This is a genomic window from Xanthomonas sp. LMG 8993, from assembly GCF_009835065.2.
GTDB lineage: Bacteria > Pseudomonadota > Gammaproteobacteria > Xanthomonadales > Xanthomonadaceae > Xanthomonas > Xanthomonas arboricola.
In genome coordinates, this window is record NZ_QVIF02000014.1 from 1 (window position 1) to 57,671 (window position 57,671).

At 66.8% G+C, this 57,671-nt stretch carries 42 protein-coding genes and 1 tRNA gene; 32 read left to right on the forward strand and 11 right to left on the reverse strand.

Translation table 11 applies throughout. The annotated features are described in order from the left end of the window. Positions 1-194: 194 nt before the first annotated feature. From DYQ94_RS19845 to DYQ94_RS19855, 3 genes are all read right to left on the reverse strand, one after another. Positions 195-1,988 carry an acyl-CoA dehydrogenase C-terminal domain-containing protein gene (locus DYQ94_RS19845; protein ID WP_054592573.1) on the reverse strand — a complete coding sequence of 598 codons (1,794 nt, stop codon included), beginning with the start codon at positions 1,986-1,988 and terminating at the stop codon, positions 195-197. Positions 1,989-2,025: 37 nt separating this feature from the next. Continuing rightward, positions 2,026-2,502, reverse strand: a complete 477-nt coding sequence (locus tag DYQ94_RS19850; protein WP_039522095.1) for an LEA/WHy family protein — start codon at positions 2,500-2,502, stop codon at positions 2,026-2,028. Positions 2,503-2,640: 138 nt separating this feature from the next. Next, positions 2,641-3,177 carry a lipocalin family protein gene (locus tag DYQ94_RS19855; protein WP_126966007.1) on the reverse strand — a complete coding sequence of 179 codons (537 nt, stop codon included), beginning with the start codon at positions 3,175-3,177 and terminating at the stop codon, positions 2,641-2,643. A gap of 179 nt (positions 3,178-3,356) precedes the next feature. Here DYQ94_RS19855 and DYQ94_RS19860 point away from each other — a divergent pair. Both DYQ94_RS19860 and DYQ94_RS19865 read left to right on the forward strand, forming a co-directional pair. Continuing rightward, positions 3,357-3,432, forward strand: a tRNA-Phe gene (locus DYQ94_RS19860). Positions 3,433-3,683: 251 nt separating this feature from the next. Then, a complete protein-coding gene (locus tag DYQ94_RS19865) occupies positions 3,684-3,875 on the forward strand; it encodes a hypothetical protein (protein WP_080931335.1) in 192 nt (63 codons plus the stop codon). A 134-nt stretch (positions 3,876-4,009) separates the two neighbouring features. Here the strand turns inward: DYQ94_RS19865 and DYQ94_RS19870 are convergent, their stop codons facing one another. After that, the gene (locus tag DYQ94_RS19870) at positions 4,010-4,684 is read right to left on the reverse strand and encodes a class I SAM-dependent methyltransferase (RefSeq protein ID WP_047128899.1); all 675 of its coding nucleotides are present in this window, start codon (positions 4,682-4,684) and stop codon (positions 4,010-4,012) included. A 270-nt stretch (positions 4,685-4,954) separates the two neighbouring features. Here DYQ94_RS19870 and DYQ94_RS19875 point away from each other — a divergent pair, with 270 nt between their 5' ends. Together DYQ94_RS19875 and DYQ94_RS19880 are read left to right on the forward strand one after the other, a co-directional pair. Further along, a complete protein-coding gene (locus tag DYQ94_RS19875) occupies positions 4,955-5,287 on the forward strand; it encodes an SMR family transporter (protein WP_039523025.1) in 333 nt (110 codons plus the stop codon). A gap of 134 nt (positions 5,288-5,421) precedes the next feature. After that, complete coding sequence (locus DYQ94_RS19880; protein ID WP_126966008.1) at positions 5,422-7,047, forward strand: hybrid sensor histidine kinase/response regulator; 1,626 nt, start codon at positions 5,422-5,424, stop codon at positions 7,045-7,047. A gap of 277 nt (positions 7,048-7,324) precedes the next feature. On the opposite strand, the gene DYQ94_RS19885 is transcribed toward DYQ94_RS19880, so the two are convergent. The 4 genes from DYQ94_RS19885 to DYQ94_RS19900 all read right to left on the reverse strand — a co-directional run bounded on the left by DYQ94_RS19885 (position 7,325) and on the right by DYQ94_RS19900 (position 11,611). After that, the gene (locus DYQ94_RS19885; protein ID WP_016902008.1) at positions 7,325-7,603 is read right to left on the reverse strand and encodes an oxidative damage protection protein; all 279 of its coding nucleotides are present in this window, start codon (positions 7,601-7,603) and stop codon (positions 7,325-7,327) included. 22 nt (positions 7,604-7,625) lie between these two features. Then, positions 7,626-8,699 carry an A/G-specific adenine glycosylase gene (gene mutY, locus DYQ94_RS19890; RefSeq protein ID WP_126966009.1) on the reverse strand — a complete coding sequence of 358 codons (1,074 nt, stop codon included), beginning with the start codon at positions 8,697-8,699 and terminating at the stop codon, positions 7,626-7,628. A gap of 338 nt (positions 8,700-9,037) precedes the next feature. Beyond that, complete coding sequence (gene ftsY, locus DYQ94_RS19895; RefSeq protein WP_160954477.1) at positions 9,038-10,690, reverse strand: signal recognition particle-docking protein FtsY; 1,653 nt, start codon at positions 10,688-10,690, stop codon at positions 9,038-9,040. A 204-nt stretch (positions 10,691-10,894) separates the two neighbouring features. Further along, complete coding sequence (locus tag DYQ94_RS19900; protein ID WP_024937898.1) at positions 10,895-11,611, reverse strand: AraC family transcriptional regulator; 717 nt, start codon at positions 11,609-11,611, stop codon at positions 10,895-10,897. Between the two features lie 160 nt (positions 11,612-11,771). On the opposite strand from DYQ94_RS19900, the gene DYQ94_RS19905 reads away from it, so the two are divergent. The 13 genes from DYQ94_RS19905 to DYQ94_RS19965 all read left to right on the forward strand — a co-directional run bounded on the left by DYQ94_RS19905 (position 11,772) and on the right by DYQ94_RS19965 (position 29,307). After that, positions 11,772-12,710, forward strand: a complete 939-nt coding sequence (locus tag DYQ94_RS19905) for a proline racemase family protein (protein WP_126966012.1) — start codon at positions 11,772-11,774, stop codon at positions 12,708-12,710. Then, positions 12,710-13,900 (forward strand): NAD(P)/FAD-dependent oxidoreductase, encoded by a 1,191-nt coding sequence (locus DYQ94_RS19910; protein ID WP_126966013.1) that lies wholly within the window; start codon positions 12,710-12,712, stop codon positions 13,898-13,900. The genes DYQ94_RS19905 and DYQ94_RS19910 overlap by 1 nt, the downstream gene beginning before the upstream one ends. Beyond that, positions 13,897-14,142 (forward strand): 2Fe-2S iron-sulfur cluster-binding protein, encoded by a 246-nt coding sequence (locus DYQ94_RS19915; protein WP_024937895.1) that lies wholly within the window; start codon positions 13,897-13,899, stop codon positions 14,140-14,142. The genes DYQ94_RS19910 and DYQ94_RS19915 overlap by 4 nt, the downstream gene beginning before the upstream one ends. Then, complete coding sequence (locus tag DYQ94_RS19920; RefSeq protein WP_126966014.1) at positions 14,135-15,448, forward strand: NAD(P)/FAD-dependent oxidoreductase; 1,314 nt, start codon at positions 14,135-14,137, stop codon at positions 15,446-15,448. Before DYQ94_RS19915 ends, DYQ94_RS19920 begins: the two co-directional genes overlap by 8 nt. After that, complete coding sequence (locus tag DYQ94_RS19925) at positions 15,445-16,353, forward strand: dihydrodipicolinate synthase family protein (protein WP_054592585.1); 909 nt, start codon at positions 15,445-15,447, stop codon at positions 16,351-16,353. Before DYQ94_RS19920 ends, DYQ94_RS19925 begins: the two co-directional genes overlap by 4 nt. Positions 16,354-16,539: 186 nt before the next feature. Continuing rightward, positions 16,540-18,156: an aldehyde dehydrogenase family protein gene (locus DYQ94_RS19930; protein WP_126966015.1), complete on the forward strand. Its 1,617-nt coding sequence runs from the start codon at positions 16,540-16,542 to the stop codon at positions 18,154-18,156. Beyond that, positions 18,153-19,352, forward strand: coding sequence for a M24 family metallopeptidase (locus DYQ94_RS19935; RefSeq protein ID WP_126966016.1), 1,200 nt, complete (start codon positions 18,153-18,155; stop codon positions 19,350-19,352). The genes DYQ94_RS19930 and DYQ94_RS19935 overlap by 4 nt, the downstream gene beginning before the upstream one ends. Positions 19,353-19,467: 115 nt before the next feature. Continuing rightward, a complete protein-coding gene (locus tag DYQ94_RS19940; protein ID WP_160954479.1) occupies positions 19,468-21,285 on the forward strand; it encodes a DUF885 domain-containing protein in 1,818 nt (605 codons plus the stop codon). Then, positions 21,282-23,153 carry a DUF885 domain-containing protein gene (locus tag DYQ94_RS19945; RefSeq protein WP_160954480.1) on the forward strand — a complete coding sequence of 624 codons (1,872 nt, stop codon included), beginning with the start codon at positions 21,282-21,284 and terminating at the stop codon, positions 23,151-23,153. The genes DYQ94_RS19940 and DYQ94_RS19945 overlap by 4 nt, the downstream gene beginning before the upstream one ends. A 66-nt stretch (positions 23,154-23,219) precedes the next feature. Next, positions 23,220-24,806, forward strand: coding sequence for an APC family permease (locus DYQ94_RS19950; protein ID WP_126966018.1), 1,587 nt, complete (start codon positions 23,220-23,222; stop codon positions 24,804-24,806). After that, positions 24,796-27,144: a S9 family peptidase gene (locus DYQ94_RS19955; RefSeq protein WP_126966019.1), complete on the forward strand. Its 2,349-nt coding sequence runs from the start codon at positions 24,796-24,798 to the stop codon at positions 27,142-27,144. The genes DYQ94_RS19950 and DYQ94_RS19955 overlap by 11 nt, the downstream gene beginning before the upstream one ends. Next, positions 27,141-28,781, forward strand: a complete 1,641-nt coding sequence (locus tag DYQ94_RS19960) for a DUF5597 domain-containing protein (RefSeq protein ID WP_164738896.1) — start codon at positions 27,141-27,143, stop codon at positions 28,779-28,781. Before DYQ94_RS19955 ends, DYQ94_RS19960 begins: the two co-directional genes overlap by 4 nt. A 229-nt stretch (positions 28,782-29,010) precedes the next feature. Next, positions 29,011-29,307 carry a flagellar basal body rod protein FlgC gene (locus DYQ94_RS19965; protein ID WP_126966020.1) on the forward strand — a complete coding sequence of 99 codons (297 nt, stop codon included), beginning with the start codon at positions 29,011-29,013 and terminating at the stop codon, positions 29,305-29,307. 621 nt (positions 29,308-29,928) lie between these two features. On the opposite strand, the gene DYQ94_RS19970 is transcribed toward DYQ94_RS19965, so the two are convergent. Then, the gene (locus tag DYQ94_RS19970) at positions 29,929-31,095 is read right to left on the reverse strand and encodes a DUF5694 domain-containing protein (RefSeq protein WP_237474867.1); all 1,167 of its coding nucleotides are present in this window, start codon (positions 31,093-31,095) and stop codon (positions 29,929-29,931) included. A 280-nt stretch (positions 31,096-31,375) separates the two neighbouring features. Between DYQ94_RS19970 and DYQ94_RS19975 the strand changes: the two genes are divergently transcribed. From DYQ94_RS19975 to DYQ94_RS19990, 4 genes are all read left to right on the forward strand, one after another. Continuing rightward, a complete protein-coding gene (locus DYQ94_RS19975) occupies positions 31,376-33,733 on the forward strand; it encodes a glucosidase family protein (RefSeq protein ID WP_126966021.1) in 2,358 nt (785 codons plus the stop codon). A gap of 57 nt (positions 33,734-33,790) precedes the next feature. After that, a complete protein-coding gene (locus DYQ94_RS19980; RefSeq protein WP_126966022.1) occupies positions 33,791-36,160 on the forward strand; it encodes a S9 family peptidase in 2,370 nt (789 codons plus the stop codon). A 585-nt stretch (positions 36,161-36,745) separates the two neighbouring features. Continuing rightward, positions 36,746-39,643 carry a TonB-dependent receptor gene (locus DYQ94_RS19985; RefSeq protein ID WP_126966023.1) on the forward strand — a complete coding sequence of 966 codons (2,898 nt, stop codon included), beginning with the start codon at positions 36,746-36,748 and terminating at the stop codon, positions 39,641-39,643. A 148-nt stretch (positions 39,644-39,791) separates the two neighbouring features. Continuing rightward, positions 39,792-42,167, forward strand: a complete 2,376-nt coding sequence (locus DYQ94_RS19990) for a glycoside hydrolase family 127 protein (RefSeq protein ID WP_126966024.1) — start codon at positions 39,792-39,794, stop codon at positions 42,165-42,167. 154 nt (positions 42,168-42,321) lie between these two features. On the opposite strand, the gene htpG is transcribed toward DYQ94_RS19990, so the two are convergent. After that, complete coding sequence (htpG, locus tag DYQ94_RS19995) at positions 42,322-44,226, reverse strand: molecular chaperone HtpG (RefSeq protein ID WP_160954482.1); 1,905 nt, start codon at positions 44,224-44,226, stop codon at positions 42,322-42,324. 171 nt (positions 44,227-44,397) lie between these two features. Here htpG and rsmD point away from each other — a divergent pair, with 171 nt between their 5' ends. The 7 genes from rsmD to DYQ94_RS20030 all read left to right on the forward strand — a co-directional run bounded on the left by rsmD (position 44,398) and on the right by DYQ94_RS20030 (position 50,425). Beyond that, positions 44,398-45,087, forward strand: a complete 690-nt coding sequence (gene rsmD / locus DYQ94_RS20000) for a 16S rRNA (guanine(966)-N(2))-methyltransferase RsmD (protein ID WP_184429052.1) — start codon at positions 44,398-44,400, stop codon at positions 45,085-45,087. Then, on the forward strand, positions 45,084-45,590 hold the full coding sequence (gene coaD / locus DYQ94_RS20005) for a pantetheine-phosphate adenylyltransferase (protein ID WP_016903280.1): 507 nt from the start codon (positions 45,084-45,086) through the stop codon (positions 45,588-45,590). Before rsmD ends, coaD begins: the two co-directional genes overlap by 4 nt. Positions 45,591-45,637: 47 nt before the next feature. Continuing rightward, positions 45,638-46,135 (forward strand): hypothetical protein, encoded by a 498-nt coding sequence (locus DYQ94_RS20010; RefSeq protein WP_039516474.1) that lies wholly within the window; start codon positions 45,638-45,640, stop codon positions 46,133-46,135. Positions 46,136-46,193: 58 nt separating this feature from the next. Continuing rightward, positions 46,194-46,376: a hypothetical protein gene (locus tag DYQ94_RS20015; protein ID WP_126966026.1), complete on the forward strand. Its 183-nt coding sequence runs from the start codon at positions 46,194-46,196 to the stop codon at positions 46,374-46,376. Then, entirely contained in the window at positions 46,367-46,651 is a 285-nt protein-coding gene (locus DYQ94_RS20020; protein WP_003489796.1) for a YfhL family 4Fe-4S dicluster ferredoxin, read from the forward strand. The genes DYQ94_RS20015 and DYQ94_RS20020 overlap by 10 nt, the downstream gene beginning before the upstream one ends. Beyond that, positions 46,648-48,426, forward strand: coding sequence for a gamma-glutamyltransferase (ggt, locus tag DYQ94_RS20025; RefSeq protein WP_126966027.1), 1,779 nt, complete (start codon positions 46,648-46,650; stop codon positions 48,424-48,426). The genes DYQ94_RS20020 and ggt overlap by 4 nt, the downstream gene beginning before the upstream one ends. A 241-nt stretch (positions 48,427-48,667) precedes the next feature. After that, positions 48,668-50,425 carry a glycoside hydrolase family 9 protein gene (locus DYQ94_RS20030; RefSeq protein WP_126966028.1) on the forward strand — a complete coding sequence of 586 codons (1,758 nt, stop codon included), beginning with the start codon at positions 48,668-48,670 and terminating at the stop codon, positions 50,423-50,425. A gap of 305 nt (positions 50,426-50,730) precedes the next feature. On the opposite strand, the gene upp is transcribed toward DYQ94_RS20030, so the two are convergent. Beyond that, complete coding sequence (gene upp / locus DYQ94_RS20035) at positions 50,731-51,363, reverse strand: uracil phosphoribosyltransferase (protein WP_024940024.1); 633 nt, start codon at positions 51,361-51,363, stop codon at positions 50,731-50,733. A 151-nt stretch (positions 51,364-51,514) separates the two neighbouring features. Between upp and DYQ94_RS20040 the strand changes: the two genes are divergently transcribed. From DYQ94_RS20040 to DYQ94_RS20055, 4 genes are all read left to right on the forward strand, one after another. Continuing rightward, a complete protein-coding gene (locus DYQ94_RS20040; RefSeq protein ID WP_160954484.1) occupies positions 51,515-54,076 on the forward strand; it encodes a TonB-dependent receptor in 2,562 nt (853 codons plus the stop codon). Next, entirely contained in the window at positions 54,073-55,209 is a 1,137-nt protein-coding gene (locus DYQ94_RS20045; RefSeq protein WP_160954485.1) for a phytase, read from the forward strand. Before DYQ94_RS20040 ends, DYQ94_RS20045 begins: the two co-directional genes overlap by 4 nt. Further along, positions 55,206-56,585, forward strand: coding sequence for a purple acid phosphatase family protein (locus DYQ94_RS20050; RefSeq protein WP_154832199.1), 1,380 nt, complete (start codon positions 55,206-55,208; stop codon positions 56,583-56,585). The genes DYQ94_RS20045 and DYQ94_RS20050 overlap by 4 nt, the downstream gene beginning before the upstream one ends. A gap of 233 nt (positions 56,586-56,818) precedes the next feature. Then, positions 56,819-57,526, forward strand: a complete 708-nt coding sequence (locus DYQ94_RS20055) for a glycosyltransferase family 32 protein (RefSeq protein ID WP_054593023.1) — start codon at positions 56,819-56,821, stop codon at positions 57,524-57,526. The last annotated feature ends 145 nt before the right edge of the window (positions 57,527-57,671 follow it).

The following is a 57,671-nucleotide window of genomic DNA, read 5'->3' on the forward strand; positions in this document are numbered from 1 at the left end:
GCGCACCCGGGCGCGAGGTCTTGCCGATCGGTACTGCCTCGTCGCGGCCAGGTCCGCTCCTACGACGGCGGCGGAATTCTGCGGTGTTGCCGTAGGCGCGCACCCGGGCGCGACGTCTTGCCGAGCGGCACCACCTCGTCGCGGCCAGGTCCGCTGCTACGACCGCGGCAGCCCACCGCGACGATGACGCTTGCTCAGGCTTCGCCGAACAATTCCGCTTCCAGCGTCATCAACGGCGCTGCGCCGCTGCGGATGGTGGCGGCATGGGTGAGCGTGCGCGGCAACACGCGTGCGAAGTAGAAGCGGGCGGTTTCGCGCTTGGCGCGCTTGAACTCCTCGCTGTGCGCGGACGCATCGGCAGCGGCCACGCTGCGCGCCCACCAGTACGCCAGCACCACGTAGCCGGAATAGAACAGGTAGTCGTAGCTGGCGGCGCCGAGTTCGTCCGGGTTGCGGGCGGCGCGATCGAGCACGTCGCGGGTCAGCATCGCCCACTCGCTGCACTTGTCGCGCAGCGGCTTGATGAACTCGGCCAGCGCGGCATTGCCTTCCTGCGCATTGGCGAAGGTTTCCACATCGGCCAGGAACAGCTTGAGTCCCGCCGCCTGGCTGGCAGCGGTCTTGCGGCCGATCAGATCCAGCGCCTGGATGCCGGTGGTGCCTTCGTAGATGGTGGTGATGCGCGCGTCGCGGGCCAGCTGCTCCATACCGTATTCGCGGATATAGCCGTGGCCGCCGAAGCACTGCAGCGCGTGGTAGGTGTTCTCGATCGACCACTCGGTCTGGCAGGCCTTGGAGATTGGGGTGAGGAAGCTCACCAGGGTCTCGGCATCGGCGCGTTCCTGCTCGGAGGTGCCGCGGTGGGCCACATCGACCAGGCTGGCCGCGTGCAGCGCCAGCAGGCGGCTGCCTTCGGTCAGCGACTTGATGGTCAGCAGCATGCGGCGCACGTCCGGGTGCACGATGATCGGGTCGGCCGGCTTGTCGGGGAATTTGGCACCGCTGAGCGCGCGCGACTGCAGGCGCTCGCGGGTGTAGCGCAGCGCGTTCTGATACGCACGCTCGGACAGGCCGATGCCCTGCAGACCCACACTCAGGCGCGCGGTATTCATCATCGTAAACATGGCCTGCAGGCCCTTGTGCGGCTGGCCGACCAGATAGCCTTGCGCGCCTTCGAAGTTCATCACGCAGGTCACCGAGCCCTTGATGCCCATCTTGTGCTCGATCGAGCCGCAGTGCAGCGCATTACGTTCGCCCACGTTGCCGTCGCGGTCCACCTTGAACTTGGGGGTGACGAACAGCGAGATGCCCTTGGCGCCGGCCGGTGCGTCCGGCAACTTGGCCAGCACCAGATGCACGATGTTGTCGGTGAGGTCGTGCTCGCCGGCGGTGATGAAGATCTTGGTGCCGGTGATGGCATAGCTGCCGTCGGCGTTGGGCTCGGCGCGGGTCTTGAGCAGGCCCAGGTCGGTGCCGCAATGTGGCTCGGTCAGGCACATGGTGCCGGTCCAGCGGCCGTCGATCAGTGGCTTGAGGAAGACATCCTGCTGCCAGGTTTCGCCGTGCTGGCGCAGCGCTTCCATCGCGCCGTGCGACAGCAGCGGGAAGTTGCCCCAGGCCAGGTTGGCGGCGTTGATCATTTCGCTCAACGGTACGCCCAGCGTGTGCGGCATGCCCTGGCCACCGAACTGCGTCTCGGCGGTGAGCCCGTTCCAGCCGCCTTCCACGAACTGGTCGTAGGCCGCACGGAAGCCTGGCGGGGTGGTCACCGCGTGGGTGCTCTTGTCGAAGGCACAGCCGATTTCGTCGCCGATGCTGTTGAGCGGCGCCAGCACCTGCGCGGTGAAGCGGCCGGCTTCCTCGAGCACGGCGTCGATGATGTCGGTGCTGGCGTCGGCATAGCCGAGCCGGGCGAACAGGGCCTGCGCGCCGAGCACGTCGTGCAGGGCGAAGCGGAAATCGGTCAGCGGGGCGGTGTAGCTGCTCATGCGGAATCCTTCAAACGAGTGCGGGAAGGCGTGCGCGTCAGCGCAGCACGCCGTTGAGGCCGGGGGCCGGGCTGAGCGTGTTACGTGATTCGACGCTGAAATCGCGCTGCTTCTTATCCTGCGGCGTCGCCCACACCGTGCCCTTGAGCGAGTAAGGCAGCGAGCGGCCGCCGGCGAGCACATCGGCCACGGTGAGGCGGCCCAGCGAGGTCGGCTGCACGCTGACGGTCACCACGTCGGCAGTTTCCGGGCCGATCGAGATACCGACGCTCTGGTCGAGCTTGCCGGCCAGCTGATCGCCGGCGGAAATCTCCAGCGCCACGCGCTCGAACTGCATCGGGATGCTGCTGTAGTTCTGCAGCCGCAGATCGACCGACCAGGAGCCGTCGGCACGCACGGTCAGTTGCTGGATGCTGGCGGCTGGCTCGGACACGCGGCGGACCGCACCGCCGCAGGCGCTCAGCAGCAGGCCGCAGGCCAGCGACACGATCAGGAGACGGTAGGCACGACGCATGTACTGAGGTCCTTGGCGGGTGTAAGGCGGCGCCAAGAATACTACGCAGTACGGACGCTGCCTTGCTGCCTTGCGGCGTGTCCGTATGCAGGCGTTGCGGCACATCACGCGGCACGGCCTGCGTTCAGGCTGCTGGCGTCAACGCAAGGGCGCAGCCACGATCAGCGGCGACAGGTCGTAGCCCATCTGCGTGGCCTGACGCTTGAGTTGCTCGAACTGCGCGCGCGGCATCTGTGGCGAGCGCGACAGGATCCACAGGTATTTGCGATCCGGCTCGCCGACCACCGCCCATTGGTAGTCCGGGTCGAGCGCGATCACCCAATAGTCGGCCCACACCAGCGGCAACCAGCTCAGCCACTCCGGCGCAAAGCGCACCTGCAGCTGCCCGGGCCGGCCCTCGACCGGCCGTGCCACTCCCTCGGCCTGGGTCAGCTCGCCATCGGCGCTGCGGCAGCCGTTGCGCACGCCGATCAAGCCATCGTCGCGCAAGGTGTAGCTGGCGGTGATGTCGCTGCGGCACTTCTTCTGGAACGACACCGGAAGATGCGCGATCTCGTGCCACTGCCCGGCGTAGCGGGAGATGTCCAGTTGCGGCACTGCGCGTACCGGCTGTTGGGCCGCGGCCATCAACGGCAGCAGCAAGGCGAACGACAACAGCAGGCAGGGCAGGCGCATGACATTCTCCTCGGGACCTGCGCAGGCTAGGCCATGCTGCCTTCCGCGCGGTGTGAACCGATGCAGGAAAGCGCCGTCGCCGCGCCGGCCCGCAACAAAGTTCATCGCAACGCTTGCTCAAACTGCGCCTGCTCGCTATGATGCGCGTCCTCGCAACGCAGGCAGCATGTTGCGATAGTGGCCGAGTAGCTCAGTTGGTAGAGCAGGGGATTGAAAATCCCCGTGTCGGCGGTTCGATTCCGTCCTCGGCCACCATTTCCACGCCTTCGTTCGCAAGGCGTCCCGGCAATCGCCGGATGTGCAAACTCTCTTCCTTGTTTTGTCGATGCCACGTTGCGGCGACTGCTGCGGATGGACTTGTTGCGTTTGCCGGCAGACCTGGCGCCTGCGGCGGTGGTTTTCCACGTGGTCTTCAACTGCGCGTGGCGATACTTCCGGGCATGACGCACAGAACACTTCGACGCACGTTGATTCACGGCTACTGCGGTGAGTTCCGCGTGGAAACGATGGAAAGTCAGGCCCCTGGACAGACGCAGTGGTCGTCGACGGCGTTCGTGTATCACCGCGACCATCCTTCGCCGATCGCCACGATCGAAGGCGCAGGGCAGGGCGAATATCGCGGCGATGCGCGCGAGCAGGCACTGCGCGTGGGTTCCTGTCTTGCCGAGTTTCTGGACCCGAAGGAATACCGGCTCTGACGACTTCGCGCCCGCTCTGCGGCGCCAGGCTCCGCCGATGCGCATGAGCGGGCGCCAGAAGCGCAAGGCCGATCCGTGCAGGCCGATCGCGCTGTCTGCCTATACGCCTGCACCCGAGTGACGCGGCAGGGTGATCAACCGCCTGCCGGCCACCAGTTGTCCATGTTGCGCCGGTAGACGAACAGGCGCGGCGCCTTGGCCACCTGCGCTGCGGCCTGGCGTTCGCCGGCGACCAACGAAAACCCGATGTCCGCCAGCATGCGCGAGAGCGCGTTGGCGTTGCCGCGGCCCGGATCGCTGATGACGATCTCGCACGAAGGCCTGGCCAGCGCGGGAATGAGGCTGGCCAACATGGTGGCGTGGCGGGTTTCGTACAGCACGTCGCTGGCGATGATCATGTCGAACTGGCCCATGTTCAGCGCGCCGGCGTCCCAGTCGAGCCGGCGATACGGCACCGAGTCCAGGGAGTTGAGTGCGGCGTTGTACGCCAGGAACACCTCTGCCAGCGGGTGATGATCGCTGGCGACCACGTCGGCGCCGCGCCGGCGCAACACCAGGCTGGCCAGCCCCAGGCCGCAGCCGAGTTCGAGAATGCGCCGGCCTTCGATCGGGCGCGTGGCCATTGCTTCGGCCAGTAGCTGGCCGGCAGGCCAGACCTGCCCGAACAGGCTCCACTGCGCCGAGGAGATGCCGGCATCGGCCGCACTCTCGTCCGGATCGGCGTATTGCTGTTTGTCGGCAAGTGCGCGGATGACGTAGGTCAGTTGCCCGAAGGTCAACTCGTGAATCTGGGTCTGGTAGCCCGGCATGGTGGCATCGCATGATTGCCAGAGCCTGCGCTGGCTGGAAAGACGCGCGCAACGGCGCCAGAACGGCCGAATGAAGCGCAAGAGCTGCTTGCTGCCTGCGCATGCTACGGCAAAACGACCGATGCACCTGCCTGCCAATGCTCGCCCGCCGTGCCTTCATTAGCCTGCTTTCAGCAAGCGACGGCGCAGGCAATGGCGCACAGCGACGCGCTTGCAAGCAAGCCGGTGCCTGCGGCTATGGTCGCCGCATTCCACGGGCAAGGTGCGGCGATGAAGAACTGGATATTCCTGGCAATCGCGATCTGCGCAGAAGTCACCGCCACGGCGGCGCTCAAATCGAGTGAAGGCTTCACGCGCATGTGGCCATCGCTGCTCACCGTGCTGGGCTACGGCATTTCGTTCTATTTCCTGGCGCTGACGCTGCGCGTGATCCCGGTCGGCATCGCCTACGCCATGTGGTCGGGCGCGGGCATCGTGTTGATTTCGCTGGTGGCCTGGGCCGTGCACGGACAACGGCTGGATGCGCCCGCGCTGCTGGGCATGGGCCTGATCGTGGCCGGTGCGGTGGTCATCAACGTGTTTTCCAAGGTGGCGCCGCATTAGCGCGTGCTGCCTGCCGCACGCCGGGTTGCATCGGCGGGCGCGGCCGTACGGGAAAGGCTCATGGATGTGAGGAATCAACTCACCGGCCCCAACTAGACTATCGCCACGGGAATGGCCCCGCGGAGAACATGCACTTGAACGATCCTGGTAACGGAGAGCTGCGGGCGCCTCATATCAGCGAATCTCGCAGCCTGCCTGTGGAGAAGCATCGCTCGGATATCTTTTTTGCCGCGGTGGAAACCACGCGCATGCCGATGACGGTCACCGACCCGCACCTGCCCGACAATCCGATCGTGTTCGCCAACCGGGCGTTCCTGGAAATGACCGGGTATTCGTCCGAGGAGATCATCGGCAACAACTGCCGTTTCCTGCAGGGCCCGGAAACCGATCCGGCCAGCGTGCAGGACGTGCGCGAGTCCATCGAGCAACGCCGCGAATTCGCCACCGAGGTGCTGAATTACCGCAAGGATGGCTCCTCGTTCTGGAACGCGCTGTTCGTCTCGCCGGTGTTCGACGAGCAAGGCAACCTGGTCTACTTCTTCGGTTCGCAGCTGGACGTGAGTCGTCGCCGCGATGCCGAGGACGCCTTGCGCCAGGCGCAGAAGATGGAAGCGCTGGGGCAGTTGACCGGCGGCATCGCGCACGATTTCAACAATCTGCTGCAGGTGATGTCCGGGCATCTGGAAGTGATCCAGATGATGGTCTCCGGCGATGCCGCCAGGAATGCCGAACGCATCGCCTTCAGCGCCGAACATGCCGCAACCGCCGCGGCCAAGGCGGCCACCCTGACCCAGCAATTGCTGGCGTTTTCGCGCAAGCAGAAATTGCGGGGGCGGGTGGTCAATCTCAATGGCCTGGTGTCGGGCATGAACAACATGGCCGAGCGCACGCTGGGGGGCGGCATCAGCCTGCGGCAGTCGCTGGAAGAGGGGTTGTGGAACTGCCAGATCGACACCACCCAGGCCGAAGTGGCGTTGTTGAACGTGCTGATCAATGCGCGCGATGCGATGACGCAGTCCGAGCGCAAGGAAGTGACCGTGCAGACCCAGAACGTGGAAATCACCAGCCACGATCTGGCCATGCACCACCAGTTGGCGCCGGGTCGCTATGTGAGCATTGCCGTCAGCGACACGGGCTTGGGCATGCCGCCGGAGGTGGCCAGCCGCGTCATGGAGCCGTTCTTTACCACCAAGGACGAGGGGCAGGGCACAGGCCTGGGTCTGTCGATGGTGTACGGCTTCGTCAAGCAGTCCGGCGGCACCGTGCGCATCTACAGCGAAGTGGGCGAAGGCACCACGGTGCGGTTGTATTTCCCCGCATCCAACGAATTCGAGAACGACCTGCAGGCCGTCAAGAGCCGTGCCATCGACAAGGGCGGCAGCGAAACCATCCTGGTGGTGGAAGACAAGCAGGACGTGGCGGTGGTGGCCAGGATGTTCCTGGAAAACGCCGGTTACCGCATTCTCTCTGCAGCCAGCGGGCGCGAGGCGATCGAGTTACTCGAGCAGCATGCGGAAGTGGATGCGCTGTTCACCGATCTGATCATGCCCGGCGGCATGAATGGTGTGGTGCTGGCCCGCGAGGCGCGGCGCATGCTGCCCAGGATCAAAGTCCTGCTGACCACCGGCTATGCCGATGCCAGCATTCAGCGCACCGACGTGGGCGGCGCGGAGTTCGACGTGGTCAACAAACCGTATACGCAGAAGGAGCTGCTCAAGCGGATCCGCATGCTGCTGGACGGGCCGACCGGCGTCGGTTGAGGCGCACGCATCCGGGCGATGCGATGCCCGGATGTCGCCTGCAGATGGTCGCTGCGATCGTGCAGCGGCGGCTGCGCTGCAGGCTTATCCTGCGCTACGCCCGTTTCGTTCTGTTCTGTCTGAGAACGGCTGAAGCCGCGGCCAGCAATGCCCGGCCCGAAGGAAGTGTTGCGCAGGATCTGGAGGGCATGCGTGATGCATGCCGATCCCGGTTACCGGCCGCGCCTGTCCGGCAGTGAGTGCAGTGGTCTGTTGGACGCACTGAATCCTGACGTGCTTACTCTTCGCTCATCGGCGCGACATAGCCATCCGGCTTGTCGGCGTTGCGCTCGAACAGGAACTTCTGCAATTCGGCTTCGAGAAATGCGCGGTGCTTGGGGTCGCGCGGCGACAGCCGGTTTTCGTTGATCAGCATGGTCTGATGCGCCAGCCAGGCCTGCCATGCGCTCTTGCCGATCTGCGCGAACACGCGCTGGCCGAGCTCGCCGGGATACGGCACAAAATCCAGGCCTTCGGTGTCGCATTGCTGGTACTGGCAGAACACGGTGCGGGACATGCGGATTCCTTTGAGTGCGCGCCTAGAGGGCGTCGAGCAGTTTGCGGATCGGCGCCGGCAAGCCCAGCGATGCGAGATCGGCGCGGGCGACCCAGCGCAGGTCGTCATTGTCGCGTACCGCCGGGCGTAGTGCGACCTTGCCGATGCGCAAGGGCTGCAGATGCAGGCGGTAATGACTGAAGGTGTGCACGATCAGCGGCAGTTCGTCGGCGCGGTCGTAGTTGCCATCGATGTGTTTGTCGAACCATGCGCGCATGCCGCTGTCGGTCTCGGCCTGCGGCAGCGTCCATAGCGAGGCCCAGATGCCGGTCGGCGGGCGGCGCTGCAGCAGGATCTGCCTGTCTGCGTTTTCCAGCAGCAAGGCGGTGGCTTCGCGCTCGGGCAACGCCTTGCCGGGCTTGGGCGTGGGCAGTGCGTCCACCAGGCCATCGCGGCGCGCCACGCAATCGTCCTGCAGCGGGCACAGCACGCAGGCCGGTTTGGCGCGTGTGCATAGCGTGGCGCCGAAATCCATCTGCGCCTGGGTGTAGTCGGCCAGGCGGCCGGCCGGCACCTGCGCCACATGCGTCGTCGCCAGTTGCCATAACTGCTTTTCGATCGCCGGCAGGCCGGGATAGCCGGCAATGCCGTGGAAGCGCGTCAGCACGCGTTTGACGTTGCCGTCCATGATCGCGAAGCGGTCGTTCCAGGCCTGGCTGAGGATCGCGCCGGCGGTGCTGCGGCCGATGCCGGGCAACGCCAGCAAGGCATCGAAATCGCGTGGCAGCTCGCCATCGTGCAGGGCGACGCATTGCCGGGCTGCGGCATGCAGGTTGCGTGCGCGTGCGTAGTAGCCCAACCCGGCCCAGTGCGCCATCACGGTGTCGTTGTCGGCTGCGGCCAGGTCGGCCAGGGCCGGAAAGCGGGCGACGAACTTGTGGAAATACGGTATGACCACCGCAACCTGGGTCTGCTGCAGCATGATTTCCGACAACCACACCCGGTAGGGCGCGCGCGGATGTTGCCAGGGCAGGTCGTGGCGGCCGTGGCCGTCGAACCAGTGCAGCAGGCGGTTGACGAAGGCGTCAGCGGTGGCAGTGGCGTGATCGGCTGGCATGGGGTCTGCTGGCGAAGGAGGGCGATGACGGCGGGCGGATGACGCCCGGCTGTGCGCGTATGGCGGTAGGCCGATCAGTGCAGCGGAAACGCAAGTCCAACCCGGCATTGGTCGCAGAAGAAGCCTTCATCGCCAGGCCAGTGCGGTGCGGCCGGTGCATGGTAATGAACCAGCTCTGCATGGCGCCGCGCCTGCTTGCGCAACGCCGCCGGCAACGGCTGGGCGAACTCCAGCACACGTCTGGCGCGCGACCAGTCGCCGGACACTCCCCGTAGCGTGCAGCCTGCCTGCAGCGCCTGCGCGCACAACGCTTGCAGATGCGGGCAGGCCTCTGTCACTCAGCTGCCCAGTGCTTCCGGCAGCAGGGCGTCGACGAAGGCGACCGGGTCGAACACGCGCAGGTCTTCCGGGCGTTCGCCGATGCCGGCGAAGCGGATCGGGATATTGAACTCGCGCGCCAGTGCGAACACCACGCCGCCCTTGGCGGTGCCATCGAGCTTGGTGACGACCAGGCCGGTGACGCCGACCGCGGCATGGAACTGGCGCAGCTGCGAGATGGCGTTCTGGCCGGTAGTGCCGTCGATGACCATCAGCACCTCGTGCGGTGCGGCGGCATCGATCTTGCCGAGCACGCGACGGATCTTGCCCAGCTCGTTCATCAGCCCGGTCTGGGTGTGCAGGCGGCCGGCGGTGTCGGCGATCAACACCTCGGTGCCACGCGCCTTGGCGGCCTGCAGCGCGTCGAACGCCACCGAGGCGGCGTCGGCATTCTGCCCCTGCGCGATCACGGCCACGCCGTTGCGATCGCCCCAGGCCTGCAGCTGCGCCACCGCCGCGGCGCGGAAGGTGTCGCCGGCGGCCAGCATCAGGCTGTTGCCGTCGTCCTTGAAGCGCTTGGCCAGCTTGCCGATGGTGGTGGTCTTGCCGACGCCGTTGACGCCGACGGTGAGCACCACGAAGGGCTTGGCCGAGCGGTCGATGACCAACGGTTTGGAAACCGGCTGCAGCAGCGCGATCAGATCGGCGCGCAATGCCTTGAACATCGCCTGCGCATCGGCGAACTCGCGCGACTTCATGCGCTTGCGCAGCCCTTCGACCAGGGCGGTGGTCGCGCCGATGCCGACGTCGGCGGTGATCAGCGCGGTTTCGATCTCGTCGAGCAGGTCGTCGTCGAGCTTGGGGTTACGCGAGAACAGACCGCCGAAGCTGCGCGCAAAGCTGCTGTTGCGCAGGCGGTCGCGCCAGCCCGGCTTGCCGGCCGGGGCGGCCGGTAGCGCATCGCGCTGGCCGACGATGCTGTCGTTGTCGGAACTGGCCGGCACTGGGGCGCTGATCACGGCCGGGGCGACGCCGCCGGGCGCGGCGGTGGGCAACGGGGCGACGGCCGGTTGCACTGCGGGCGCAGCTGTTGCGGCGGCAGGTGTCACGACAGCGGGTGTAACGACAGCAGGCGTGGCAGCAGGCGTGGCAGTCGACGGTACGACGGCGGGCGCGGCGCCTTGTGCAGGCGTCGGCGCAGGCGTGCCTGCCGGCTGCGCGGGTACGCTGTGCGGCTGCACGACCACCGGCGGCGGCACCACTACCGTGGGAGCGTGCGGCGCGGCAGACGGAAGCGGATCGGGCAGCGCCTGCAAGGCCGCAGGCGCCGGCGTGGCCGGCGGCGTGGGTGCATTGGGGACTGCGGCAACGCTCTGCGCCTGGCCAGTGCGCGTGGCGATGTCCTGGGCAAGTTGGTCGGCCGGTGCCGCGGCAGGCGGCGTTGCGGCGGGCGTCGGCGTTACCGCATCGCTGCGCGCGGGTGCGGCAGGCGCGGGTGATGATGGTGTGGCCGATGTGCCAGGTTCGGCAGTCGGCATTGCCTCGACCGGCGATGCCGGGGTGGCGGCAGACGGCGCGGTGGGGAATGCGGCTGCCAGTTCTTCCAGGCTATAGCGCGAGGTACGCGCGCTGTCGGGCGTGGTGGGCTTGTTACGGCGGAAAAAGCTGGCCATTGGCAACGCGGTAGGGGAAACCCGAAATTCTACCATCCGGGCCCAGGGTCGCCTTGACGCGACCTTCAGCGCGCCCTGCCTGTGCCACCTCCTGCGCGTCGCGACAGCGGTGCAACGACCTGCGCAAACCGCATCGCCGCAGTATCGCCAATGCTGCCGAATTCGGCATTTGTGCCAGCGGTGTGTCAGCGTGTGTTTGCGCGCCTACAACTGCCCCTTGAGCGCACGGTAATCGCGCGGGGTCATGCCGACGGTTGCCTTGAACTGACGCGCGAATGCGCTCTGGTCGGCAAAGCCGCAGCGTTGCCCGATGCTGGCGATGCTGTCGTCGCCGTACAGCAACCGCATCGCCGATTCGATCCGCAGCTTGGTCAGCAGTTGCTGCGGGGTCACCTGGAACACGCGGCGGAAGTGCCGTTCCAGCTGCGCCACCGACAGGCCGGCCAGGTCGGCCAGGCTCTGCACCCGCAGGTTGTCGCCGAAGTTGGCCTGCATGTGATCCATCACCTGGCTCAGGCGCTCGTACGCCGAGTGCCGGCTGTCGGGCTGGCCCAGATCGCGCGAAATGCCGACCACGCCAATCACTTCATTGGCCTCGCACAGCGGGCGCTTGAAGGTCAGGCACCAGCCGGGCAGGCGGTTGGGATACAGATGCACCTCCAGCTGGTTGTCGATGAGCTCGCCACACAGCACGCGGCGGTCCTGCATCATGTAGCTGCCGCCCAGCGGCAGCGGGAACACTTCCAGTGGCGAGCGGCCGATGATTTCGCTGCGCAATTTGCGTCCGAGCCGGCGCACCAGCGTCAGGTTGCAATGGGTGTAGCGGCCCTCGCTGTCCTTGATGAAGAACACCACGTCCGGCAGCGCATCGAATAGCGTCTGCATTTCCAGCGCGGGAAGGTTGAGGTCCATCGGCGTCATGGTGGCGGTCACGATTGACGGCTGCACGAAAGGCGCGGCCCTGTATTGATCCTAGCGCAAACGCGGGGCTGTGAACCGGGTTGTCGATTGTGCGGATTTCCGCATTTGCAACTCGCATTGGACGCTAGTCGTCCGCCAGCCGGCAGTGGGAGCATGAGCCATGCACACCATCGACGTCATCGACTCCCATACGGCCGGCGAACCTACCCGCGTGGTCCTCTCCGGCTTCCCCGATCTGGGCGATGGCGATCTGGCGCAATGCCGCGAACGGTTTGGCCGCGATTTCGACCAGTGGCGCAGCGCGATCGCCTGCGAACCGCGCGGCTCGGACACCATGGTCGGCGCCTTGCTGCTGCCGGCCCGCGACCCCAGCGCCTGCACCGGGGTGATCTTCTTCAACAACGTTGGCTACCTGGGCATGTGCGGGCACGGCACCATCGGCGTGGTGCGTACGCTGGCCGAGCTGGGGCGTATCGCGCCGGGCCAGCACCGCATCGAGACGCCGGTCGGCACGGTCGGCGTGGAACTGGCCGAAGACGGCACGGTGTCGGTCGACAATGTCGACAGCTATCGCGTTGCAACCGACGTCGACGTGGACGTGCCCGGTTACGGGCCGGTGCGTGGCGATGTGGCCTGGGGTGGCAACTGGTTCTTCATCACCGGGCAGGCGCCGTGTGCGCTGGACCTGGCACATCAGCGCGAGCTGACCGCCTATACCGAAGCGATCCGGCTGGCGCTGGAAGCGGCCGGCATCACCGGCGAGGCCGGCGGCGAGATCGACCATATCGAAATCAACGGCAGCGCACCGGACGGCAGCGGCGTGGCGCGCAACTTCGTGCTGTGCCCGGGGCTGGCCTACGACCGTTCGCCGTGCGGCACCGGCACCAGCGCCAAGCTGGCCTGCCTGGCCGCCGACGGCAAGCTGGCCGAAGGCGAGCGCTGGGTACAGCAGGGCATTCTGGGCAGCGCCTTCGAAGGCAGCTATCGCCTGAGCGGGCGCGGCATTGCGCCACGCATCCGCGGGCATGCCTACATCACCGCACGCGCGCAGCTGCTGATCGACCCGGCCGACCCGTTTGCCTGGGGCATCGTGGCCTGATGGACGACGTGCGGCCCGCATCGGAGGGAGTTGGCAGCGCGCCGGCCGCCGATGCGGGGCCGTCGGCAGCGTCCACGCGACGCAGCTACGACCTGATCGTGGTGGGCGCGGGCATCGTCGGCGCGGCCTGCGCCGAGGCGGCCGCGTGCGAAGGGCTGCGGGTGGCGATCGTCGAGCCGGGGCCGATCGGCGGCGGTTCCACCGCGGCGGCGATGGGGCACTTGGTGGCGATGGACGACGACCCGGCCGAGCTGGCGTTGTCGGCGTATTCGCTGCGGCTGTGGGAGCGCTTCGCACAACTGAGCGAGGCCGAATTCAGCCGCTGCGGCACGCTGTGGGTAGCCCGCGATGCGCGCGAACTGGCGGCAATGCCGGCCAAGATCGCGCGGTTGGCGGCGGCCGGCCTGCATGCCGACGCGATCGATGCCAGCCAGTTGTATGCACTGGAGCCGCAACTGGTGGCGGGCCTGGCCGGCGGCATGCTGGTGCCGGGTGAGGCCGTGGTGTACCCGCCGCGGGTGGCGCGGCATCTGGTGAGCCTGGCCTGCAAGGCGGGCGCGCAGCTGTTTGCCGGCCGCAAGGTGGAGCAGTTGCAGGCGCATGGGGTGCGTCTGGACGATGGCCAGCTGTTGGCCGGCCCGGTGCTGGTGGCCAGCGGGGTGGCCTTGCCGCAGTTGCTGCCGGAGTTGGCGCTGCGCCCGCGCAAGGGCCATCTGGTCATCACCGACCGCCATCCTGGTTTGATCCGGCATCAGCTACTGGAACTGGGCTATGCCGATTCGGCGCATGGCGCCGACGCCACCAGCGTGGCCTTCAATGTGCAGCCGCGGCCGACCGGGCAGATCCTGATCGGCTCCTCGCGCCAGTTCGGCGAGCACGACCGCGCGCTGTCGCTGCCGGTGTTGCAGCAGATGCTGCAGCGCGCATTCGCCTATCTGCCGGTGCTGCGCGAGTTGCAGGCGATCCGGGTGTGGACCGGGCTGCGCCCGGCCACGCCGGACGGGCGCCCGTACCTCGGGGCGGTGCCCGGCCGGCGCGATGTGTGGGTAGCCGCCGGTCATGAGGGGCTGGGCGTCACCACGGCGCTGGGGAGCGCCCGGGTGATCGTGGACAGCCTGCTTGGGCGCACGCCGGCCATCGACCCCAGCCCATACGCTCCGGCGCGCGCCGTGCATGGTGCAGCCGCATGAGCGCGACGGTGCGCCTGCACGTGGATGCGCAAGCGGTCGAGGTGCCGGCCGGCGCCAGCGTGGCCGCTGCGGTGGCGCAGGCGACGCTGCAGTTCCGGCAGTCGTGCAGCGGCCAGCCGCGCGCGCCGTTGTGCGGCATGGGCGTGTGTTTCGAATGCAGGGTGCGCATCGACGGCATCGGTCAGCAACGCGCCTGCCTGGTGGATGCGCGCGACGGCATGCAGGTACGCACCGATGGTTGAGCGCGTGCAGCATTTCGATGTGCTGGTGATCGGCGCCGGCCCGGCCGGCCTGGCGGCGGCGCAGGCAGCGGCCAGTCATGGCGTGCGGGTGGGCGTGGTCGACCTGCAGCCGCGTGCCGGCGGGCAGGTGTGGCGCAACGATGTGCGGCACGGCGCGCCGGCCGATGCGCGCGCGCTGTTGCGGCAGGTGCAGGGCGCGGCGTCGATCACGCTGCTGACGCAAACGCAGATTCTGCTGGCGCAGCCGGGCTGGCTGCTGGCCGATGGCCCGCACGGTTCCCTGCAACTGCATTACGCCGCCCTGGTGCTGGCCACCGGCGCGCGCGAATTGCTGCTGCCGTTTCCGGGCTGGACCTTGCCCGGCGTCACCGGCGCCGGCGCGGCGCAGGCGCTGGCCAAACAGGGCTGGCCGCTGGCCGGCAAGCGCGTGGTGGTCGCCGGCAGCGGCCCGCTGCTGCTGGCCAGTGCGGCCAGCTTGCAACGGCATGGCGCGCAGGTGCTTGGCATCCACGAACAGACCTCTGCAGCTGCGTTGCGGCAGTTCGCATTGCAGCTGTGGCGCTGGCCGGGCAAGGCCGCGCAGGCGGTGGCGCTGCGCCTGCAATTGCGCGCGGTGGCCTATCGCGCCGGCAGCTTTGTCGTTGCCGCACACGGCGACACGCAACTGCGTGAAATCGAGATCGAAGGGCCCACCGGCCGCACGCGTGTTGCCTGCGACCAGTTGGCGGTGGGCTATGGCCTGGTGCCGAACACCGAGCTCGCACAGCTGCTCGGTTGCCGGCTGGACGCGTACGGCGCGCATCAACAGGTGCATGTGGACGCGCTGCTGCGCACCAGCGTGCGGCAGGTCTTTGCAGCGGGCGAGGCCTGCGGCATCGGCGGGCGCGACTGCGCGCTGATCGAAGGCGCGATGGCCGGGCATATGGCTGCCGACGCGCCGGACGCGGCGCTGCGCCTGCAGCCGCGGCGGCGTGCCGCGCGTGCGTTCGCCGGGGTGCTGCAACAGCAGTTCGCGCTTGATCCACGCATCCGCGCGCTGGCGCAGCCCGACACGCTGGTATGCCGCTGCGAAGACGTGCCGCTGGGCGCGCTGGACAACTTCAACGATGCACGCGATGCCAAGCTCGCTTCGCGCTGCGGCATGGGCGCCTGCCAGGGCCGCATCTGCGGCACCGCGCTCGCCGAGCTTGGGCGCTGCCCGCCCGCGTTTTCCACCGACGCCGGCCGCCGGCCGCCGTTGTTCCCGGTCCGCCTCGCGGCGCTGGCCGACCCGTTCACTTCCGACTCGCAAGGGAATCATCCATGAGTATTGCTGCGTTCTGGCATGGCGTGCTGCCGGCCATCACCACCCCGTTCACCGCCTCCGGCGAGATCGATCACGACTTCCTCGCCAAGCACGCCAATCAACTGGTGGATGCCGGCTGCACCGCGATCGTGCCGCTGGGCTCGCTGGGCGAAGCGGCCACCTTGAGCGTGGACGACAAGATCGCCGTGCTCAAGACGCTGGTCGGCGCATTGAACGGCCGCGTGCCGGTGGTGCCGGGCATCGCCAGCCTGGCGACCGGTGAGGCGGTGGCGCTGGCCAAGGCGGCCAAGGACCTCGGTTGCGGCGGGCTGATGGTGTTGCCGCCCTACGTCTACTCCACCGACTGGCGCGAGATGGGCGCGCATGTGCGTGCGGTGATCGCCGCCACCGACCTGCCGGTGATCCTGTACAACAACCCGGTGGCCTACAAGACCGATTTCGGCCCCGCGCAGATCGCCGAGCTGGCCGCCGAATTCCCCAACCTGCAGGCAGTGAAGGAGTCCTCGGGCGACGTGCGCCGCTTCGCCGCGCTGCAGGAGCTGCTGGGGGATCGTCTGGCGCTGCTGGTGGGCATGGACGATGCCATCGTCGAAGGCCTGAGCATGGGCGCCAAGGGCTGGATCGCCGGCCTGGTCAACGCCTACCCGAAGGAATCGGTGCGCCTGTTCGAACTCGCGCGCGACGGTGGCTACCCGGCGGCCAAGGAACTCTACGACTGGTTCCTGCCGCTGCTGCGCCTGGATACCGTGCCCAAGTTCGTGCAGTTGATCAAACTGGTGCAGGAAAAGGTCGGCCTGGGCAGCGAGCGCGTGCGTGCGCCGCGCCTGGTGGTCGATGGTGCCGAGCGCGAGGCCGCGCTCAAGGTCATCGACCACGCCATCGCCACTGCGCCCACACTGTCCTGACGATGAGCTCGCGCTGCACGCCACCGGATGAGCGCCGCGCACGGATGCACGCGCGGACGCGGTGGCCGGCGTAGCGCGAGGTGGGTCGATGAGGATGTCGCATCAGCGCGGCATCCTCGTCGTTTTTTGGTCGGCCGCTGCCGCACAGTGCGCAGAATCTGTCCTCATGCAACCGAAGGTGCCGCAATGAACGAGACGCTCCAATCCCCTCCCGCACAGCAGGCCGAGGTATTGCTGGCCGGCCGGTGGCAACCCAGCCGCGCGGCGAGCGCCAGCTTCCGTGCCGCCGACCCGAGCACGGGCGAGGCGATCGGGCCGAAGTTTCCGGTCAGCGGGGCAGAGGATGTCGAAACCGCGGTTGCGGCAGCGCAAGCGGTTGCAGCGGAACTTGCCGCGGCACCGGTCGAACGGATCGCCGCATTCCTGGACGCCTACGCCGACGCACTGGACGCCGATGCCGACACCCTGGTCGCGCTGGCCCATGCCGAAACCGCATTGCCGGCGCCTACACGCTTGCGTGGCAACGAGCTGCCGCGCACCAGCGGGCAGTTGCGTCAGGCCGCCCAGGCGGTGCGCAGCTATAGCTGGACCCAACCCATCATCGATACCGCTGCCGATCTGCGTTCGCATCTGGCGCCACTCGGCAAGCCGGTGGTGGTGTTTGGCCCGAACAATTTCCCGTTCGCCTTCAATGCGATTGCCGGCAGCGATTTCGCCTCGGCCATTGCCGCGCGCAACCCGGTGATCGCCAAGGCGCATCCGCTGCATCCGGCCACCAGCCAGCGCATGGCGCAGCTTGCGCACACAGCCTTGCTTGCGGCGGGCCTGCCGGCTGCGGCGGTGCAGTTGCTGTATCACTTCGACAACGCCACCGGCCTGCGGCTGGCCGGCGATGCGCGGCTGGGGGCGATCGGCTTCACCGGCAGCCGTGCGGGCGGGCTGGCGCTGAAGGCCGCAGCCGATGCGGCCGGCGTGCCGTTCTATGCCGAGCTGTCCAGCGTCAACCCGGTGTTCCTGCTGCCGGGCGCATTGGCCGAACGCGGCGCGGCGCTGGCGCAGGAATTCTTCTCCTCGTGCACGCTGGGCAGCGGCCAGTTCTGCACCAATCCCGGGGTGGTGGTGGTGCCACAGGGCGAGGCCGGCGATGCGTTCGTGGCCGCGACCACGGCGCACTTCGAAGCCGCCATGCCGATGGTGCTGTTTTCCAGCGCAGGCGTGGAAGGCGTGCAACACGGTGTGGCAGCCCTGCGCGCTGCCGGCGCCGCGCTGCTTGCCGGCGGGCATACCGGCGAAGACGGCTATCGCCATGCGCCGACCTTGTTGAGCGTGGATGCGCAGGCGTTCCTCACCAGCCCGCATGCGTTGCAGACCGAGGCCTTCGGCCCGGTGAGCCTGCTGGTGCGTGCACGCGACGTGGCGCAGATGACGCAGATCGCCGCTGCATTCGAAGGCAACCTCACCGGCACCTTGTACCGCGCAACCGATGGCAGCGACGATGCGGCCTGGCAGGCCATCGCCCCGGTGCTGCGGGCGCGGGTGGGGCGCTTGATCAACAGCAAGATGCCGACCGGCGTGGCGGTGAGCGCGGCGCAGAACCATGGCGGGCCGTTTCCCAGCACCGGGCACCCGGGCTTCACCGCAGTGGGCATGCCCGGTTCGATCCGCCGCTTCGCCGCCCTGCACAGCTACGACGCGGTGCCGGACGCCTTGCTGCCGGCCGACTTGCGCCAGCGCAATCCGGGTGGCGTGGCGCGCCTGGTCGATGGGCAATGGAGCACCGCCGACCTTGGAGCCGGCGCATGAGCAGCCAGATCGGCGGGCTGTCGCTGGAACAGGCGCGCGCGCAATTGACGCCGTGGACGCAGCGCGCCGCGCCGATCGCCGCGCAGGAATACACACAGCGTATCGAACGCGCACGCCGCCTGATGCGCGCGCACGGCGTGGATGCGCTGTTGATCGGCGCTGGCACGTCGCTGCGTTATTTCACCGGCGTGCCCTGGGGCGCGAGCGAGCGGCTGGTCGCGCTGCTGCTCACGCTGGACGGCGACCCGGTGCTGATCTGCCCCGCGTTCGAAGAAGGCTCGCTGGATGCGGTGCTGAAGATCGCGGTCGCCAAACATCTGTGGGAAGAACACGAGGACCCGTACGCGCTGGTGGTGCAGGTGATGGACGACCGTCACGCGCATGCGCTGGCGCTGGATCCGGGCATCGCCTTTGCCGTGCACACCGGTCTGCGCGCGCACCTGGGCACGGCGATCCGCGATGCCGCGGCCATCATCGACGGCTGCCGCATGTGCAAGTCGCCGGCCGAGCTGGCGCTGATGCAGCAGGCCTGCGACATGACCTTGCTGGTGCAGCGGCTGGCCGCCGGCATCGCGCAGGAGGGCATCGGCACCGACCAGCTGGTGCGCTTCATCGACGAGGCGCACCGCGCGCTGGGCGCGGACAACGGTTCGACCTTCTGCATCGTGCAGTTCGGCCATGCCACCGCGTTCCCGCACGGCATTCCCGGCGTGCAGCACCTGCGTGCAGGCGAACTGGTGCTGATCGACACCGGCTGCACCGTGCAGGGTTATCACTCCGATATCACCCGCACCTGGATCTACGGCACGCCTGACGACGCGCAACGGCGCATCTGGGACCTGGAACAGGCGGCGCAGGCAGCCGCGTTTGCGGCGATCCGCCCCGGGCTCGCCTGCGAAGCGGTGGACCAGGCCGCGCGCAGCGTGCTGGAGGCGGCAGGGCTGGGGCCGGACTACCGCTTGCCGGGATTGCCGCACCGCACCGGCCATGGCTGCGGCCTGGCGATCCACGAAGCGCCGTATCTGGTGCGCGGCAATGCGCAGCCGCTGCAGCCGGGCATGTGCGCCAGCAACGAGCCGATGATCGTGGTGCCCGGTGCATTCGGGGTGCGCCTGGAAGACCACTTTTACGTCACCGATACCGGCGCGCAGTGGTTTACCCCGCCGTCGCCGGCGATCGACCAACCGTTCGCATGAGCCGTTACAGGCTCACGCACGCGTAGGAGCGCGCCCGGGCGCGACGGGCAGTCCCGATAAAGCCGTCGCGCTCAGGCGCGCTCCTACAGCCGCCATTGCATCTTGGAGTAACTGCATGAACCACCTGCGTCCCGTCGCCATCGGCCTGCTGGCCGCCGCCTTGTTCACAGCCTGCAAGCCGGCGCCGCCGGCAGCGGAAACGGCGGCTGCAGCCACCGCTGCGCCAACCGGCGAGCAAGCCGCCAAGGCCTTCGATGCGCTGCTGGACAAGCAATGGCAGTACCAGTTGCAGCACAACCCGGAGTTCGCCAGCATCATCGGCGACAAGCGGTACAACGATCGTTGGAGCGACTATTCGCTTCAGGCCGTGCAGGCCGAACGCACCGCCACTGCCGAGCTGCTCACGCAATTCGAAGCGATCGACAGCAAGACGCTGGACGAACAGCGCCAGCTCAGCCTGCAGATGATGCTTGGCCAGTTGCGCGACAAGCTGGAAGGCATCGACCTGAAGACCTATGCGATGCCGCTGGAGCCGATCGGTGGCATCCAGCTGGGGCTGGCCGGTTACGGCGATGCGTTTCCGTTCGAGAACGCCAAGGATTATCAGGACTACATCAAGCGCCTGCAGACGATTCCGACGGTGATCGACCAGGTGATCGCGGTGTCGCGGCAGGGCGCCAAGGAGGGGCTGGTGCAGCCGCGTTATCTGCTGGAGCGCCTGCCCGATCAGATCGACAAGATCGCCGCGCTGACCGGCGAGCAGAGCCCGTTCGCCTCGCCGCTGAAAAAACTCGACGCCGCGGTGCCGGCCGAGCAGCGCGCTGCGCTGCGCACGCAGTTGCTGGCCGCGATCGAGCAACAGGTGCGCCCGGCCTACGCCAAGCTGGCCGCGTTCGTGCGCGACGAGTACGCCGCGCGAGGGCGTGCGCAGGAAGGGGTATGGTCGCTGCCCGATGGCGAACGCCGCTATCGCTACGCCATCCACACCCAGACCACCACCGACATGGCGCCGGAGGAGATCCATCAGATCGGCCTGAAGGAAGTGGCGCGCATCGAAGGCGAGATGACGGTGATCGCCAAGGCGCAGGGCTTTGCCGACCTGGCCAGCTTCCGCAAGGCGGTGGATACCGACAAGCGCCACTTCGCCAGCTCCGGCGAGCAGATCTTGCAGCAGTACCGCGATTACATCGCCGCGATGGAACCTGAGTTGCCCAAGCTGTTCGGCCATTTGCCGAAGACGCCGTTGGAAGTGCAGGCGATGCCCGCATTCCGACGCAGCGCGCCCGGCGCCGAATACTGGCAGAGCAATCCGGAAGGCACCAAGCCGGCCATCGTCAAGGTCAACACCAGTGACTTCGCCAGCCGCACGCTGGTCAATATCGAAACCACCGCCTATCACGAGGGCGTGCCGGGCCATCACCTGCAGATCTCGCTTGCGCAGACGCTGCCATTGCCGCCGTTCCGCCAGCAGGCCGGCTACAACGCCTATATCGAAGGCTGGGCGCTGTACGCCGAGCGCCTGGGCAAGGAGATCGGTTTCTTCAAGGACCCGTACAACGACTACGGCCGGCTGTCCGGCGAGCTGTTGCGCGCCAATCGCCTGGTGCTCGACACCGGCGTGCATTACAAGCGCTGGAACCGCCAGCAGATGGTGGATTTCTTCCACGCGCATCCGTCCGATGACGAGCCCAGCATCCAGTCCGAAACCGATCGCTACATCGTCTGGCCGGGCCAGGCGTTGGGCTACAAGTTGGGGCAGCTGCAGATTCTTGCGCTGCGTGCGGAGGCGGAAAAAGAACTCGGCGATCGCTTCGATGTGCGCGCCTTCCACGATGCGGTGCTCGGCGGCGGCGCAATGCCGCTGGCGATGCTGCAGCAGCGCGTGCGCCAGTGGATCGCGCAGGCCAAGGCGGCGCCGGAGGCACGTGGATGAGCACCTACAGCGTCTGGCGCGCGAGCGCATTGAGCGTGCTGATTGCTGCCAGCCTGGGCGGTACCGTGTCGCAAGCACAGGCCGCAGCACCTGCACCCGCAGCAAGCACGCAAGACAGTGCAGCGGCACGCTTCAAGGCGCTGTACACGCGCGAATGGCGCTGGCGGCAGGCGCAGCTGTCCGGCGCGGTGGATGAAGACAACCAGGCCACGCAGGACAGGCAGTCCGACCATCTGCCCAAGGTCGATGTGGCCACGCAAAATCTGCGCACCGCGTACTGGCAGCAGACGTTGAAGGAGCTGGATGCGATTCCGGCAGCGCAGTTGCCGGCCGAAGATCAGGTGAGCTACCAAGTGTACCGGCAGCAGCTGCTGGTGCTGCTGGATCAGCAGCATTTTCGCGCCTGGGAAATGCCGTTCAACAGCGACTCGGCGTTCTGGAGCGACCTGGGCTTCAGCGCCGAAGCCAAGCTGCGCACGCGCGAGGACTACCAGCGCTATCTGAAGATGCTGGCCGATATCCCGCGCTATTTCGCCGAGCACACCGACAATATGCGTGCCGGCCTGGTGCGCGGTTTCAGCCAGCCCCGGGTGACCCTGACCGGGCGCGACCAGTCCATCGCCGACGTGGTGCAGGCCAAGGGCGAGGCCAATCCGTTCTACGCACCGTTCAAGCAGATGCCGGCCACGCTGCCTGCCGATGTGCAGGCGCAATTGCGCCAGCAGGCAGTGCAGACGATCGATACGCAGGTGCTGCCGGCCTACGCGAAGCTGCTGGACTTCATCCGCAACGAGTACCAGCCGCGCGCGCGCACCACGCTGGCCGGCGAAGCCTTGCCGGACGGGCAGGCGTATTACCGCGCGCAGATCCGCGAATTCACCACGCTGGAGTTGAGCCCGGAGCAGATCCACCAGATCGGTCTGCAGGAAGTGGCCAAGCTGCGCACGCAGATGGATCAGACCATCGCCGCCAGCGGCTTCAAGGCACCGGCCGGGCAGGCGGTGTTTCCGGCCTTCCTGCAGTTCCTGCGCAGCGACCCGCAGTTCTATGCCAAGACGCCGGAACAGTTGCTCAAGCAGGCCGCCTGGATCGCCAAGCGCGTGGACGCCAAGGTGGGCGATTACATCGGCCGGCTGCCGCGCCGACGCTTCGCGATCGAGCCGGTACCGCCGGAGCTGGCGCCGTTCTACACCGGCGGGCGTGGCGGGCCCGGCATCTATCTGGTCAACACCTACAATCTGCCGTCGCGGCCGCTGTACAACCTGACCGCACTGACGTTGCACGAGTCCTCGCCTGGCCACGCGCTGCAAATGCCGCTGGCGGCAGAGGCACAGGGGCTGCCGGAGTTTCGCCGCTACGCCTACATCTCTGCCTATGGCGAAGGCTGGGCCCTGTATTCGGAGTACCTGGGCCAGGAAATGGGCATGTACGACACGCCCTATGACCGCTTCGGCTATCTCACCTACCAGATGTGGCGCGCCTGCCGCCTGGTGATCGATACCGGCATCCACCACAAGGGCTGGACGCGCGCGCAGGCGCAGGCCTACCTGCGCGACAACACCGCCTTGAGCGAGCACGAAGTCACCACCGAGGTGGACCGCTACATCGCCTGGCCGGGGCAGGCGTTGTCGTATTACCTGGGCGAGCTGAAGATCCTGGAGCTGCGGCGCAAGGCCGAAGCCGCCCTGGGCGAAAAATTCGATCTGCGCCATTTCCATGATGCGGTGCTGCAGACCGGCTCGGTGCCATTGCCGGTGCTGGAGGCGCGCATCGACCGCTTCATCGCCGACGGTGGTGTCTCGCCGTATGCCGCCGAAGATGCTGCCGGGTCGGCGGCAGCAGCGGCCAAGGCCGCTGCCAGCGACTGATCCGGAACATCACCAGCCGACGTTCTTCGCAACACCAACCGCGCTATTCACGCTTCGGGGCGACCAATGACCACACACGGTGCGACCACGCAAGGCAAGTTCCACAAGCGACTCAGCCTGACCGACCTGACCTTTATCGGGCTGGGTTCGATCTTCGGCTCGGGCTGGTTGTTCTCGGCCAGCCATGTCTCTTCCATTGCCGGGCCGGCCGGCATCCTGTCGTGGATCCTTGGCGGCATCGCGGTGTTGCTGCTCGGCTTGGTGTATTGCGAACTCGGTGCCGCGCTGCCGCGCGCCGGTGGCGTGGTGCGCTACCCGGAGTATTCGCATGGCGCCTTGCTCGGCTCGTTGACCGGCTTCATCACCCTGATCGCGTTTTCCAGCCTGATCGCGATCGAGGTGGAGGCAGCGCGGCAGTACGCGGCGGCGTGGTTTCCGCTGCTCAACCAACCCGGCGGCAGCCATCCCAGCGTGTGGGGCTGGTTGGTGCAACTGGCCTTGCTGGTGCTGTTCTTCCTGCTCAACTATTTCAGCGTCAAGACCTTTGCGTTGGCCAACAACATCGTCAGCATCTTCAAGTTCCTGGTGCCGATCCTGGTGATCGTGCTGCTGATGAAGCACTTCAATCCGGGCAACCTGAGCGTGCACGGGTTTGCGCCCTCGGGCATGGCCGGGGTGGAAGCGGCGATTTCTGCCGGCGGCATCATCTTTGCCTATCTGGGCCTGACCCCGATCGTGTCGGTGGCCAGCGAGGTGCGCGACCCGCAGCGCAATATCCCGATCGCCCTGATCCTGTCGGTGGCCTTGTCCACGGTGATCTACGTGCTGCTGCAGCTGGCGTTTCTGGGCAGCATTCCCGCCACGCAACTGGCACCGGGCTGGAGCGGAATCGACAAGGTGTTTGCGCTGCCGTATCACGACATCGCGCTGGCGTTGGGGATGGCGTGGCTGGCTGCGCTGGTGATCTGCGATGCGATGGTCTCGCCCAGCGGTACCGGCAACATCTACATGAATGCCACCCCGCGCGTGGTGTACGGCTGGGCGCGTAGCGGCGGGTTCTTGCCGGTGCTGACGCGGGTGGATCCGCAATCGGGCATTCCGCGTCCGGCATTGTGGTTGAGCCTGGGCTTGTCGATCTTCTGGACGCTGCCGTTCCCCTCGTGGGAGACCCTGATCGGCGTGGTGTCGGCCGCCCTGGTGCTGAGCTACGCGGTGGCGCCGGTGACGGTGGCGGCGTTGCGCCGCAGTGCGCCGGACTTGCCGCGGCCGTTCCGCGTCCGTGGCCTTGCCGTGCTGGGGCCGCTGTCGTTCATCGTCGCCGCCTTGATCGTCTACTGGTCGACCTGGCCCACCTTGTCGTGGTTGCTGGGCCTGCAGGTGGTCGCGTTCGTGCTGTATGTGCTGTATCGCCTGCCATCGCGCCAGGGCAGGGCACGCCTGCTGCGCCAGGTGCGCGCATCGCTGTGGTTGATCGTGTTCTTCGTGCTGGTGATGGCAGTGTCCTGGGCCGGCACGTTCGGCGGTCACGGCTGGATCGCGCATCCGTTCGACACCTTGAGCGTGGCGGTGATTGCATTCTTCATCTATCACTGGGGCGCGCGTAGCGGCTTGCGCGGCGATGAGCTGGCGCTGGAGGAGGACGATGGCGAGTGAGCTGCGCCACGGCGCGGGTGCATCGCGCTGCTTGCGTGGCTGCTTGAACGGGGTGGCTGCGTGCATCGTGTTGCTGTCGACGGCGGCACAGGCCGCGCCCAGTGTGGCCGACTACCAACGCGCGCTGGGCTTGCGCGCGCACTGGAGCACGCTGACCGAGAACGTGGCCTGGCCGGCGCAATGGCAGGACAACGGCACGTTCTATTACCGCAAGACGGTGCCGGGCGGATTCGCCTTCGTCCGTATGGATGTCGCCACGCTGCAGAAAACGCCGGCGTTCGACCAGCTGCGCGTGGCGCAGGCATTGAGTGCAGCGACCGGCACACCCTACACCGCGTTGCAGTTGCCGTTCGAGCGCTTTGCCTATGCGCCGGACGGCGAGCGCAGCGACGGGGCGATTCGCTTCGCGCTTGGCGAAGCGCCCTGGCGTTGCAGCCTGACGGACGACCGCTGCGCCCGCGATGACGCCGCCACGCAGCAGCGTCCACGCGGCTTCGGTGTGGTGCGCGACCCTGCGGTGCCAGCCGACACCACGCCGCGCCGTTCGCCCGATGGCCGTTGGGAAGCGCTCGCCGATGGCTGGAACCTGCTGCTGCGTCGTGTTGCCGATGGCCAGCTGACCCGGCTCAGCGACGATGGCCGCGCAGACGATTATTTCGACCCGGAGAGCATCGCCTGGTCGCCGGATTCGCAGCGGCTGGCGGTGTATCGCGTGCGTCCGGGGTTGGCCCGCCGCGTCACCCGCGTGGAAGCGGCGCCTGCAGGCGGCGGCCAGCCGCGCGTGCATGCCCAGTTATATCCCAAGCCCGGCGATGCGGTGGATGTGGAGCGGCCGGTGTTGTTTGCCGTGGACGGCACACGCCGCGAGGTGGACACCGCCTTGTTCGCCAATCCGTATGCGCTGTCGCCGCTGCAGTGGCGCAGCGATGGCCACAGCGTGAGCTTCGACTACGTGCAGCGCGGCTTTCAGCGCATGCGGGTGATCGCGGTGGATGCGCAGAGCGGTCGCGCGCACGTGGCGGTCGGCGAAGATGCGCGCACCTTCGTCTACGCCGACCGCAGCTTCCGGCATGACGTGGATGGGCGCGGCGACGCGTTGCTGTGGATCTCCGAACGCGACGGCTGGCGGCACCTTTACCTGGTCGATGGCCGCAGCGGCAGGTTCAAGCGGCAGCTCACGCGCGGGCCGTGGATCGTGCGCGATGTGCTGCGCGTGGACGACGCGCAGCGGCGCATCTGGTTCACCGCCAGCGGCATGGATGCGGGCAAGGACCCGTACTACCGGCAGCTGTACAGCGTGGATTTCGACGGCCGCCAGTTGACCCGGCTGACCCACAGCGATGCCGATCATGATGTGGCGATCGCCGACGACGGCCGGCATTACGTCGATGTCTATTCGCGCCCGGATCTGCCGCCGGTGATGGAGCTGCACGCCATCGATGGCCGGCTGCTGCAGAAGGTGGAACAGGGCAAGATCGACAAATTGCTGGCCGCCGGCTGGCGCGCGCCGGAGACCTTCGTGGCCAAGGGCCGCGATGGCCGCACCGACATCTGGGGCATGGTGGTGCGCCCGCGCGATTACGACCCGCACAAGAAGTATCCGGTAATCGAAAACATCTACGCCGGCCCGCACGATTCCTTCGTGCCGAAGACGTTCTGGCCGTTTGGCTATCACTCCGGTGGCGACAAGCAGATCGGCATGCAGGCGCAGGCGGACCTGGGCTTTATCGTGGTGATGATCGACGGCATGGGTACCGCCAACCGCTCCAAGGCCTTTCATGATGTGGCGTGGAAGAACCTGGGCGATTCCGGCTTTGCCGATCGCATTGCCTGGCACCGTGCGTTGGCGGCCAGGGACCCTTCCTACGACATCGGCCGGGTCGGCATCTATGGCGCCTCGGCCGGTGGGCAGAGCACGCTGGGCGCGCTCGAGCGCCATCCGGACTTCTACAAGGTGGGCGTGGCGTTCGCCGGTTGCTACGACAACCGCATGGACAAGATCAGCTGGAACGAGCAGTGGATGGGCTGGCCGGTGGATGCCGGTTATGCGCAGGCCTCGGGCGTGGTCAATGCGGCCAAGTTGCAGGGCGACCTGCTGCTGATCGTCGGCGAGCAGGACAGCAATGTGGACCCGGCCTCCACCGCGCAGGTGGTCGATGCGCTGATCAAGGCCGGCAAGGACTTCGAGCTGCTCAACGTGCCTGGTGGCGAGCATTCGGTAGGCCGTTCCAGTGGGCCGATCGACTATGTGCAGCGTCGCCAGTACGACTTCTTCGTGCGCCACCTGCGCGACGAACCCACGCCGCATTGGAATTCACTACCGTCGGAGGCGCGATGACGCGTTTGCTTGCCCTGAAGATGCCGCGACCGCGCGGCTGCATCGCAGCCCTGCTGTGGTCGCTGGCGATGTTGGCCGGTTGCGTGCCATTGCTGGCCAGCGCGGAAGAACTGCCGCGCTTCGTTACCCAGAATGGCCGCCATGCGCTGTTCGTCGATGGCGCGCCGTACACCGTGCTGGCCGCGCAGCTGCACAATTCCAGCGCCTGGCCGGCGGTGCTGCCCAAGGCGCTGGATGAGGTGGTCGCGCTGCACGCCAACACGGTGGAAGCGCCGGTGTACTGGGAGCAGTTCGAGCCGGCGCCCGGGCGCTTTGATACCACCAACGTGGATGCCCTGATTGCCGGCGTGCGCAAGCGTGGCCTGCGCGTGGCCCTGCTGTGGTTCGGCAGCTGGAAGAACGGCCAGATGCATTACGTGCCGGAGTGGATCAAGCGCGACGACGCCACCTACCCGCGCATGCGCGATGCCAATGGCGAGCCTGTGGATGTGCTGTCGCCGCATGTGGCCACCAACGTGCAGGCAGATGTGCGTGCGTTCACCGCATTGATGCAGCACCTGCGCAAGGTCGATGGCGACCGCCACACGGTGATCCTGGTACAGGTGGAAAACGAGCCCGGCGCGATCGGCACGGTGCGCGACCATGGCCCGGCCGGCGAGGCGGCGTTCGCGCAACCGGTGCCCGCCGCGATCGCGCAAAAACTGGGCAAGCCGCAAGGCAGCTGGCAGCAGCTGTTCGGTGCCGAAGCGGCCGAAGCCTTCAATGCGCATGCGACGGCGGCGTATATCGAACAGGTGGCCGCGGCCGGCAAGCACGCCTATCCGCTGCCGCTCTACGTCAACACCTGGCTGCGCTACAAGGGCAAGCGTTACCCGGGCATGGATTATCCGTCCGGCGGTGCGACGGTGAATGTGTTCGCGCTGTGGCGCGCGGCCACGCCGTCGATCGACTTCATCGGCACCGATATCTACACCAGCGACTACAACGAGTACACCAAGGTCATCGGCCAGTACGCACGGCCGGACAACCCGGCCTGGGTCTCGGAGACCGGCTTCGAGGCGGCCACCGCGCCGTATCTGTTCCATGTGCTGGGGCAGGGCGGGATCGGCTTTTCGGTGTTCGGCATGGATGGCAACCAGGACAGCCAGGCCAACCGTGACGCGATCGCTGCACACGCCGCCAACTTCAAGCTGCTGGCCCCGCTGCAGCGCGTGATCGCCCAGGCCGCCTTCGACGGCCGGCTGCAGGCGGTGGCCGAACAGCCCGGCGCGCCGCAACGCACGCTGCGCTTTGGCGACTGGCAGGCCAAGGTGTCGTTCGGTGCGCCGATGTGGGGCGATGCGCCGGCGATCCTGCCCGGCAACGACGACCACGCCGGCCGGCTGCTGGTGGCGCAGCTGGGGCCGGAGGAGTTCCTGGTCACCGGAATGGCCGCGCGGATTGGATTTTTCCGCGAGGCGGCCGATACCCGTCATGGACAACTGTTGCGGGTGGAGCAGGGGCGGTACGTGGACGGGCGCTGGCAGGTCGAAAGACAGCTCAACGGCGACCAGACCGACTACGGGCTCAACTTCGGTCGTGTGGATGCGGCGGGAGAGGTGCCTGTGGTGTTGCGTGTGCGGGTAGGCACCTATTGAGCCTGCGTGAGGCGGCTGGGCAGCCGTGAGGTGGGCGTGATCGGAATCGATGGGTGGGACACGTCATTACGGTTCCTGTCAGCTGATTCCACCTCGTGAGACACGCTCGCCACGCGCCTCGGTGGGCGTAGGAACGACAGCAGTGCGGCGCGACTGCCGGCAACGATTGTGTTGATTGGTTGGTAAACAAACGTCATTGGTTATTTCTCTGTTCTGCACCGGAGCCATCATGAGCATCAGTAGCATCGCCAGTTCCGGAATGCAGGTCGCCGCACTGCGCCAGCAGGTGGCCGCCAGCAATGTGGCGCGTCAGCCGGTGGACGGCAGTCGGCGTCAGGCCGTTGCAGCCAGCACGCAGCTCAATGGTGGAGTGGCAGCCAGCGTGGTCGACGCCAACGCCGATCCATCGGCACCGGCCACCGATCTGGTCGAAGGCCTCTCGGCACGCAACGACTTCCAGGCCAACGCCACTGCGCTGCGGCGCTCCGACGAAATGCTGGGTAGCTTGCTGGATGTGCTGAGCTGAGAGCCTGGATTGGACGGAGGCCGGTTGTCGATCTGGTGCTTGGGGTACATGGCCGGCGCGCTAGTCCCACCTGGTGACACGACGGGCAAATGCACGTTCTGCGTGTCTGAGTCGGGGATTGATGGCTGCTGCTTATGTTGGTATCGATAACTATGGTTGTCTTTTCTGCGGGTGCGGGCAGCCCGCAGCGTAGAGCGGCTGATCTGTTACCTGGCTGCGGGGTCCTTGCCCGCCCACCGTCGCGGGACACGCCGCAAGTACGTCCGTGTAGGCTCTTACGCGGCATCCATGCCGCGTAAGGTCCCGCGACGGTAGGCGGGCAAGGACCAGTCGAGATGGTCGGTGTGCAAGGTCGCGAGCAAACCATGACGTGTGTTGCTTGGATAGCGTCGCCTCCGATCAGCCTTCCAATGCAGCCCGAGCAACAAGCAGATTTTTTGCCGAATCACCGACTAACTCTCTGATGCGGTGTTCTCGCCGATTGCGGGACCGTGCGGCGGCATCAAGGCCGCCACCGAGCCCCCACGGGCGGGTCCACGGGCGTGTCCGGCGAGCGGCGAGGGCACCGCGCCTTCGACTGACTCGCGTTTGGCCTGGAGCGTCATGCTGACGGCGTTGTACTCACGGCCCGTCACTGCCCAACACCTGCGCCGCATCCACGATATCCACGCCCTGCAGCTGTCCCAACCAGTTGTCGAACCAGGGCTTGTGCATGGCACCGACCACTGCCAGCACCTTCGCACCGGGTTGTTCGGCAAAGCTGGCGCGTACATTGGACACCATGCGCAGGTTGCGGATCTCCCAGCCGGACACGTAGCGATAGCCGTAGCGCTGCGGCGAACCCTCGCTCAGTGCGGCGCGAAAATCCACCGCGATGGCCAGCTGCTGGCTGGCCGGCAGGTTGATCGCGCGATAGAGCTCCAGCAACTTGCCTTGACTTGCCAGCTGGTCCTCGCGCTCACGCATGGCGCGCGCCCGCGGCGCGGCCTTGTCCCAGGCGGCCTGGATCGCCTTGCCGTACGCCGCCGGGTCGGCCAGGTCCACGTTGTCGCCGGTGTGATCGTCGGCCGGATGGACGCGCTGCAGGCCAAGGCGTGCCGCCAACCGTGCGGCGATCTGGTAACTCTCGTTGGGGCGCTGTTCCATGCTGCGCAGTCGCGCCACCAGCGCCGCATCCAGGCCATCGCCGCTGCGCTGTTCGGCTGGCGCAAGCTGCAGCCATTGCACCAGCGCGGATGGTGGCTCGCCCGAGGCCAGAAACAGCGCAGCCAGGTGCCGACGCTGTGCCGGTGTGGGCGCACTGGGCAAGCTGCGGAGCGCTGCACGGACCTGGCCGAGAGCGGTGGGAACGTCCAGCCCGGTGGCACGCGCCGCCTCGCTGGTGTCGGGGCAATAGGTCGTGGTGTCCTCGGGCAGATACACCGCCGGATGGCGCCGCATCAGGTCGCAGGTTTCGCCCGCCAGGTCCTCTGTGGTGATGATGGTGGGCGCGTACGCGGCCAGCCGGTCCATCAATGGTTGCAGGCGTGCTGCACCGATATCGCTGCCCTTGGGCAACTGCGACAGATGCACGCTGCCAAGCACCAGCACCTGGGTGCGTGGGGCGGCCATCTCGGCATCCACCTGCGATAGATCCACCTGCGCCTGCGCGATGCAGGGCACGATCAAGGCCAGCAACAGCCAGCGATGCGCCGGACGTTTCAGCCGCCTGGCAGACGCGCTGCCGGCATCGAAAAACCACGCTGCGGCGCGGGCACTGTGCGCAATGCGCGATGGGGATGGCTGCATGACGGTCCTTGTGGGTGGGCTTGGGTTGCGTGGCGGTCTGGCGACAGTGCTGCCTGCGTCTGTGCAGCCAGTGTGGCTGTCACCGCAGATGCCGGCGTGGCCAGAAAGTCACGTGGCTAAATGGCAGGGGGGCGGTGACTGGGCGCTGCGCCGTTGCTGCGATGGCAGCGCAGCAACAGCTGCTTGTGTGCGGATTTCCGCATACGTGCCAGACAGCTGCCACAAGACGCAAGCCGCGCTGTCGCGCAGGATGTGGATGAGATCAACCGAGGGCGCGACGATGGACCGCAGAAGCTTTTTGCGTCAGGGCATGGCGGCAACCGCGGCGGTGGGCGCGGGTGCCGCGCTCGCGCTGCCGGGCATGCCGCACACCCCGGCGACGTTGGCACCACCGGCGCTGCCGCGTCTTGAGGCGCTGCCATCGGCCGCGCATGTGGGCAGCAAGCTGTGCAGTTTTGAACACCTGCAGCAGCAGTGGACCGTCTACGAGCATCTCGACAACCCGCAGGGCCAGCTGACGCTGTGGACCGACAGCGGCATGCTGCGCCTGGACAAACGTACCGAGCCGGCCTACCCGGCCGAGGGCAAGCCGTACTTCGGGATGTCGCTGGCCGAGGTGGCGATGGCCGAGGCGGATCTGCTCGCCGACCGCCTGCTGCGCGATGGCGACCCGGACGAGGCGCAGGTGCGCGATGTCGCGCCGCCGCCGGCCTCGCTGCTCGACCCCAAGGACAATGGTGGCCGCTGGCCGTGGACCACCTTCGTCGGCACGCGCGAAAGCCTGGATACCATGCCGATCCTGCCCAACGGCCGCAGCCGCACCTCGCGGCCGGAACACGCCTTCGCCGAGTTGGGCGAAGAGGCGTTGATCAAACGGCGCGAGGAAGGCCTGCTGGGTGGCTGGATGCCGGCGGTACGCAAGGTGATGCGGCGCGAGGGCGAGGCCGATAGCTGGTACGACGTGCTGGTGTTCGCCGATGTGCGTGCCAGTGATCGCTTCGTGGTGCAGACCTGGCATCGCACGATGCACGTACGCGGCGGCGAGATCGTCGGCGTGCATTACACCCACAGCTATCCCGCGTTTGCACCGTCGCGCAAGCCGGCCACCGCTGAGCAGTTCTACGCGGGGTTGATCGATTTCGCCGCGTACTGGCAGCAGGCCCTGGACGGCACGGTGCAGGCGCAGCTGCCCGATGCCAGCTGGAGCGACATGGCGCAGTTCGCGTTCGCACGCGAGCTGGTGGTGCGCCCCGGTGGCGATTATCCGAAGTACGGCGCGGTGGAGCGCGACTACTATGGCAACGAGTACGACGGTTTCCAGGACACCTTTACCAGCTCGTTCTACGCCAACCTGGAATGGGGCCGCTTTGCGCAGGCCGCTGCGGTACTGGACAACTACTTCGACGACTTCGTGCAGGACGATGGCCTGCCGAACATGCGCGGGCCGGAAGTCGGGCAGTTCGGGCTGACCCTGTCGCTGCTGGCGCGCTATCTGCGCTATACCGGCGATGCGGCCCGGCTGCGCCGCCTGCTGCCCAAGATCGCCGCCACCGCGCAGCTGCTGTGCGAGCTGCACGACCAGGCGCTGGCATTACCGCGCAACGCGCATGGCCATGGCCTGCTGCACGGCTGGAACGAATCAGATGCCTGCCTGTTCCCCGACCCGTCGCTGTGGTGGAAACCGTACTACGCCAACAGCGCGCTGACGATACGCGGCTGGGAAGACATCGCCCAGGTCTGGAGCACGCTCGGTGGCGATGCCGGTCTGGCCACGCAATGGCAGCATCGCGCCAGGCAGTTGCGCGCGAGGCTGGAGGCCAGCCTGCGTGCCAACGTGCGCCGCGATCTGTCGCCGCCGTATATCGGCCCGCTGCCGGGCACCAAACTCACGTTTCGCCAGTCGCTGCTGCAGGAAAAGCCCAGCGAGCAGCAATGGCCGCACCGCGCGTATGCGGAATTGCTGCAGGCCGATGTGCTGCCCGACGACCTGGCCAACCTGGTGATCGATTGCCTGCGCGGCCATGGCGGCACCAGCATCGGCGTGGTGGCCAACATCGCGCCGCCGGAGCCGGGCAGCCGCGATCTGCTCGGCTTCATTTCCTACGGCTATGCGCAACAGCTGCTGCGGCTGGATCGCATCGAAGAGTATCTGTTGTTCGTCTATGCGCACCGCTACCAGGTGCATACGCGCGGCAGCTGGACCGCCGGCGAGGTCAGCGGCATCACCGGTGGCATGCCGCTGTTCTGCATCCCCGCCCAGATGACCATCCCGTTGCTGCTGCGCTGGATGCTGGTCAGCGACGACAGCGCAGGCGAGCAGTTGTTCCTTGCGCGTGCGCTGCCGCGCGCATGGCTGGGCAGTGGCGCCGCGATCGGCATCACCGCAGCGCCCACACGCTGGGGCAAGCTCACGCTGACCTTGCGCGCCGACGTGGCGGCACGCCGCATCGATGCCGAGGTGCAACTGCCGGAACGGTCACCCAGGCACACCTGGCTGAGCCTGCGCGTGCCCAAGGGTAAGAAGCTCACCCGCGTGCTCGTCGACGGCAAGCCGGCGCGTCCACAGGGCCCGCATGCCGATCGCGTGGCATTGCCCGGCAGCACAGCAGCGGTGAAGGTGCAGGCCTGGTACGGGTGATGGCCCATTGGCGCGATGACCGTGCCGACCACGACCACCATCTCCGCGGATAAACGCATGAAGCCACTGCTGCATCACACCCAGACCTCCAGGCGGCGTAGCGTCGCAGCATGGTGCCTGAGCATCGCACTCTGGACGCTCTCGGCAAGCGCAGCGGCTGCATCCGTTGCACCCGTAACAACCACGCCTGAACCCACGCCCACACCTGCGGAGTATGCGCAGGCGATCGGTCTGGCCGATCACTATGCGTCGCTGGTCGACACGCAACCGACGGCGCCGGTATGGATCGATGCAGGGCATTTCGTGTATCGGCGTGGCGTGGCACGTGCCGATCAGGCGCCGGCCATCGAGTACCGCCTGGTGGATGCGGCCAGCGGCCGCAACACGCTGGCCTTCGATCATGCGCGGCTGGCGGCGGCCCTGACCCAGGCCGGTGCGCAAGCCATCGACGCCACGCAACTGCAGCTGGAGGAACCCACCCTGGACCGGCAGCGCCTGGGCTTTCAGCTGGCGAAGCTGGGCTGGCAGTGCGATCTGGCCCGCTATCGCTGCGCGCATGTGCCCGAACGCGACGTGCAGGCCGAGTCGATGGACATGCGCCTGCCGCTCAAGCAGGGCGAGCGGCAGGCCAAGCTATCGCCGGATGGCCGCTGGCGCGCCTGGGTGGGGCAGGCCAATCTGGTGATCGCGCCGGTCGATGGTGGCGAGCGCAGCGTGCTCAGCCGCGATGGCAGTGCCGATGATTACTACGCACTCGACAGCGTGGTGTGGTCGCCGGACTCGCAGCATCTGGCTGCGTATCGGGTCAAGGCGCCGCCGCCGCGCATGGTCTATTACATCGAGTCGGCGCCGGCCGATCAGCTGCAGCCGAAGTTGCACCAGCAGGTCTATCCCAAGCCCGGCGATGCCTTGCCGGTGATGCAGCCGGTGTTGTTCGACATCGCCACGCGCGCCGCGCATCCGGTGGCGATGACGCTGCTGCCCAATGCCTTCAGCCTGAGCGAGATGGTCTGGTGGAAGGACAGCCGCGGGCTCACCTTCGAATACAACGCGCGCGGGCACCAGCTGTATCGGGTCATCGAAGTGGACGCACGCACGGCTGTCGCGCGCACCCTGATCGAAGAGACCTCGCCCACCTTCATCGAATACTCCGAACTCAGCGGAACGCACGAGGACGGCGGCAAGCATGCGCGGCGTGATCTGGCCGACGGCGCGCAGATCCTGTGGGCCTCCGAGCGCGATGGCTGGGAGCACGTCTATCTGTACGACGGCCACAGCGGTGCGGTGATCCGCCAGGTCACGCAGGGCGACTGGGTGGTGCGCAAACTCGACTACCTCGACGAGGCCGCAGGCCAGCTGTATTTCACCGCCTCCGGCATGCAGCCCGGCGAGGACCCGTATTACCGCCATGCCTATCGCATCGGTCTGGACGGCACCGGGCTCACTGCATTGACGCCGGCAGCCGCCGATCACCAGGTGATTTATTCGCCGGACGGCAAATGGTATCTGGACCTGTACTCGCGCGTGGACCTGGGCCCGGTGCTGGAGCTGCGGCGCAGCGCCTACGGCAGCCTGGCACGCACGGTGGAGCGCACCGACCTGAGCCGTCTGCAGGCTGCCGGCTGGCAGCCACCGTTGCCGTTCCACACCACCGGCCGCGACGGCAAGACCGAGATATGGGGCGTGATCCAGCGCCCCACGCAGATGCAGCCACAGCAGCGTTATCGCGTGATCGAATACATCTACGCAGGGCCGCAGGGGTCCTTCGTGCCCAAGACGTTCACCACCCGCATGTCAGCGCTGACCGCACTGGGATTTGCGGTCGCGCAGATCGATGGCATGGGCACCAACAATCGCTCGCGCGCGTTCCACGATGTGGCCTGGCGCAACCTCAAGGATGCGGGCCTGCCGGATCGCATCGCCTGGCACAAGGCCGCTGCCGCACGGTACCCGTGGTACGCCATCAACGGCGGCGTCGGTGTGTACGGCACCTCGGCCGGTGGCCAGAACGCCTTGGGTGCGCTGCTGTTCCATCCGGAATTCTATGTGGCAGGCGTGGCCAATTCCGGTTGCCACGACAACCGCATGGACAAGATCTGGTGGAACGAGCAATGGATGGGCTGGCCGGTCGGGCCGTGGTACGCCGAATCGTCGAACGTGGAAAACGCTGCGCGTCTGCAAGGACACCTGCTGCTGGTCACCGGCGACATGGACATGAATGTCGATCCGGCCAGCACCTTCCAGGTGGCCGATCGGCTGATCAAGGCAGGCAAGGATTTCGATCTGCTGGTGGTGCCCGGCGGCGATCATGGCGCCGGTGGTGATTACGGCAAGCGCCGCCTGCTGGATTTCTTCCTGCGCTGGATGCAGCAGGCGCCAACGCCGGACTGGAACCACGACCAGCCTGCGACGACGCAGGCGCCGTGATCCGTGAGGCCGGTCTGCCGGCCGACCGTTTGACTGCAGTGGCTAGACCACGGCCGCTGAAACAGGGCGGGCAGGGCAGTGCATGCTGATTGCCGCCACCGCGCTGCATGCATGCATGCGCAGTGCTCGATTTCTAGATCGACTGTCATCGCACATGGTTGCAAGCGATACATCGCCTCGGATGTCCCGTCCATCGCCTTAGGCGTGGTGTCCAGCTGCAGACGTTGCTGCAGAGTGCAACGTCAAGGCAGGCTGGTTCATTTGCGAACCATGCAGTTTTCCGCACGCGCTGTCGCCAAATGCGACAAGACGTGGCGCGTGCGCACAGGCACATTGTGACCAGCTGATGAAACTGGAGCGCATGGGCGCCTCCGGTGCGGAACCAACACCCTTTTTGACAACACGCGCTGCTGCGTGACCCTGTGTGGTCGTGCGCGTCGCAGGTTGTCTGCATGTCTGCAGCACAGCGCTGGCGAGAAGTTTCGCTGCGTGCGCGTCTGCCATCCATCTTGCCCTGCGCTGGCGTCTGCCGGCACGGGTGTGTGTTGCCCATCGTTTGTCTGCCATACGAATCAGGAGCCTTGCATGCCGATGCCGCTGTTGCCTTTCTCCCGGACCTCCGGCACGTCCACGCGCCCGGCGCCGAGCATGCTCAGCGCCGCATTGCTGCTGGCGCTGTCTGCAGGCGTCAGCGCACCGGTGTCTGCGCAGCAGGCCGGCGGCAGTAGTGATGCGCCGCAAACGCTGGACAGCGTGGTCGTCACCGGCTCGCGTCTGCGCCGCGTGGATACCGAAACCGCCAACCCGGTGGTCACGGTCAGCCAGGAACAGATCGCCGCGACCGGCAAGGCCACGGTCGGCGATCTGCTGCAGGAGCTGCCGTCGATCGCCGGCAACGCCACCAATCCGTATACCAACAACGGCGGCGGCACCGGTGCGTCGGCCATTTCGCTGCGTGGTCTGGGCGACAAGCGCACCTTGGTGCTGGTCAACGGTATTCGTCTGGCCTACAACGACGTCAACGCCATTCCGTCCAGCATGATCGAGCGCATCGAAGTGCTCAGCGACGGAGCCTCCGCGGTGTATGGCTCCGATGCCATCGGCGGCGTGGTCAATTTCATCCTGCGCAGCCAGTTCGACGGGGTGCAGTTCAGCAGCGACTTCGGTACCAGCAGCGAAGGCGACGGCAACCGGCGCAACTTCACCCTGACCACCGGCAAGACCTGGGAGCGTGGCAGCCTGATCGGCGGCCTGTCGTACCACAACATCGATCCGGTCTCGGCAGCGGCGCGCGACTATTCCAAGGACGCGCTTGCGTTGACCAACGGGCAACCGGTGAAGCAGGGTTCGTCCGCAACGCCCACCGGTACCGTGAATTTCAACGATGGCTCGGATCAGTCCACGCAGCTTGCGCAAGCCAACGGCTGCGGGCGTGTCACCCTCAACAGCGGCGTCAGCGGCCGCGCCGGCCCGGGCGATTTCCACTGTTACAACGCCAGCGCCGACTCATACAACTACCAGCCGTTCAACCTGTTGCAGACCCCGCAAAAGCGCACCAATGCGTTTTTGCTGGGCACCTATCGCTTCACCGACAACGTCGAGGGCTACGTCAACACCTGGTTCAGTAAAACCGAATCCGCCTCGATCATTGCGCCGATTCCGATCTTCGCCAACGGCGACAACATCCTGGTGTCGTCGCAGAGTTACTACAACCCGTTCGGGGTGAACTTCGGCACCGATCGCAGCACCGGCATCTCCTACAACGACCTCAACACGCGCGCCACCGTGCTGGGCAATCGCAGCTATCAATACAACACCTACAACTTCCAGATCAGCCCCGGCTTGCGCGGCCGCTTCGGCGACAGTTCCTGGCAGTGGGATGCCACCTTCAACTACGGCAAGGTCAAACAGAAGTCGATCAACAACGGCTTTCTCGACTATGCCGCATTCAATCAGGCCATCGGCCCCTCGTTCCTGGACAGCGATGGCGTGGTCAAGTGCGGCAGCGCGGGCGCGGCGATCGCCGGCTGCACACCGCTGAACTTCTTCAACCTCAACGACAGCGCCAACCTGTCCACCCTGCAGGGCATGGTGGTCAACCCCATCGTGACCAGCGTCTACACGGTCAAGCAATTCGAGGCCAATGCCAACGGCTCGTTGTTCGAACTGCCGGCCGGCACGGTCAGCCTGGCGACCGGCGTCTCCTATCGCAAGGAGCGCTCCACCACCGCCTCCGACCCGCTATGGACCGGCGATGAAGACGGCCTGTGCGGGGTGATCGAATTCTGTTCGTCCACCCTGGCCGGCAGTTTCGACGTCAAGGAGGCCTATGCCGAAGCGTTGTTTCCGCTGCTGAAGGACCTGCCCGGCATCAACGCCTTGAACATCACGCTGGGCACGCGCTTTTCCGACTTCAGCTCGGTCGGCAGCAAGACCAACAGCAAGATCTCGCTGGAATATCGCCCGATCGAGAACCTGCTGATCCGCGGCACGGTGTCGGAGGTGTTCCGCGCGCCCAACATCAACGAACTGTACGCCGGCGTGGCCGGTGATGCGGCCACCGTCAACGACCCATGCAATGGCTACACCGGTGGCAATAGCGTGGCCTGCGCCAATGTGCCCACCGATGGCAGCTACCAGCAATCCGATGGCCAGGTGTCGGGCAAGGTGTCCGGCGCAGCGGTGGCCGGGTACCAGCTCAAGCCGGAAACCGGCAAGTCCTACGACGTGGGGCTGGTGTACGACCCGCAGTGGATCGATGGGCTGTCGCTGAGCGCGGACTGGTGGCGCATCGATCTGGAAGACACCATCACCACGGTGTCGGCGCAGACCGTGCTCAATCAATGCTTCGCCAACCCGGCCAGCTCCTTCTGCGCGTTGATCCATCGCAACGGCAACGGCACCATCAATTACATCGCCGAACCCACCGTCAACCTGGGCAAGCTGTGGGCCAAGGGCATGGACTTCAACCTGACCTACCGCGCGCCGCCCACCGCGTGGGGCAATCTCAGCGCCGGGCTCAACGGCACCTATCTCACCCGTTACGACGTGCTGCCCGATACCACCGACCCCAACTCGGTCACCATCCACAACGTCGGCCGCTACACCCAGGCCTACGGCAACTTCCCGCGCTGGCGTGCGCTGGGCACGGTGAACTGGGCGTTGGACGACTGGAGCGCCACCTGGCGCATCCGCTACGTGGGGCACACCGCCATCGGCAATTCGGATCCGGACCAGAGCCTGTCGGCCGATTCCAGCGAGCCGATGGTGGTGCGCAAGATCGGCGCCTACGTCTACAACAACCTGCAGCTGGGCTACAACGTCGAACCGTGGCACACGCGCTTCGAAGTGGGCGTGGACAATATCGCCAACAAACAGCCGCAGTTGTATTACTCCAACAACGTCGGCAACGCCAATACCGATGTGGCCACCTACGATCTGCTCGGTCGGTTCTATTGGGCGCGTGCCACGGTGAAGTTCTGATCGGGCCGGTGTGTCGCGGTGGCGTGCGGCCAGATGCCATCGGTCGTGGGCGTCATGCGTATGCACGCGCGTGTTGTCGCGATTGCATAGGCGGTTGTTGCAACGGCGCGCGCGGTCTGTGCGCGCCGACAGGAGCTAAGCTGAGCCCATGACCGAGACGTATCCGAGCGAGTTGCCCAACGACCACGCGCCGAGCCTGTCGCGGCGGCGCTTTCTGGCCTGGAGCAGCCTGGCGGTTGCGGCGGGTTTGCTGCGCTTTCCGGCGCAGGCCAGCGCCGCACAACCCGGCAGCGTCCGTGCAGTGCCGCTGGCGCAGGTGCGGCTCACGCCGTCGTTGTTCCTGGACGCGCTGCACACCAACCGTCGTTACCTGATGCGGCTGGAGCCGGACCGGCTGTTGCACAACTTCGTGCTGTACGCCGGCCTCGATCCCAAGGCGCCTGCATACGGCGGCTGGGAGGCGGACACCATCGCCGGGCATACGCTCGGTCACTATCTCAGCGCATTGGCACTGATGCATGCGCAGACCGGCGATGCGCAATGCCGCACGCGCGCCGGGTACCTGGTCGCAGAGCTGGCACGCTGCCAGGCGCATGCAGGCGATGGCTACGTCGCCGGGTTCACCCGCAAGACCGCCGCAGGGAAGATCGAAAGCGGCCGCGTGGTGTTCGATGAACTCAGGCGCGGCAAGATCGACCCGGCGCCGTTCTACCTCAACGGCAGCTGGGCACCGCTTTACACCTGGCACAAGTTGTTTGCCGGCCTGCTCGACGTGCACGCGCATTGCGACAATGCGCAGGCGCTGCAGGTGGCGGTGGGCCTGGCCGGTTATCTGCAGGGCATCTTCGCGGCGCTGGACGATGCGCAGCTGCAGAAGGTGCTGTCCTGCGAATTCGGTGGCCTCAACGAGTCCTTCGTCGAGCTGCATGTGCGGACCGGCGATGCGCAATGGCTGGCACTGGCGCAGCGCCTGCACCATCACGCCGTGCTGGATCCGCTTATCGCCCAACGCGACGAGCTGGTCCATCAGCATTCCAACACCAACATCCCCAAGCTGATCGGCCTGGCACGCGAGTACGAAGTCACCGGCGATGCCGCGTCGGGCGCGGCCGCGCGCTTCTTCTGGCACACCGTCACCGACCACCACACCTACGTGATCGGCGGCAATGGCGACCGCGAGTACTTCCAGCAGCCGGACAGCATTTCGAAGTTTGTCACCGAGCAGACCTGCGAGCACTGCGCCAGCTACAACATGCTCAAGCTCACCCGGCATCTGTACCAGTGGGGCCCGCAGGCCGAGTTCTTCGATTACTACGAGCGCACGCTGCTCAACCACGTGATGGCGCAGCAGCATCCGCGCACCGGTATGTTCACCTACATGACACCGATGCTGGCCGGCGAAGCGCGCGCCTGGTCGTCCCCGTTCGACGATTTCTGGTGCTGCGTCGGCAGCGGCATGGAAGCGCATGCCCAGTTCGGCGATTCCATTTACTGGCAGGACGGGCAGGGCGTCTACGTCAATCTGTATGTGCCCTCCAGCGTGCGCGATGCTGCCGGGCTGGACATGACCCTGCGCAGCACGATGCCGGAGCAGGGCAGCGCCTCGCTACGCATCGACGCCGCGCCGGCCGAGCAACGCACGCTCGCACTGCGCGTGCCCGGTTGGGCGCGGTCGCCGAGGCTGCAGCTCAATGGCCAACCGGTCGATGCCACCGTCAACGAGGGCTACCTGCGCGTCGCCCGCGTCTGGCGCGCCGGCGACACGCTCACGCTGTCGTTCGAGATGCCGCTGCGCCTGGAAGCCACGCCGGACGACCCGGCCTGGGTCTCGGTGCTGCGCGGGCCGCTGGTCTTGGCTGCTGACCTAGGCGATGCGGCAAAGCCCTGGTCGGGCAAGACCCTGGCGTTGATCGGCGGCGATGAGGTCTTGCAGCGCCTGCAGCCGGTGGCGGGCCAGACCGCATTCGACTACCGCCACGGCGACCAGCTGTGGCGCTTCTCGCCGTTCTACGCGCAGTTCGATCGCCGCAGCGCGCCCTACCTGGAGCATCGCGACGCCGCTGCATGGCAGCAGCATCAAGCCGAGCAGGCCGCAGCAGACGCGAAACAACAGGCGCTGGACACGCGCGCACTGGACCGCATTGCCCTGGGCGATGAAGCCTCTGAAAAAGCCCACGGCCTGCACAGCGAAAGCTCCTACGCACTGAGCTACCGCCGCCGCGCCGGTCGTGACGCCCGCACCGGCGGCTTCATCGCCTTCACCCTGCGCAACACCGCGAAGGCCCGCATCCTGCGCCTGCGCTACTGGGGCGACGAAACCCGCCGCCGCTTCCGCATCCTCGCCGACGGCGAACTCATCGCCAACGAACGCCTGGACGGCAACCGCGGCCTGGACTTCGTCGATGTGGATTACGCCTTGCCTGCAGCAGTGGCCGGCCGTACCACCTTGCAAATCCGCATCGAGCCGGAGACTGGCTATTCGGCAGGGCCGGCGTTCGGGTGCTGGGTGCTGGAGTCGGCGTGAGTGCTGTCGCAGTAGATCGTCGATGACGTTGCCCGCGCCCTGATCGCAGCGCGCACGATGCGCGCAGGCACCGGGCGTGCCCGACAGGAGAAAGACGCAAAAAAAGACCGGCGCATGCGCCGGTCTTGGTGTCTCACCAAAGTTTTCGCACGGCTTACGCCGACAACTCCAACAACAACTTGTTCAACCGCTTCACATAGCCGGCCGGGTCCTTGAGGCTGTCGCCCGCCGCCAGCGCGGCCTGGTCGAACAGCACCCGGCTCAGATCACCGAAGCGGTCCATATCCTGTTCTGCATCCAGCTTTTCGATCAGCAGGTGGGCCGGGTTGAATTCGAATACCGGCTTGGACTCCGGCACGGCCTGGCCGCTGGCTTCCAGCAGCTGACGCATCTGCAGGCCCAGGTCGCCCTGGCCGATGGCCAGGATGGCCGGGGAATCGGTCAGGCGGTGCGAGACGCGCACTTCGGCCACGTCGTCGCCCAGGGCGGCCTTGATGCGCGAGGCCAGGCCTTCCTTGGATTTGGCGACTTCTTCCTGCGCCTTCTTGTCTTCTTCCGAATCCAGCTTGCCCAGGTCCAGGTCGCCGCGTGCCACGTCCACGAACGACTTGCCGTCGAACTCGGTGAGATAGCTCATCAGCCACTCGTCGATGCGGTCGGTGAGCAGCAGCACTTCGATGCCTTTCTTGCGGAAGACTTCCAGGTGCGGGCTGTCCTTGATCTGCGCGTAGCTTTCGCCGGTGAGGTAGTACAGCTTGTCCTGGCCCTCGGCCAGACGACCCACGTAATCGGCCAGGCCCACGCTCTGCGCGCCGGTGGTGTCATGCGTGGAGGAGAAGCGCAGCAGGCCGGCGATCTTTTCGCGGTTGGCGTAATCCTCGGCCGGGCCTTCCTTCAGCGCCTGGCCGAAGTTGCGCCAGAACGTTGCATAGTCGTCCGGCTTGTCCTTGGCCAGCTTCTCCAGCATGTCCAGCGAGCGCTTGGTCAGCGCCGACTTCATCGAGTCGACCACCGGGCCGGACTGCAGGATCTCGCGCGACACATTGAGCGACAGGTCGGACGAATCCACCACGCCCTTGATGAAACGCAGGTACAGCGGCAGGAACTGCTCGGCCTGGTCCATGATGAAAACGCGCTGCACGTACAGCTTCAGGCCCTTGGCCGAATCGCGGTGATACAGGTCGAACGGGGCGCGGCCGGGCACGAACAGCAGCGAGGTGTACTCCAGCTTGCCTTCGACCTTGTTGTGGCTCCACGCCAGCGGGTTGCCGGCATCATGCGCGACGTGCTTGTAGAACTCCTGGTATTCCTCGTCCTTGATCTCGGACTTGGGCCGCGTCCACAGCGCGCTGGCGCGGTTGACCGCTTCCCACTCCGGCTCGGCGGGCGCGTCGGCCTGTTCGCCGTGGTGCTCCTTGCGCATCTCGATCGGCAGGCCGATATGGTCGGAGTATTTCTTGAGGATGCCGCGCAGCGTCCAGCCGTCGGCAAAGCTGTCTTCGCCGTCCTTCAGGTGCAGCACGATGCGGGTGCCGCGCTCGGGCTTGTCGACGCTGGCGACCTCGAACTCGCCTTCGCCACGCGAGGACCAGTGCACGCCCTCGTTGGCGGGCAGGCCGGCGCGACGCGAGTACACGTCGACCTGGTCCGCAACAATGAAGGCGCTGTAGAAACCCACGCCGAACTGGCCGATCAGGTTGGCGTCCTTCTTCTGATCGCCGCTGAGGTGCTTGAGGAAGTCGGCGGTGCCGGACTTGGCGATGGTGCCCAGATGCGAGACCGCATCCTCGCGGCTCATGCCGATGCCGTTGTCGTCGATGGTGACGGTGCGCGCGTCCTTGTCGTAGTCCACGCGGATGCGCAGCTCGCCGCCGCCTTCCAGCAGCTCCGGCTTCACCAGTGCCTCGAAACGCAGCTTGTCGGCGGCGTCGGCGGCATTGGAGACCAGCTCGCGCAGGAAGATTTCCTTGTTCGAGTACAACGAGTGGATCATCAGCTGCAGCAACTGCTTGACCTCGGTCTGGAAGCCAAGCGTCTGCTTGTCGGTATCAACGGTCATTGGGGTCGTGCTCCATGGTGGCCCAGGCCGCAACGCGGCCGATGGCCTGGGGGATGAGGCCGTGTGGGGATTTTTCAAGGCGGGCGTGCGCCAGATGGCCTGCGTCCATGGCGATCGGGGAGGGTGGTTGCGGCGATCGCGGCGGTATCATGGCCGGCCAACCGTCCTGCCTTGAGCCATGTCGCCATTTGCGCTGCCGCCGTCCTGCATCCGTTCGCCCGCACCCGGCGCGTGGCGATGAGCCGCCCCGCACGGCCGGCGCCACGCGGCGCGGAAGGGCAGGTGCGCATCGTCGGCGGGCGCTGGCGCAATACCAAGCTGGCGGTGCCGGACCTGCCAGGCCTGCGCCCGAGCAGCGACCGCGTCCGCGAGACGGTATTCAACTGGCTGATGCCGCGCCTGCCCGGCGCGCGTGTGCTGGACCTGTTTGCCGGGTCGGGTGCGCTGGGCCTGGAGGCGGTGTCGCGCGGCGCCGCGCACGCCACCCTGATCGAACGCGACCCTGGCCTGGTGCAGCGCTTGCGCCAGCACGTGACCAGGCTGGGTGCGGCCGATCAGGTGCAGGTGCTGCAGGAGGATGCCTTGCGCTGGCTGGAGCGCGCGCCGGTGGCGCAGGCCAGCATCGCCTTCGTCGACCCGCCGTTTGCCGCCGGGCTGTGGCCCAGCGTGCTGGAACGCCTGCCCGCGCATCTGAGCGCCGACGCCTGGCTGTACCTGGAAGGCCCGGCCGAGGTCCCGCCGCAGGTGCCGGCCGGCTGGCATCTGCACCGCGAAGGCGCCACCCAGCAGGTGCGCTATGCGCTGTACCGCCGGGCCGCTGCTACACTGAACGGCGATCCGACCCCGGTAGTTTCCGTATGAGCGTGGCCAATAGCCGCACCGCCGTCTATCCCGGTACCTTCGACCCGATCACCAACGGGCATATCGATCTGGTGAACCGTGCCGCGCCGTTGTTCGAGCGCGTGGTGGTCGGCGTGGCCTACAGCCCCTCCAAGGGCCCGGCCCTGCCGCTCGAGCGCCGCGTGGAGCTGGCTCAGGAAGCACTGGCCGCGCACGCCAATGTGGAAGTGCGCGGCTTCGACACGCTGCTGGCCCACTTCGTGCGCGACATGGGCGCCGGGGTGCTGTTGCGCGGCCTGCGCGCGGTGTCCGACTTCGAATACGAATTCCAGATGGCCAGTATGAACCGCCATCTGATCCCGGAGGTGGAGACGCTGTTCCTCACCCCGGCCGAGCAATACAGCTTCATCTCGTCCTCGCTTGTGCGCGAAATCGCGCGGCTGGGCGGGGACGTGTCCGGTTTCGTTCCGGCTTCGGTCGTCGAAGCCTTGCGGCAGGTGCGCGAGTCCCGCGCGCAGGCCTGATTCTCTAGCAGTCACATCACCACATGCTTTTCAAAGGGAGGAGTTTCATGAAACACACAATGCGCGCGCTGGTGCTCGCTTCGGTCGCCGCTCTGGCCGTCACCGCCTGCAAGAAGGAAGAGCCGGCACCTACCGCCGCCGCCGCTCCGGCTGCGCTGACCGCGCCGGCCAAGGACGACAACGCCGGCTGGAAGAAGTACCTGCAGGAAGTGGTCGGCCAGAACCTGGGCACCACCACCAACAGCCCGTTCCTGTATTACTTGCCGCCGGAGTCCGATGCCGAGTTCGCCGGCAGCTACGAGCGTCAGCTGGAAAGCGTCAAGACCGCACTCGCGCGTGGCGTGCAGCCGGGCAACATGCTGGCCTTCGGTTCGTCCGCCTCGACCAAGATGGCCGACCTGATCGACGCCGCGTTCAAGGACGTGCCGGCCGATTCGATGAAGGGCGTGCGCGTGCTGTTCATCGGCAATGCGGCCGAGAATGCGCGGGTGCAGGGCATCGTCCAGCCCAAGGGCGTGGAATACACCTTCGTTGAAGCCAAGTAATGCCGTACCAGGCCGGAGGCGCGGGAGGGCGCGTCCGGCCGCCGTGCGGGATCGCAGCATGCTGCTGATCCCGCACGCCCTCGGCGCCGGTCCGCTCGGACCGGTTGCCGGCCACACGCATGGCGTTGTCCGTGCATCGCGCCACGCCCCGTGCGTCTGCTTCCGGCAGTACGTTGCGTTCCAGCGCCTGGCGTTGCATCGCGCCGCGCCGCATCGCATGGTGGTGCCGATATGTCGCTGAAGATCAACGAGCTCTGCGTCAACTGCGATGTCTGCGAGCCGGCGTGCCCGAACCAGGCCATCTCGATGGGCGAAACCATCTACGTGATCGACCCGGCACGTTGCACCGAGTGCGTGGGCCATTTTGACGAAGCGCAATGCGTGGTGGTGTGCCCGGTCGAATGCATCGACCCGGATCCGGCAATACCGGAAACCCACGATCAACTGCTCGCCAAGCTCATGCAGCTGCAGCGCGACCACCCCGAACTGTACGAACAGGAGCCTCCCGCCCCGTGAGCATCTTTTCCCGACGTTTCTCTTCGCGCGGCCTGTTGCTGCTGGCCCTGGTGCTGGCACCACCGGCCTGGGCTGCCGATGGCGCCAGGCCTGCAGCAGCCACGACCTCGCCGGTGGCGGGGCACCCGCCCGGTGCGGCGATTGCCAGCGGTCATGCACTGGCCACCGACGCCGGCCTGCAGATCCTGCGCGAGGGCGGCAATGCGTTCGATGCGGCGATCGCGGTGTCGTCCACACTGGCGGTGGTCGAGCCGATCAGCTCGGGGCTGGGCGGCGGCGGCTTCTTCCTGCTGCACGATGCCAAGACCGGCAAGGACGTGATGCTGGACGCGCGCGAGACCGCGCCCGAGTCGGCCAGCGAGGCGCAGTTCCTCGACAAGCAGGGCGCGCTGGACCGCGACCGCTCGGTCAACGGTCCCTGGTCGGCCGGTATTCCCGGGCTGCCGGCAGCGCTGGTGGAACTGGCCACCAAGCACGGCCGGCTGCCGTTGAAGCAGTCGCTGGCGCCGTCGATCCGCATCGCCAGCGAAGGCTTCCCGGTGTATGCGCGCATGGCCAAGGGCTATGCCTCGCGGCGCGAGGTGATGGAGCGTTATCCCGGCACGCGTGAGGTGTATCTGCGCGGCGGCAAGCCGATTGCCGAAGGCGACATCTTCAAGCAGCCCGAGCTGGCGCATACCCTGCAGCTGCTCGGCGACAAGGGCTTCGATGGCTTCTACAAGGGCGAAACCGCCAAGAAGCTGCTGGCCGGCGTCAAGCAGGCCGGCGGGCAGTGGAAGGCCGCCGAGCTGTCCGGGTACCGGGTCAAGCAGCGTACGCCGATCCAGTTCGATTACCGCGGCTGGAAGATCACCACCGCGCCGCCGCCGTCCTCCGGCGGGATCGCACTCGCCGCCATGCTGCAGATCCTCGAAGGCTGGGAACTGGACACGCTCGACGATGCGCACCGTACCCATCTGGTGGTGGAAGCGATGCGCCGCGCCTACCGCGACCGCACCTTCTTCCTGGGCGACCCGGACTTTGTCGCCGTGCCGCAGCGTGTGCTGACCAGCAAGGATTACGCACAAGGCCTGCGCGCCACGATCAACCCGGACAAGGCCACCCCCAGCGACCTGCTGTCGGGCAACCCGACCCCGCTGGAAGACGACGAGACCACGCACTTTTCCATCATCGACGGCGAAGGCAACCGCGTCGGCGCCACCCAGACCGTCAACCTGCTGTACGGCTCGGGCCTGATCCCCAAGGGCACCGGCGTGCTGCTCAACGACGAGATGGACGACTTCGCGCTCAAGCCGGGCACGCCCAATGCCTTCGGCGTGATGGGCTACGCGGCCAACGCCCCCAAGCCGGGCAAGCGCATGCTCAGCTCGATGACGCCGACCTTCATGGAATCGGCCGACAAGGTCGCGGTGATCGGCACGCCGGGTGGCAGCCGCATCATCACCATGGTGCTGCTCGGTATTCTGGGCTACGACGCCGGCCTGGACGCGCAGCAGGTCAGCGCCTTGCCGCGCTATCACCACCAGTGGCTGCCAGACGTGATCGAGGCCGAGAGCAACGCGTTCTCGCCGCAGACCGCCAAGGCGCTGCAGGCGATGGGTCACGCGCTCAAGCTGCCGGGCGATACCGCCGAGGGCGGCCGCGGTTCCAGCCACGTCTGGGGCAACCTGCAGACGGTGGAATGGGATAAGCGCAGCAACGTGCTCACCGGCGGGAGCGACCCGCGCAACCCGGTGGGCAAGGCGCAGGTGCAGCTGGAGGCTGCGGCGCGCTGACGGCTGATTGATCGAGATATGCCTGTCCTCGTAGGCGAGGGCAGGCATGACCGCAAGGCAGCGGGTGTTGCCCGTTGCATCTGCCGCGCCGTGCCATGGCATGGCCTGCGCGATGCTGCGGTTGGCCGCAGGTGGTCGCCTCCATCGATGCAGGCACGCGACTGCAGCGATGCATTTCCACGCGGTTGCCTATGCCTGGATTGGACTTGTCGCCCTGCGCCAATGCAGCGACCATCGCGACATGAACATTTTCCAGACTCTGCTCACCGGCATGGTGATCGCATCGCCCATCGCCGCTTGCGCGGCCGACACCACCGGCGACCAGACCGCCGCGGCAACGGACGCTGCCATCCACGTTAATCAGCTCGGCTATCTGCCGGGTTCGGCCAAGCTTGCGGTGCTCGGATTGCCGCAAGGCGCGGCGCCCACCGCGGACCGTTTCACGGTCGAGGATGCGCAGGGCCGCCAGGTGCTGGAGGGCAAGCTGCAGGCCGCCGCGCTGTGGACGCCGGCCGGCCAGCAGGCGCGGGTGGCGGATTTCTCCAGCCTGCGCGCGCCGGGTACCTACCGGTTGAAGATCGACGGGCAGCCGGCGTCCGATCCGTTCCCGATCGCGGCCAGCGCGTATCGGCCCGTGCTCGACGCATCGCTGAAGGCGTTCTATTTCAATCGCGCCAGTACTGCGCTGCCGGCGCAGTTCGCCGGGCGCTATGCGCGCGCGGCCGGGCATCCGGATACGCAGGTGCGCATCCACCCTTCGGCGGCATCGGCCACGCGCCCGGCCGACAGCGTGATCAGTGCGCCCAAGGGCTGGTACGACGCCGGCGACTACAACAAGTACATCGTCAATTCCGGCATCAGCACCTACACCTTGCTGGCCGCCTATGAGCAATACCCGGCGCTGTTCAAGGCGCAGGCCTTGACCATCCCTGACGATGCGCCCGGCGTGCCCGGCATCCTGCAAGAGACCTGGTGGAATCTGGAATGGATGCTGGCCATGCAGGACCCGGCCGATGGCGGCGTGTACCACAAGCTCACCGACAAGCAGTTCGACGGACTGGTGATGCCCGCGCAGGCCACGCAACAACGCTATGTGGTGATGAAGGCCACCGCCGCCACGCTGGATTTCGCCGCAGTGATGGCGGCAGCCAGCCGCGTCTATGCGCCGTTCGACAAGCAGTATCCGGGCGCATCGGCGCGCATGTTGAACGCCGCGCGCAGTGCCTGGGCGTGGGCGCAGCAACACCCGGATGTGATCTATCGCCAGCCCGACGACGTACGCACCGGCGGCTATGACGATGCGCAGGTGGACGACGAATTCGCCTGGGCTGCGGCCGAGCTGTACGTGAGCACGCGCGAGGACGGCTTCTACGACGCAATGATTGCGCGCAACGTACCGGCGAGCGTGCCGGGCTGGAGCAACGTCAGCGGCCTGGCCTGGATGTCGCTGGCCGAACATCGCGACCGGCTCACCCCGCATGCCGATCGCGCACGCATCACCCGTGAGATCACCGGCCTGGCACAGCGTCTTGCCGATGAGTGGCAGGCCTCGCCCTGGCGTCTGGCGATGAGCGACACCGACTTCGTGTGGGGCAGCAATGCGGTGGTGCTCAACCGCGCGATGATGCTGATGCAGGGCTATCGGCTGACCCGGCAGCGGCCGTATCTGGATGCCGCGCAGTCGCAGCTGGATTACATCCTGGGGCGCAATCCGTTGGGCCTGTCGTTCGTCACCGGCGTCGGGCTGCGCAGCCCGATGCATATCCACCACCGCCCCTCCGAGGCCGACGGCATCGACGCCCCGGTGCCGGGCTGGCTGGCCGGTGGTCCGCAACCGGGCCAGCAGGACGCCAAGGACTGCAAGGTGGCGTATCCCTCCAGGCTGCCGGCACTGTCGTACCTGGACAACACCTGCAGCTATGCCAGCAACGAGGTGGCAATCAACTGGAATGCGCCGCTGGTGTATGTGAGTGCGGCGATCGAGGCGTCGACGCGCTGAGGTGGGCATTTTTCAACGCAACGAACGACGCCGCGGCTGTTCGTTCTCCCACCGGGAGAAGATGGCGCGTAGCGCCGGATGAGGGTGCGCCTCCGGGGAGCTACCAATGCCGGCAATGACAAACGCGTCGCCACGCGCCGTCAGAAGTGACTCCCCGACTGCTTCGCTCGACGGACCTTCACCCCAACCCCCACTGCGCACCCCGGCCCGCGCTTGCGGCGCGGGCGCTTCAAGGCAAGCGCGCCAATGGCGTGCAAGCGGTGTCTTCTCGCCCCGCAGGCAGAGGGGCGTCAAGCCTCCGCAGCTCACTCCACCCGCGTCCCGAAGATGCGGTCGCCTGCGTCGCCCAGGCCGGGCAGGATGTAGCCCTTGTCGTTGAGGTGGTCGTCAATCGCGGCGGTGTAGACCTCTACATCCGGATGCACGGCTTCCAGTGCCTTGAGGCCTTCCGGTGCGGCGACCAGGAAGATGCCCTTGATCCGCCGTGCGCCGGCGCGCTTGAGCATGTCGATGGTGGCGATCAGCGTGCCGCCGGTGGCCAGCATCGGGTCCAGGATCAGTGCATCGCGCTCTTCCAGGCGGCCGGTGAGGCGTTCGAAGTAGGGCACCGGCTGCAGGGTTTCTTCGTCGCGCTGCAGGCCGACCACGCTCACGCGCGCGGCCGGGATCAGCGCCAGCACGCCGGGCAGCATGCCCAACCCTGCGCGCAGGATCGGCACCAGGGTGATTTTTGCGCCGGCAATCCGCTGCACGGTCACCGGGCCGGCCCAGCCGGGTTGCACGTGCGATTCGGTGTCCAGATTGGCGGTGGCCTCGTAGGCCAGCAGGGTGCCCAGCTCGGTGACCAGTTCGCGGAAGCCCTTGGTGCTCAAGGCAGCATCGCGCAGCAGACCGATCTTGTGCTGGACGAGGGGGTGACGCACTTCGACGATTTTCATGGGCAGCGACAGGCGGGAGAGACCCACAGTGTGCCGCAGCCGGCGGCAGCGTCGCCACACATTGCGCGTGATCGCGCTTGCATATGTCATGTCAGTGAAACGTCGTAGACATAGTGTGCCCACCCATTCTTAACCGATTGGGGAAGCACCCGTGTTGAACAAGACTCCGCTGTGCCTGGCGATCACGCTGACGTTGGCGGCGGCCGCGTGGAGCCCGCTTGCGCAGGCGGCCGAGGGTGCGGCAGCTGCCACCGGTGCATCCGGCGCGGCGGCCATCGATCTGGAGCGTCTGGAAGTGCGCCCGCAGGTGGAATCGCAGGTGCGCGCAGTCGATCTCAAGCGTGGCTCCGATGCGATCCAGGATGCAGTGGCCTCCGATGCGATGGGCCGCTACCCCGACAAGAATGTTGCAGAATCCTTGCAGCGCCTGCCCGGCGTCAGCGTCACCCGCGATCAGGGCGAAGGCCGCTTCGTGGTGATCCGCGGCCTGGATTCGGCGCTCAACAGCGTCACCATCGACGGCATGACCATGGGCACGCCGGAAGACGGCACCCGCTCGGCGCCGCTGGACGTGATTCCGTCCGACTCCACCGAACGCCTGAAGGTGGTCAAGTCGCCGACTCCGGACATGCCGGGCGATTCCATCGGCGGTGCGATCCAGGTCGAGTCCACCTCCGCGTTCGATCGCGACGGCCGCACCCTGCGCGGCTCGATCGAAGGCAGCCACCAGTCGCTGTCGGGCAAGACCAGCCCGAAGGGCGCGTTCAACTACAGCGATATCTTCGACGGCACCTTCGGCGTCGCAGTGGGCGTGAACTACCAGGACCGCGAATTCGAATCCGACAATACCGAGGTGGCCTACGACAGCTTCGACGGCGGTGCGGCCGACGATCTGTTCGCCGGCGAGGTGCAGCGCCGCAAGTACTTCATCGAGCGCACCCGCATGGGCGCCAACCTTAATCTGGACTGGCGCCCGGACGCGGACAACCGCTATTACCTGCGCACGCTGTACAGCCGCTTCGACGATGCCGAAACGCGCCAGCGCACCATCTTCGGCCTGGCCGATGGGCAGGTCAGCGCCAATGGCGATGGCACCTACGAGGTGGCCGACCTGCCGGCCGATTCCATCTCCAAGCGCGTGCGCTATCGCACCAAGAAGGAGGACACCATGGCCTTGAGCGTGGGCGGTGAAAACCGTCTGAGCGCGGCCACGGTGGATTACAAGCTGGGCTACACCAAGACCACCGAGCGCGTGAACGACGAGATGGAAGCGCGCTTCAACTATGACGGCGACGATCTGTCGGCCACGGTCGACCAGAACAGCGGCATTCCGCGCCTTGGCTTTTCCGATAACGGCTGGCAGAGCAACGACGATTTCGTGTTCGACCGCTTCGTGCTTGCGCCCAAGCGGGTGGACGACAGCGAGCGCAGCGCGCAGATCAACGTGCGCTTCGACGGCGAGCATTCCAGCCTGAAGATGGGTGTACTCGGTCGCTGGCGCGAGCGCGATGTCAATGTGGACGAGAGCGAGCTGCGTCGCGGGCCGGCGATCGATCTGAGCGACTGGACCACCGCCGCGCCGGAACACCGTGGCGGCACCTTGGGCGAAAGCATCGGCTCGGACGGCATGCGCCGTTACTGGAACACCTCCGGCAATCTGTACAGCGCACGCCCGCAGGATGTCGGCGGCAATCTGCAGACCTCGCTGCAGGACGACTACAAGGCCACCGAAGACGTGTTCGCCACCTATGTGATGGGCACCTGGGACATCGGTGCGCTGCGCGCGATTGCCGGTGTGCGCGTGGAAAACACCCAGTTCGATGCCACCGGCAATCAGGTCGACGTGGCCGAGAACGGCCGCACCGCCACGGTGACGCCGCGCGAAGCCTCCAGCAGCTACACCAACGTGCTGCCTGGCCTGCATCTGCGCTACGACACCGGCAATGACTGGGTCCTGCGGTTTGCCGCCAACAAGACCTTGTCGCGTCCTGCGTTCGGCGATGTCTCCCCGCGCGTGAGCATCAATCGTGGCGACAACGAGGTGAACGTCGGCAACCCCGATCTCGATCCGTATCGCTCCACCAACCTGGACCTGTCGTTCGAAAAATACATCGGTAGCACCGGCCTGATCTCGCTGGGCGTGTTCAACAAGTCGATCGACGACTACATCGTGCAGACCATCAGCACCAACGATGCCGAGTTCCCCGACCTGCAGGTCACGCGCTCGATCAACGGCGACACCGCCAAGGTGCGTGGCGCCGAATTCAACTGGCAGCAGGCGCTGGACTTCCTGCCCGACGGCTGGAACGGCCTGCTGGTCGGCGCCAGCGCCACCGTGCTGGACAGCGACTTCGATCCCGGCCTGAGCGATCGCGCCGGCGAGGACTTCACCTTGCCGCGCTCGTCCAAGCGCATCTACAGCGGCCACCTGGGCTACGAAAAATACGGCTTCAGTGCGCGGGTTGCGGCGGTGTACCGCAGCGAGTACCTGGACACCATCGGCGAAAGCCGCGCGTACGATATCTATGTCGCCCCGCATACCCAGCTGGATTTCAGCATGAACTACCAATTCAACAGCCACGTCAGCCTGTATCTGGAAGCGCAGAACCTGCTGGACGAACCGCTGGAGCTGTACCAGGGCGTGCCCTCGCGCACGCTGCAGAACGAAGAATACGGCCGCACCTATGCGCTCGGCCTGAAGGTGGCACTGTGATCGCAACGCGCACGCGGCTCCACACAACATTACTCCACACCACGCTGCTCGCCAGCGCGCTGGCGCTGACCGCCTGCGCCAGCGCACCGGCCGACCGCGAAGCCGACGAGGCATTGCTGAAAGACCCCTTGCTCAGCGAGGCCAAGGTGGCGCACCAGGTGGTGCCGGAGGCCTTCATCACCGCGCTGACCCCGGCCGACAATCTGGATTCGCCGGCCAGCTGGAGTGCGCCCGATGGCAGCCGCTGGTTGATCGCCACCGCCAAGGCCACGCATGCGCTGGTGGTGTTCGATGGCGATAGCGGCAAACGCCTGCGCGTGGTCGGCGGCAAGGGCAAGGCGCTGGGCAAGCTGGATCGCCCGAACGGGATTTCGGTGGTCGATGATCTGGTGTTCGTGGTCGAGCGCGACAACCGCCGCGTGCAGGTGTTTGCGCTGCCCGACTTCACGCCGCTGACCAGCTTCGGCCAGGACGAATTGCGCGAACCCTACGGCCTGTGGGTGCGCAAGCACGACGGTGGCTACGAGGTGGTGGTCAGCGACAACTACATGTCGCCGGCCAACAAGGATGTGCCGCCGCCGCTGGCCGAACTCGGTCAGCGTTTCCGTCGCTATCAGTTGAACACTGCGGGGCAGGGCTGGCAGGCGCGGTTGACGCAGAGCTTCGGCGATACCAGCGAGGCGGGCGCAGTGCGCATTGCCGAATCGGTGTTCGGCGATGAAGCGCATGCGCGCCTGATGATTGCCGAAGAAGACGTCGCCGTGGGCACGCAGTTGCGCGAATACGGCATGGACGGACGCTACCGCGGCCGCAATGTTGGCAGCGGCCTGTTCAAGGCGCAGGCCGAAGGCATGACGCTGTTTGCGTGCCAGGACGGCAGCGGCTACTGGATCGCCACCGATCAGTTCAAGGACCGCAGCGTGTTCCAGGTATTCGATCGCCAGAGCCTGGCGCATGTCGGTGCCTTCGCTGGCCGGGTGACTGCCAATACCGACGGCGTGTGGCTGGATCAACGCGGCGATGCGCGCTTTCCGGGCGGGGTGTTCTATGCCTTGCACGACGATCAGGCGGTGGCGGCATTCGACTGGCGCGATATCGCGCGCACGCTGCGCCTGAAAGAGTGCGCGCCATGAGCGCGGCACGTGCGGCGCTGTCTGCAGCGCTGTTGCTGGGGGCGATGGCAGGCACGCGGGCGTTTGCCGCCGAGCGCGCCGCCGAACCGAATACCCAGGTGCCGGCGGGTTCCACCCACTATGTTGCCGATGGTTTCCCGGACCGCATCGTCGCCACGCCCGCGCAGGCGGCGGCGACCGGTTTCGCAGTGGCCTGGCGTACCGATGCCAGCGTCGACCAGCCGTGGCTGGAACTGGTGGTTGCCGGCGACTCGCCCGACGTGGGTACGCCGCGCCGCATCCGTGCCAGCACCGCCACGCTGGCCAGCGAAAACGGCAGCTCGCACCACCACCGCGCCGACATCGACGGGCTGAAGCCGGACACGCTGTACGCCTACCGCGTGCAGGGCAACCGCACCTGGGGCGCGTGGAATCATTTCCGCACCGCCGCCAGCGCCGACACACCGCTGACGCTGCTGTACTTCGGCGACACCCAGAACAAGAACCTCAGCCTGGTCTCGCGGGTGATCCGCCAAGCCTGGCGCTCGGCACCGGACGCGCGGCTGGCCCTGTTCGCCGGCGACCTGGTCAGCGGCAAGGACGGCCAGGATGACAACGAATGGGCCGAGTGGTTCGAAGCCGGGCGCTGGTTGCTGGAAGGCACCGCAGTGGCACCGGCGCCGGGCAATCACGAATATCACGAAGAGGGCGAGGACACCCCGCAGGCCACGCGCACGCTCGGCAACCACTGGCCGGTGACCTTCGCCCTGCCGCGCAACGGGCCGTCGGCCACGGCGCGCACCAGCTACTGGTTCGACTATCAGGGCGTGCGCATCGCCGTGCTGGACGGCACCTCGGTGCTGGATCTGGGCACCGGCCCGGCACAGGCGCAGTGGCTGGACAAGGTGCTGGCCGACAACCCGCACCCGTGGTCGATCGTGCTGATCCACCAGCCGTTCTTTTCCCCGCGCGCCGATCGCGAGAACCAGAAGCTGGTCGAGCAGGTGCTGCCGGTGATCCGCCGCCACAAGGTCGATCTGGTGCTGCAGGGCCACGACCACACCTACGGCCGGCGCGGCGATGACGCAGGGCCGGCGACGCCGGTGTTCGTGGTCTCGGTGGCCGGGCCCAAGCAGTATCGTCTCTCGGACATGGCGCGCAAGACCATGCGTCCGGTCGGCGAAGACACCCAGCTCTATCAGGTGCTTCGCATCGACAACCAGAAGTTGCGTTACGAGTCGCGCACCGCCACCGGACGTCTCTACGATGCGTTCGAGCTGGAGCGCGGCAGCGATGGCGGCAAGCGGCTGGTGGAGCAGGAAGCCGGGCGCATCGCACCGCGCGATTGCCCGCGCAGCGCAACCCTGAAGGGACGCGCAGACCGTTGCTGGGAGTGAGGCACAGGACAGCAGCGTTGCGAGACCCGCCGTACCGGATGACGAGGCTGTGAGCGAACTTCGGTTCTGGATTGATGACGCGAATCGGCGGCAGGCGTAACCATTTAAAATTGTGAATTACGTCACACTAATAATGGGATTACTGTTGCGGCTAACCGGAGCTCCATCCGGGTAGCCGGCTTCGGTGCGGTGCTTCGATGGAGGTCTGGTTCCCCCAGCCCCGAGAAGCCCCCATGATCCCCCACGTGTTCCATCTCACTGCGCCGACCAAGCACCTGCTTTGGGAAGAGCGCAAGATCCAGGCCCGCCTGCAGCGGCTGTTGCCGGGCTGGACCTGCCATGTCTGGGACGACGCCGACAACTCCGCACTGATGCGGCGCGCGTTCCCGGAATTCGCCGACCGCTACGAGGCGATACGCTTCGGTGTGATGAAGGCCGACATCGCCCGCTGCGCCTATATGCACAGCTACGGCGGGTTCTATTTCGACACCGACTACAAGCTGCTGCGCACGCTTGGCGCAGACGTACTGGCACAGCAATGCGTGCTGCCGATCGAAGAGGGCGCGCCCGGCAACGAGCAGTTCAAGATCGGCAACGCCGTGTTCGGCTCGGAGGCAGGGCATCCGTTCTGGCGCGCCTTCATCGAGCACATCTTCACCACACATGCGCCTGAGACGCTGGAAGACCACCGGCAGATTCCGATGATCTCCGGCCCGCGCGGGCTGACGCGTTTCTACAACGCGCACGCCGGCGAGTTTGCCGGCATCGTGTTCCCGGCGCGCGATGCGTTCCATCCGGATCGCACCTGGTTCGGGCTCGGCCACCGTGGCGGCACCGTCGCGGTGGGCTCGCACCTGTGCTGGGCGTCCTGGCGCGGCAAGTCGCCACGCCGGGCCGTGACCAATTACCTGCGCCGCAAGCTGAGCGCCGTGCCGATCTGACCGGGCCGGGCAGCACATCGCCGCGCGCGACGGCAAGGGCGCGCGGTGAGATTCGGGGCGGCCGCGCAACTGTCTGAGGCGCGCAAGTACCGCCTGCGTCGCCTTGGCTTCAAGCGGCTCGCAAAACCATGGCGCTCACCTACAG

Excerpts from the sequence above, each read along its gene's own strand:
- DYQ94_RS19845 (WP_054592573.1), bottom strand. The coding sequence starts at position 1,988 with ATGAGCAGCTACACCGCCCCGCTGACCGATTTCCGCTTCGCCCTGCAC.
- DYQ94_RS19850 (WP_039522095.1), bottom strand. The coding sequence starts at position 2,502 with ATGCGTCGTGCCTACCGTCTCCTGATCGTGTCGCTGGCCTGCGGCCTG.
- DYQ94_RS19855 (WP_126966007.1), bottom strand. The coding sequence starts at position 3,177 with ATGCGCCTGCCCTGCCTGCTGTTGTCGTTCGCCTTGCTGCTGCCGTTG.
- DYQ94_RS19865 (WP_080931335.1), top strand. The coding sequence starts at position 3,684 with ATGGAAAGTCAGGCCCCTGGACAGACGCAGTGGTCGTCGACGGCGTTC.
- DYQ94_RS19870 (WP_047128899.1), bottom strand. The coding sequence starts at position 4,684 with ATGCCGGGCTACCAGACCCAGATTCACGAGTTGACCTTCGGGCAACTG.
- DYQ94_RS19875 (WP_039523025.1), top strand. The coding sequence starts at position 4,955 with ATGAAGAACTGGATATTCCTGGCAATCGCGATCTGCGCAGAAGTCACC.
- DYQ94_RS19885 (WP_016902008.1), bottom strand. The coding sequence starts at position 7,603 with ATGTCCCGCACCGTGTTCTGCCAGTACCAGCAATGCGACACCGAAGGC.
- mutY (WP_126966009.1), bottom strand. The coding sequence starts at position 8,699 with ATGCCAGCCGATCACGCCACTGCCACCGCTGACGCCTTCGTCAACCGC.
- ftsY (WP_160954477.1), bottom strand. The coding sequence starts at position 10,690 with ATGGCCAGCTTTTTCCGCCGTAACAAGCCCACCACGCCCGACAGCGCG.
- DYQ94_RS19900 (WP_024937898.1), bottom strand. The coding sequence starts at position 11,611 with ATGACGCCGATGGACCTCAACCTTCCCGCGCTGGAAATGCAGACGCTA.
- DYQ94_RS19905 (WP_126966012.1), top strand. The coding sequence starts at position 11,772 with ATGCACACCATCGACGTCATCGACTCCCATACGGCCGGCGAACCTACC.
- DYQ94_RS19910 (WP_126966013.1), top strand. The coding sequence starts at position 12,710 with ATGGACGACGTGCGGCCCGCATCGGAGGGAGTTGGCAGCGCGCCGGCC.
- DYQ94_RS19915 (WP_024937895.1), top strand. The coding sequence starts at position 13,897 with ATGAGCGCGACGGTGCGCCTGCACGTGGATGCGCAAGCGGTCGAGGTG.
- DYQ94_RS19920 (WP_126966014.1), top strand. The coding sequence starts at position 14,135 with ATGGTTGAGCGCGTGCAGCATTTCGATGTGCTGGTGATCGGCGCCGGC.
- DYQ94_RS19925 (WP_054592585.1), top strand. The coding sequence starts at position 15,445 with ATGAGTATTGCTGCGTTCTGGCATGGCGTGCTGCCGGCCATCACCACC.
- DYQ94_RS19930 (WP_126966015.1), top strand. The coding sequence starts at position 16,540 with ATGAACGAGACGCTCCAATCCCCTCCCGCACAGCAGGCCGAGGTATTG.
- DYQ94_RS19935 (WP_126966016.1), top strand. The coding sequence starts at position 18,153 with ATGAGCAGCCAGATCGGCGGGCTGTCGCTGGAACAGGCGCGCGCGCAA.
- DYQ94_RS19940 (WP_160954479.1), top strand. The coding sequence starts at position 19,468 with ATGAACCACCTGCGTCCCGTCGCCATCGGCCTGCTGGCCGCCGCCTTG.
- DYQ94_RS19945 (WP_160954480.1), top strand. The coding sequence starts at position 21,282 with ATGAGCACCTACAGCGTCTGGCGCGCGAGCGCATTGAGCGTGCTGATT.
- DYQ94_RS19950 (WP_126966018.1), top strand. The coding sequence starts at position 23,220 with ATGACCACACACGGTGCGACCACGCAAGGCAAGTTCCACAAGCGACTC.
- DYQ94_RS19955 (WP_126966019.1), top strand. The coding sequence starts at position 24,796 with ATGGCGAGTGAGCTGCGCCACGGCGCGGGTGCATCGCGCTGCTTGCGT.
- DYQ94_RS19960 (WP_164738896.1), top strand. The coding sequence starts at position 27,141 with ATGACGCGTTTGCTTGCCCTGAAGATGCCGCGACCGCGCGGCTGCATC.
- DYQ94_RS19965 (WP_126966020.1), top strand. The coding sequence starts at position 29,011 with ATGAGCATCAGTAGCATCGCCAGTTCCGGAATGCAGGTCGCCGCACTG.
- DYQ94_RS19970 (WP_237474867.1), bottom strand. The coding sequence starts at position 31,095 with ATGCAGCCATCCCCATCGCGCATTGCGCACAGTGCCCGCGCCGCAGCG.
- DYQ94_RS19975 (WP_126966021.1), top strand. The coding sequence starts at position 31,376 with ATGGACCGCAGAAGCTTTTTGCGTCAGGGCATGGCGGCAACCGCGGCG.
- DYQ94_RS19980 (WP_126966022.1), top strand. The coding sequence starts at position 33,791 with ATGAAGCCACTGCTGCATCACACCCAGACCTCCAGGCGGCGTAGCGTC.
- DYQ94_RS19985 (WP_126966023.1), top strand. The coding sequence starts at position 36,746 with ATGCCGATGCCGCTGTTGCCTTTCTCCCGGACCTCCGGCACGTCCACG.
- DYQ94_RS19990 (WP_126966024.1), top strand. The coding sequence starts at position 39,792 with ATGACCGAGACGTATCCGAGCGAGTTGCCCAACGACCACGCGCCGAGC.
- htpG (WP_160954482.1), bottom strand. The coding sequence starts at position 44,226 with ATGACCGTTGATACCGACAAGCAGACGCTTGGCTTCCAGACCGAGGTC.
- coaD (WP_016903280.1), top strand. The coding sequence starts at position 45,084 with ATGAGCGTGGCCAATAGCCGCACCGCCGTCTATCCCGGTACCTTCGAC.
- DYQ94_RS20010 (WP_039516474.1), top strand. The coding sequence starts at position 45,638 with ATGAAACACACAATGCGCGCGCTGGTGCTCGCTTCGGTCGCCGCTCTG.
- DYQ94_RS20015 (WP_126966026.1), top strand. The coding sequence starts at position 46,194 with ATGCTGCTGATCCCGCACGCCCTCGGCGCCGGTCCGCTCGGACCGGTT.
- DYQ94_RS20020 (WP_003489796.1), top strand. The coding sequence starts at position 46,367 with ATGTCGCTGAAGATCAACGAGCTCTGCGTCAACTGCGATGTCTGCGAG.
- DYQ94_RS20030 (WP_126966028.1), top strand. The coding sequence starts at position 48,668 with ATGAACATTTTCCAGACTCTGCTCACCGGCATGGTGATCGCATCGCCC.
- upp (WP_024940024.1), bottom strand. The coding sequence starts at position 51,363 with ATGAAAATCGTCGAAGTGCGTCACCCCCTCGTCCAGCACAAGATCGGT.
- DYQ94_RS20050 (WP_154832199.1), top strand. The coding sequence starts at position 55,206 with ATGAGCGCGGCACGTGCGGCGCTGTCTGCAGCGCTGTTGCTGGGGGCG.
- DYQ94_RS20055 (WP_054593023.1), top strand. The coding sequence starts at position 56,819 with ATGATCCCCCACGTGTTCCATCTCACTGCGCCGACCAAGCACCTGCTT.